Here is a 57,671-nt window from a genome sequence, read left to right on the forward strand (position 1 = left end):
AAATCAAAATCTGGATTTAGAATTTTCAGTTGTATTGTTTTAGTAGATTCCATAGTATATCATATTCACATAAATTTATTTATAGATTTTGTGTGAATATTAAACATAAACAGGGGTTGCGAAGATTACGCATTCCTCCCGCCACTAAAGTAACGGGAATCCTGCTTAAGGCTCTTGAAGGGGGTAGTATATGAACAGTAATGTCAAAAATCTACGTTTTCCACCTCTGCCCATTGAAGAATGGGAAGATACGAAGAACACGCTGCACCTGTTTCTGCAGATCGTGGGGAAAATAAGGCTCGGGTTGTTTCCGAAAAAGAACCACTGGTGGCACGTGCCTTTTTATGTCTCGGTGCGCGGGCTTACGACCGGGCCAATTCCTTACAGGGGCATAACTTTTGAGATGGAGTTTGATTTCAAGAACCATGTTTTAAGGATCGAAACAAATGAGTGGGCTTCCAGGACCATTCCCCTGAAGGGACTTTCCGTGGCTGAGTTTTATGAAAATGTGTTTTCATGCCTGAAAGAACTCGGGATTACTGCAGAGATCAGGGCGGTCCCTTATGACGTACCTGCCATAAGCACCAAGCCTTTTGCAACGGATGAAACGCATGCGACATATGATGAAGAGTATGTGAAGAGGTTCTGGCAGGTCCTTGTACAGGTCGATTCGATCTTTCAGGTTTTCAGGGGCCGGTTTATAGGGAAAAGTTCTCCTGTGGCTTTCTTCTGGCACCACGTTGACCTCTCTCTTTCCCGGTTTTCGGGCAGAGCTGTCCCTGTGAGAGAGGGAGCAGGTGTAGTTGAACGTGAATCTTCTTCGCATGAGATAATCGGCTTCGGATTCTGGGCAGGGGACCCGAATGTAAGGGAGCCGGCTTTTTACGCTTTTATGCACCCGCAGCCCGAAGGGCTTATGGACGAGCCGCTGAGCCCGAAAGAAGCTTTTTGGAGTCCTGAATCCGGGCTTGCCCTTCTCATGTATAACAGCATCAGGGAAGCGGAGGCTCCTGAGCAGAAGGTGCTGGATTTCCTGGAAAGCGTGTATCAGGCAGGGGCAAAAAAGGCTAACTGGGATATAGAGGCTTTCAGGCTCCCTTCATATGAAAAAACTTGAAAAGCACCTTAATGAGCGACCTAAAGAGCTGCCTGATATACTTGAAAGGTGGAAAGAACTGAAACCTGAGTTAAAAATTAAAGAGTTTCCAGGCTTTTTGCCGGATTATCTCTTCAGTTTTTTCCCTTAACTTCTCTTTAGTTTCCTTTTTCTATTGACTTTTTGTTTAAGAAAAACCAAATCCTAAAAGTAGCCGCAAAGAGAGTGGCAAAAAACCTGAAGGTTAAGAAGGTCATAAAGTAACGACTCTTGAAATGGTTAGTATCCTTGCTCCTTTTACGCTGCTGTAAACCTTATAGTGAATTCCATTCCGTTGTCTTTTTTCAGTTCAAATCCACCTTCTAACTGGTCTACAAGGGTAGTTACCAGTTGTATGCCAAGACCTTCGGAATTTTCCAGATCAAAACTTTCAGGCATACCTATTCCGTTATCTGATATTGTCAGAATAAAACTGGTGCCCTTTAAGCCCTCATTATTGCTTCCTGCTCTATTGTCTTTGCTTTCCTGGGAGTCTTCTCTACAAAGTTTGATTTGAATTATCCCATTATCTCTGTCGGCAAATGCATGTTTGAGAGAGTTTGAAACAAGTTCGTTGATGATTATACCTAATGGGACTGCAGTATCCATATCAAGGAAAATGTTTTCTTCCAGATTCATATTTAAGCTTGTACTGGCATTTCCAAGCCTGTATGTCTGGAAAAGATTCTTAGTGAGTTCCTCAACATACGAAGAAAAGTTCAGTGTATCGAGCCCTCCACCTTTGTACAGTTCCTCATGGATAAGAGCCATTGATATTACTCTGTCCTGACTTTCCCTGAAGGCTTCCAGGACTTCCAAACCCTTTACACATTCTCTGTTGTTGAATTTTTCAGCCTGGAGATCCAGCAGGGAGGAGATTACTTGCAGGTTATTCTTGATCCGATGGTGAATTTCTTTTTTACGGGCAGTTTCGATATTCGAAAGGAACTTTTCTGTCTCTTTTCTTTCGGTCACATCATAAATCGTACCCTGATAGAATTCCGGCTTTCCATCCTTTCCCTGAATTTTCTGGTAGATTTCATTAACCCATCTGATTCTTCCGTCCCTGTGCTTTATACGAAATTCGGTTTCTTCGTAACCAATGGATTGAGAACTTTGAATCTTTTCCTCTTCTTTGAGAACGAAAGACAGGTCTTCCGGATGGATTATGTCTTTCCACTTAATCCAGGACATAAACTCTTCTTCGCTATACCCGGTGATCTCTTCAACAGCACCATGCAGAAATAGAGGAACAAAGTTTTCATCAAGCTGGAAAGCAATCCCATGGAAATTCTGTATGAAAGAGCGGTATTTCCTCTCACTCGCTTCAACATTTTTTATTGCAAGTTTCCATTCCGTAATATTTTTAATAACTCCTATGGCTCTGTATACCTTTCCGTCGTCACTTTTTAGCCAGACTCCATAGTTTTCGGCATAGATGTAGTTGCCATCTTTTTTTCTGAACCTGAATTCTACCTGAAATTTTTTATCTTCCTCAAAAGACTTCATCAGGTTCTCAAGCAGTTCCATCCTGTCTTCAGGATGCACATGTTCTATCCAAACCGATTTATCTAAATTCTCTAACTCTTCCGGATCGTACCCTGTTACTTCCCGTATAGCTCCTGCCCATCTGACTTCATGTGTTTCGAAATCGAAATCGAATATAAACTGCCCGGTCTGTTCGGCTGCTGTACGATATCGTTCTTCACTTTCTTGAAGTTTTTTACTGGCAAGTTTTTTCTCTGAAATATCTTTCAGTACTCCTATAGTCCCGTAAGGCTGACCCTCATAATCCGTAAGCCAGACTCCATTATTTTCTATATAAATGCAAGTTCCATCTTTTTTTCTCAACCTTAATTCTTCCTTAAATCTGCCTCCGGTATTTCTCACACTCTGAAATTTCTCATCCCCTCGATTCATATCTGTGGGATGGATATTTTTAATCCAGACTTCCTTGCCAAGCTTATGGATTTCTTCAAAACTATACCCTGTAACTTCTTCTATGGCACCTGCCCAGCTGCTCTTATCTGTTCTTAAATCGTACTCATATACCACCTGTCCTGTCTGCTCTGTGGCAATCCTGTATCTTTCCTCGTTTTTCCGAAGTTTTTCTTCTGCTATTTTACTTTTGGTTATATCTCTAGCAATAACCGAGATATCGGTCAGCTTTCCGGATGCATCAAAAACCGGAGAAATAGTTAGTGAGACATTTATTATCCTACCATCCTTTCTTAACCGTAGAGTCTCATAATTGTGGATTTTATCTCCCTGTTTAATCAGTTCAGCCAATTCTTCTGTTTCTTCAACTAATATGGATGGCTCCAGAATGGATATGGGCTTTCCCAGAACTTCTCCAGATGAATAACCATAAATTTGCTCTGCACCTTTATTCCAGCTGGTAATGATGCCATCAAGGGATTTGATTATAATGGCATCGTTCGAATATTCCACAATATTCGCCAGATTCTGAATTTTCTCTTCTGCTTTCTTGCGCCTGGAGCTTTCTATCTGTTCCCATTTTCCTTCCCTTTTGATCAAAGCAAATTGGTGGTTGATGACCACATCGATGATCTCAGCTACGTTGCACCAGTCGAGAGGATATGTACAGAGAGCAATCATCTGGTAATTGCCAATGACATCGTTTACCTGTTCCTCATAATCATCAAAATCACTCCAATCCTTTTTTTTCAGCCGGAAAGAATTTCCCAACCTCAGACCGTCATAGCCATTAGTCAGGGCCTGGTTGAGTTTTTCAACCCAGCCATTTAAGACTCTCTCCGAATCGAAATTGCCCTCTTTTAAATACCAGTAAGTGTAGGGAAAAATTTCTATTTGCCCTCGCTCCAGATAAACATCAAAATCAGGAACAGCCCTTCTAAGGGCTTCTTTTGCCTCTTCTACTTCCGAGGGTTGTGATACGATCCACATACAAAATTCGTTATTTTCCAGCCCGGCCTTGAAATATGGGGCCAGTGTGTCCACCAAATCTTCTTTTGTCTGGTAAAATTGACAGAAATGGGTTCCCCAGGACACGTCTCCAATAATATCAATGCCAGATTTTCTCAGGCTTTCTCTCATTTTACACCTTCTCCGACTTGAGGATGTAAAGGCAAAAATTTCGTTTTCTCATGGTATGTGTGCCCTGCCTCCCCTCTCCACGTTTCACAATTTCGGCTCTTCGCTGTTTTGGGTTTTGGGAGTCAGTTACCGAAAACCGTAAGCATAAGAATCTCTCTACTTTTTTCCAAACACGGGTGGAGTGTGCTTGTTTTTTCAGATTTGATCAACGACTCACCCTCCCGATCCTATTTTGTATATTATAGTTCTCGCAATAAAAAACAACACTTCATAAACTGAACAAAGTGCATTCAGTTTATGTTTAAAGTGTATTTCGTAAGTTTACTCTTTTAACATATAATAGTTCATTCATAAGATTAGAAGTTACGCACTTGTGATGAAAAAACAAGCACGTGAAACCTTAACAAGAACATTATTAGTTAGACTCTTTGGTGTCTCATGCAACTGGTTTTTGGTTCAACTGCGTAAGTCCTAAAGATTTTAATGAGCCGATCCCAAAATTAAAAATTTGCTTCTTTGGATCTAGTATTTTAAGTGACCAATCGAGCTTACGATCATGAAAACAATCCTGAATAATTATGATGATAAGAATAAAAATGGATTTTTGGATCAGCTCAATCACTTATAGTCACCTCTGCATATAACGCAACATTCTTATACCTGGTATATGGCAACTACCCAACGCACCAAAAAACAGTCTATTGATGTTGATTTGGAGTTTTCAAAAACATGTAATTGCCAACTCCTGCAAAACTGAAAAACATAATAAATAGACAACAAGTAAAGAGAATGGGCTCCCAAAAATTTGCCCATTAAATCTTAACTTGATCTAATGCACCCGCAGCTCGTGGGGTACCTGTTTCGCCATCTTCAAAGACAGCGAATCCAGATTTTCCGGCACCTGAGTTGTTTTTATTAGGGCTATCTCCTCCACTCTCTTGTGAAGGTCAGCCACCGGCCCGAACAGGTCCCTTTTTTAGTCGTGGTCTTCCTTCTTCGTATTTTCTGGTTTGATTTCCCTCTCCGTAGTTGCAATGGCATATACCTCCCCGGCTTCATTCACCAATGAGGTGGCGGTCAGCCACACATCCATTATCCGGCCGTCTTTGGTGAGCCGCTGTGTGCGGTAAGGTTCCAGAACTTCAGTGTGGATAAGCTTCTTCAGTGTGCCCAACTCTTCTTCTTTCCGGTTCGCCGGAATCAGGCTGCTAATATTCATCGTCAGTGCCTCGGCTTCTCTCCAGCCGTAAATCTTCTCAGCCCTCGGATTCCAGGCCAGGATGTGACCCTCCATATCCTGCAACGTTATAGCATCGCTCGCGTCGTGCACTACCACGGCCAGGCGGCGTATGGTCTCGGATTCCTTCAGAATCTCCCTTGCCCGCTTCATCTCGGTAATATCAGTAAAGGTAATCACCGCTCCCTTGATTACGTTTTCAAGGGTGCGATAGGGCCGGATACGCAGCAGGTACCACGAGCCCTCCCGGGCCTGGACTTCAATATCTTTGGGTACCAGACTGTCCAGCACCTCCTTTACATCTTCTACCAAACGGGCATAACCCAATAGGTTTGAGACGATGTGCCCAACCGGCCGTCCCACATCGGTTGGGATCAGATTGATTACCTGTGTAACGGCAGGAGTGAAGCGCAGGATGCGCAGTTGATGGTCCACAAAGATGGTGCCTATACCCGTGCCGGCCATCAGGTTGTTCATATCGTTAATGGCCTGCGACAGATCTTCCACCTTTTTCTCCAGTTCGGTATTGACCGTAGCCAATTCCTCGTTAACTGACTGCAGTTCCTCCTTGGAAGTCTCCAACTCTTCGTTGGTGGATTGCAGTTCCTCGTTGATTGACTGCATCTCTTCGTTGGAGGATTTGAGTTCTTCATTAGAGGTCTCCAGTTCCTCATTGGAAGCTTTGAGATGTTCTTCCTTAATCTGTAGTTCCCGCTTCAGCTCTAAGATGCGCGCGTCACCTTCCATTGAGCTCTCAAAGGTGCCTTCACCGGCACCTATGGCGGTGGCTTTCCCGGTTTGACTCTGCTCCGACGTCTTCGGTTCCTCAAAAGTGACTAGGAACAGGTTTGGCCCGGTGGCGGCGGCAGGGTCTGACGCCACAGGTCGTAGTGCCAGATTGACTGTAGTGAAGTCACCATTGGTTTTGACCCGCAGCCCGGGGTGGAATACCGGCTCTTTATTGACCGCGGCTTTGTACAGGTCCGTGGCCAACTCCTGCCGCAATCCCTCGCGAGCCATCTTCAGGATATTCAGGCCAGCCTCACCAGGAGCCGGTTCCAGGTACATGCCGGTACGGCCATGAAGATAGAGGATGTCGCCTCGCTGGTTGACGAGCACACCGACCGGAGCGTAATGTTGCAGCATCGTCTGTTCGGTCAGCTCGCGCAGCTGAGGTTTGCTTTCGCTAGGAGCCTTGCCGGATGGTCTTTGGATCTCCCTGCTTTCCGGTCTTGATGGCATAAATGTCCCTATGGGAGGGCGTCCACTGCTAACATCCTTTTTGCGATACAGCTTCGACTTGCGGTCCAGCGTGTCAAAAAAGTTATCGAACTCACCCACGGTCTCGGAGGGACCAAGGAAGAGAAATCCGCCCGGGTTCAATGCGTAGTGGAAGAGGGGGATGAGCTTCTTCTGCAGTTCCCTGTCCATATATATCAGCAAGTTGCGACAACTGAGCAGGTCAAGTTTGGAGAACGGTGGGTCTTTGATAATGTCCTGCTCAGAAAAAACAATCATGTCACGGATACTTTTCCGAATGCAGTAGCTGCCGCTTGAATCCTGGGTAAAGAAGCGCTCCAGCCTTTCCGGTGAGATATCGATGGAGATGCTGGCGGGATAGACGCCGCTGCGGGCTTCTCCGATGGCCCGGCTGTCAATATCGGTTGCAAAGATTTGTACCTTGAATATTTGCTTCAACATTTCCATCTGCTCCTGGAGCAGGATGCCGATAGAATAGGCCTCCTCACCTGTGGAGCAGCCGGGCACCCAGATCCGTATCGTTGAATCCGGGTGCTTGTCGGTAAAGAGATGCGGGATGACTTTCTCCAGGAGTGCCTCGAACGCCGTTGGATTGCGGAAGAAACTGGTGACGCCGATTAAAAGGTCGTGAAAGAGTGCCTTCACTTCGGCAGGTTTTTGCTCTAAATAACGCACATACTCATCTACACTCTTGATATTCTGGATGGCCATACGCCGATCGATGCGGCGGCTGATGGTGTTCTGCTTGTAATGGGAAAAATCGTGGCCGTTCTGGGCGCGCAGCAGGTTGAATATCTTTTTCATCGCGTCTTCGGCCTTGAGGACCGCATGGGGTCTTTTTCCAAAGGCCTGGGTGACATAGGTAATGAGCTGGGCCGGCATCTCGGCAGGCTCCAGGATGTAGTCTACCAGGCCTGTGGCAATGGCGCTGCGCGGCATGCCGTCGTACTCGCTGGATTTGGGGGTCTGCGCCATCAACATGCCGCCCTCGGCCTTGATCGCACGCATTCCCAGTGTGCCGTCGCTGCCGGTACCCGAGAGTACGATGCCAATGGCCAGCTCTTGCTTGCCCTGAGCCAGGGATCTGAAGAATAAATCAATCGGAAGACGATGGCCGCGCGGCTCGACCGGTTCCAGCAACTGCAGTGCACCATCCTGAAAAATCATGTCGTGGTTAGGCGGAATGACGTAGACGCAGTCAGGATGGACAACCATCCCGTCCTTGACCTCGTAAATCGGCATCCGTGTATAACGCCCGATCAGGTCGGTGAGGATGCTCTTGTGGTTAGGGTCCAGGTGCTGCACCAGGATAAACGCCATGCCGGGATTGGTGTCGTCGGGAATAGCTGAAAAGAAATTCCCGAACGCAGCCAACCCACCAGCCGATGCGCCTATGCCCACGATGGGAAAGTCCTCTTTTGGGGATTTATTCGAGTCTGCATCCGGGACAGGGAGTTTACTAATGGAAGTTTCTTGTGCAGTATGCAGCTTTTCCTCTTTGCCTGTGGCTTCCTTTTTTTTGATCATATTATCGCATCCTTTCATGCCTGAAACTGAATCGTTGTAATGCCCTTCATGTGTGTACTAGATGATGGAAGTAGCTGCCAGGTTTACGCACATAATCTTGGACAGGTTTGAACTCATAAAGATAGATGAAATCCAGGGAGTTTTCCACTAGACGGATGTATTTTTTAAGCCTTAACCTTAGTAAAAAAATACTTCCAGGCGAATACCCATGCCCTCTTACCATTGGCCAAGGGGTTGGAGAATTTCCCAAATTATTTTTACTCACCTCTAATGCAATCTCTCCCTAAAAAGTAACTCAATTAGATTCCCTTCTCACGTCAGGTACATTCGTTGCCGTTTTTCCAATAATGTCTTAAATCTTTAAATTCTTCAAAAAGGACTAAATAGATAATATCTCTAACAGATAATTTAACAGATAGTATTCTCTTGTTCTAATAGATAATATTCTCTTGCGTTTTTCGGAAATATCAAATAAGCTCTTCATAGGCCTGTTTGACTTGAAAATCAAATTGGTTTTGGGAAGGCTCCTATAATATTAACTCAATATTATAGGAGCACCAATATATCAAACTGGAATTTAAGAAATCATAATATTTTTTATTGAGGGGGAGTTAAATGAGAGCTCATTATAAAATATTCATGATAGATCAGAATAAAATATTTAAAAAGATAATTGATTTGATCACTATTATCATCCTTTATATACTGCTACTGGCGCTACTTGCGGGGGTGATAAATATCCTCCTGGACATCAAATCAATTTTATTCGGGACTCTTGGAGGTGGTTTTGGTCAGATAGTCTCCAGTGTCCTCACAATTTTTGTTCTTATTGACCTTTTCAAGACTTTTGTTGATTTTCGTGAACATGAAGAAATCAGAATTACATATGTAACCGACGCTACGATTTTAATAGTCATGCGTGAAATCGCGGCAGGGGTATATGCCCAAAGATTTGATTATCAATTTATTTTAGGCCTATCGATATTGCTGTTGACATTAGGTATAATAAGAGCTCTAGCTGTCAAATATCCACCATAATGGCTCTTCGCTGTTTCGAGTGGGTAATTTACATTCATCCCCTAAATGTTGAAGTAGTAGATCTAAAATTTAAAAACATTTGTTGTTGAAAATCACATTCAAGCTTGATGTTTCTCTTTTTGACCGGGCTACATTATAACTAAGGAATTATTTTCAACCCATAAAAAACAGCGAAGAACCATAATAATTAAGCCCTCATAAAAAAGTAAAGGTTAATTCTCGGCCTCTCTGTTGAACGTTTAAAATATGGCTATCAACATTAGAGATATTTTAAACGCGTCTTAAAACGGTTGATATCTATACCATTTGGAAGTTTTGGAAATATCCGGTCATTCATCGTAATCAGGTACTTCAAAAAGGGCAGGATATTTCTCTTTTAGTGGTATGAAGAGTTCTTCGTCTAATTTTGTATCATAAAGTGTTTTCACTTTAGAAAGCTGGTCAAGTGATAAATGGTAAGCCCTTTTAAGGTTAGCTCCCTCAAGGTTAGCTCCCTCAAGATTAGCCCCCTCAAGATTAGCCCCCTCAAGGTTAGCCCCCTCAAGGTTAGCCCCTTTAAGGTTAGCTCCTTTAAGATCAGCCCCTTCAAGCTTAGCCTTTTCAAGCTTAGCCTTTTCAAGCTTAGCCCCCTCAAGGTTAGCTCCCTCAAGCTTAGCCCACTCAAGGTTAGCTCCCTCAAGCTTAGCCCACTCAAGATGAGCCTTTTCAAGGTTAGCTCTTTCAAGATTAGCCCTTTCAAGGTTAGATTTTTCAATCTTAGCCCACTCAAGGTTAGCTTCTTTAAGGTTAGCTCCTCTAAGGTTAGCTCCCTCAAGCTTAGCCCACTCAAGTTTAGCTCCTTTAAGGTTAGCCCCCTCAAGGTTAGCCCTTTCAAGGTTAGCCTTTTCAAGCTTAGCCCACTCAAGTTTAGCTCCTTTAAGGTTAGCCCCCTCAAGATTAGCTTCTTCAAGGTCAGCCCCTTCAAGGTTAGCCTCTAGAAGATCAGCCCCTCTAAGGTTAGCTCCTTTAAGGTTAGCCTTTTCAAAGTTACCCGCTTTAAAGTTAGCTTTTTTAAGGTCAGACATGCCTCAACCTCTTTTCCTTCACCACGATTTTTGTTTGCCCTTTCTCAATTGTGAACTAAAATAAACATTACCATGTTAGGAAGATATCTTCTGCTCTTCAGGATTTAGCTTTTAAAATTGTATCGATTCACAGTCTCGGTCTATCAGGCCTGTCATGGTCAGGAAAGGCCTTTAAGGTCTGGCATCTAATCCGAAAAGCCTTTGGTGCCCTGTTAAGGATCTGCAGCTCTCTGATCTATCAAGGATATCCCCATCCTTAAGAACATGGAAGGCCTGTATAAAAAACGTTATCATTATCAATTATTGTTCTGGTCCTGATCCTACGGAAAATGACAACAATCTTTTAAGAGGCTGTCTTAAAATTCAAACCAGTTCTACATTTGGATAGTGGGCATTGTTGATTTTAAATTCAGATCGTAAATTTATTACATCTTACTTACTCGCTCGATATATAATATCAAACGCATAAGACATCATAGTTAAAACTTACACTTTAGACATTTAACAGTTAAATTCTACCGTTTTTCAGTTCAAATGCGTAAGTCCGGTCCCAATTGTAGAATCAAATTTAATTTTAAGACACGCTCTCAGAGGTGTGCAGAATAAGGTGTTTGCATCTCTACCAGGTAATATCACCGGTTGGTTTTGCTACAAAATTCAAACCGAATAGTAATTATCCCTTAGCTCCAATGTATCCCTCATCAGTATCTCTTAGTTCTCTCTTGAAAAAAATAAAATGACCACCTTCTAGAGAGTCAAATCCAACCATTTCCCAGCCATCTTTTCCTAATTGATCCAAAACATCGGGAAGTAGTTTTCCGCTTAGAGAGATTGGTTGACTATTAGAGAATTTGAGAGTGTATACGTCTTCATATGACCTACCAGTCGTTAAATAACAATACTCAAATCTATTCATTTAGTTCACCTCTCTATGTATTTTCAAATATTTTCCATTTTAACTTATTTCATTCACTTTTCAGGGTATAAAATTTGCGTTGGCACACCCCGCTGCAAGCAATGGGGTATTCAACTTAAAGAAAAATAGCTGAGTAAGAGGTTTTTAATTCCCCTCTTACCTTAAAAATTTACGAATAAACGGTATGCTGCTGAGCCAGGATTTTCTTGCTTTTGTTTCCGGCTTTTCTACAGGTTTTTCCAGCTTCTTTTCGGAATTCTGCGAGCTCTTCTGGTTGTTCTGTGGCTTCTGGTTGTTCTGTGGCTTCTGGTTGTTCTGTGGCTTCTGGTTATCCTGTGCCTTTTTCGGGGAATTCTGCGGGTTTTTTGGTTTTTCCTCAGGTTTTTTCGGAGTTTCTGGTTTTTCCGCGGGCTCCGGGAGTTTCAGCAGAACCTTCAGGTCTTCTTCAACGGTTGCGTTCGGCCTGATATTGAAGTTTTCGACCAGCACTTTAAGGACGTTCGGAGAGACAAAGGCCGGAAGCGTAGGGCCGAGAGTGATATCTTTTACGCCGAGGCTCAGGAGGGCGAGCAGCACGAGCACAGCTTTTTGCTCGTACCAGCCGATGTTGTAGGAAATCGGCAGGTCGTTTATGTCCTTCAGGCCAAAAGCTTCTGCAAGCTTCTGGGCTATTACCACAAGCGAGTAAGAGTCATTACACTGCCCGGCATCGATCACTCTCGGGATACCTCCTATGTCCCCAAGGTTAAGTTTGTTGTACCGGTATTTGGCACAGCCCGCGGTCAGGATCACGGTATCTTTGGGGAGGGCTTTTGCAAACTCAGTATAGTAGACCCTTTCCTTGTGCCTGCCATCACAGCCTGCCATGACCATGAACCTGCTGATCTTTCCGGTTTTTACGGCGTCTATGATTTTGTCCGCAACCGAGAGGGCTGCCACATGCGCAAAGCCTCCGATGATTGTCCCGCTTTCCAGCTGCTCGGGGGGTTTGCAGGTCTTTGCCTGTTCGATGAAGGCGGAGAAGTCCTTTGTACCGTCTTCTTTTTCGTAGATGTGGGTTACCCCTTCAAAGCCCACGACCCCTGTGGTGTAGATCCTGCCAATGTAGGAGTCCTTTGGCGGGATTATACAGTTGGTAGTCATCAGGATCGGGCCGTTGAACTTTTCGAACTCTTCGTTCTGTTTCCACCAGGCGTTCCCGTAGTTGCCTGCGAAGTTGTCGTACTTCTTGAAAGCCGGGTATGCGTTTGCAGGAAGCATCTCCCCATGGGTGTAGACATCGATTCCGCTGCCCTTCGTCTGCTCAAGGAGCTGTTCAAGGTCCCACAGGTCGTGTCCACTTATGAGGATTCCGGGCCTGTTTCTCACACCGATGTTGATTGCCGTCGGCTCAGGGTTTCCGTAAGTTTCGGTGTTTGCTTTGTCGAGCAGGGCAAGGGTAGAGACGCCTTTCTGCCCGCATTCCAGAACCAGGCCGATTAGAGCTTCTACTCCCACGCTGTCATCTGTGGTAGAAACCAGCCCTTTTTCTATGAACTCGAAAATTGATTCGTCTTTATACCCGAGGATATAGGCATGGTGAGCATAAGCCGCCAGCCCCTTCATTCCGTAGGTCAGAAGTTCGCGAAGAGACCTGACATCTTCATCCGCAGTTGAGTGGACAGCAACATCCGGACTATCTATGTTTTCAGGAGTTACTGCAGCCACGGCAGGCAGGGCTTTTTCTGAGGATGCCTGCTCAGCGGGCAGTTTTGCCTTAATACCGTCGCGCAGTTCAAACCCTTTCTGAATAAGGGATTCGATCTGTTTCCCGTCAAAATTGGTATTTGTAAGGGTGGAAAAGAAGCTGTCAAGCACGAACCTGTCGGTGGTTTCTTCATTAAGGCCTTCAGCCCTTGCTTTCTGGTTATAATATGCGATACTTTTAAGGACATAGAGTAATCTGTCCTGAAGATCCGCAACTTCCCCCTTCTTTCCGCATACTCCATTTTTCGTACAGCCTTTTCCGTTAAGTGCTTCCTCACATTGATTACAGAACATATTTTATCCACCTCAAATCTATTTACACAGTTAATCTGCACAGTTAATCTGCACAGTTGATTTGCACAGTTGATTTCCAATTTTCCCTTTGTTTTCAAGGTCTCAAATGCAATACCTTTTTGATACTGCTATCATTATGATACTAGTTTCTATGTGATACCAAATCATATATAGCAGACAGTTTCGAAGTGGGTATCAGTATCGAAGCTGATACCAAAGAAAAAGCTTATCAAGATTGGGAAGCGGAAAAGCACTAATGAAAAAGGAAAAAAACCTGAAAACTGCTTTTTGAGTTTTAATTCGAATAAAAAAGAAATCGACCCGAAGGTCGATAGTACTGAATTAGTTACCGTTTGTCTCTCTATTTTTCAGAAGCTCCAAAGCCAGTTCCTTGAGCTTGTATTTCTGGATTTTGCCGCTTGCTGTCAGAGGGTACTCATTTACTATGAAGACATGCTTCGGAACCTTATAGCGTGCGATCTTGCTTATGGCATAGTCCCTGACATCGGCTTCCGTAAGGTCTGCACCTTTTTCGGGGATAACAAAGGCTCCTACGAGTTCCCCGTATTTCTTATCGGGTATACCAACAACCTGGGCATCTTTGACTCCGGGCATAGCGTGCAGGAACTCTTCAATTTCCCGGGGATAGATGTTTTCCCCGCCCCGGATGATCATGTCCTTTATGCGTCCGGTGATCCTGTAATAACCTTTCTCGTCACAGGTCCCAAGGTCTCCGCTGTGCAGCCAGCCCTCTTCATCAATCACTTTTTTAGTTTCTTCCGGCATCTTGTAGTAACCCTTCATGATATTATATCCACGGCAGCAGAGCTCTCCTACTGTGTTAGGAGGCACTGGCTCATTTGTGGATGGGTCAACCACTCTGACTTCAACGCCAGGGAAGGACTTTCCCACGGTCTCAACTCTGAGTTCTACAGGATCGTCGATAGTTGTCTGGGTCATTCCCGGAGATGCTTCCGTAAGCCCGTAGACACTCGTGATCTGATGGCAGTGCATATCTTTTACGACCTTTTTCATGGCTTCCACGGGGCAGGTAGAACCAGCCATAATCCCGGTCCTCAGGGTAGAGAGGTCGAACATATCAAACATGGGATGGGTGTACTCGGCGATGAACATCGTAGGTACGCCGTAAAGTGCGGTACACTTCTCTTTCTGGATTGCAGCAAGCACAAGCAGGGGATCGAAAACCTCAAGCATAACAAGCGTTGCCCTGTGGGTCAGGACAGCCATAACCCCGAGCACGATTCCAAAGCAGTGGAAAAGAGGTACGGGCAGGCAGAGCCGGTCTTCATGGGTGAATTTCTGGCGGTCGCCAATGGAGAGCCCGTTATTCAGGATATTTTTGCTGGTCAGCATAACGCCTTTCGGAAAACCGGTAGTCCCTGAGGTGTACTGCATGTTGACCACATCATCCCCGCGAACATTTGCCATAATCTCTTTAAGCTCGTCGTCCGGATAATGGCTGCCAAGGAGCATTAGCTCGCTGGTGTTGTACATTCCCCTGTGCTTTTCCTGCCCAACATAAATTACGCTCTTCAGGCATGGGAAATTTTTACTTTTCAGGCGCCCTCTTTCGGAACTTTTTAGCTCAGGAACCAGTTCATTGATAATATTCAGGTAATCAACGTCCCTGAAACTATCGATAAGAGCAAGTGCCTTCATATCTGACTGTTTGAGCACATACTCAACTTCATGGCTCTTGTAGGCGGTATTTACCGTAACGAGCACTGCCCCGATCTTTGAGGTGGCAAACATGAAGGTAAGCCAATCAGGGACGTTCTTTGCCCAGATCCCTACATGATCTCCCTTTTTTATCCCGATTGCAAGCAGCCCTTTTGCAAGGTTGTTTACCCTTTCATTGAATTGACCGTAAGTAAAACGCAGGTTACGGTCCGGATAAATGATAAACTCGTGGTCAGGGTCTATAGCTACCTGTTTTTCAAAGTATTCTCCTAGAGAATCTTCTATAAGATGCATGGTTTCAGCCTCTTTTTCTGGACTACTTTCAGAAACTTCAAGCTTATGAATGGGGGTTTTATATCCAGGCCAGTCAAGGGCGTTCCTGAAGTATATTTAAATCGAGCAGGGAGAATCCGTATCCGTTTCTGCGTCCACCGGGGAGGCGTCCATTGAAGGGAACATATGCCTTTTAAGGACCTCGCGGATAGATTCCGGAAGGGGAAACGCTTTCTGGAGTTTGAAGTCATAATAGACCAGTACTGCCTGGCCTTTGACCTTGAGTTCCCCTTCCTGCCAGGCTTCATGCCCGACAGTAAAGGAACTATTACCGATCTTTGCAACAAAGGTCCTGATCTCCACATCGGACCTGAAATACATCTGGTTCACAAAATCAAACTCAGTTCTTACAAGAATCAGGTGCCACACATCAGGGCTAAGGTTAAGGTCCGGTGAGAAAAGCCTGAAAATGGAGTTTCTTCCCGTTTCGAACCAGACTGGAAGGACTGTATTGTTTACATGCCCCAGACCATCAATATCTCCAAAGCGCGGACTAACATTTATACTGAACATTCTGGATTCCCTAGCTTTTAATATCTGTACTCAATTACCAATTTTTTAATCAAAACTTCTGCCATTGAAGTCACAGTCTTACTCTCTTACCTACTCAACTGAGGCTCTCAGAGAGGAGCATAGACTACAGCCATTATTCGGGCATCCTCTGTTCCCGCTGCATGGAGGTCATGAGGGACAATGGAATCGTAATAGATGCTGTCTCCGACACTCAGCCTGTGAACATCCTTGCCGTAGAAGATTTCAATTTCTCCGGAAAGGACGTAGATGAACTCCTCCCCTTCATGAGAAGAGAGTTTGTGGCTTTCCTCAGGAGAGGGATGGATGTCAATGATGAAAGGCTCCATATGGCGGTCTGCTTTATCCGAGGCAAGAGCGTAAAACTCAAGAGCACTCTTCTTTGGTCTCTCGGTCTTTCCGGAAAAACGGACCACATTTTCGGATAGCCCTGCTCTTACCACTACAGGCCCGCTCTGGGGCATGTCGTCTAGAAAAGTCCCGAGACGGACGCCTAAAGCCCGAGCAATCTTTAAAAGAGGGGTTAAGGACGGAACTAGGGCTCCGTTTTCTAATTGCTGGATTAACTCCACGCTGCTCTGACTGGCTTCGGCCAGTTCTTCAACAGTCATATCCTGGGCTTCTCTAAGATGACGTATCTTACCGCCGACACGGTTCTCTTCTGACATAATTCTGTTTCCTCAAACACATTTTTTAGGTAACGGATCTGGCAAAAAAATGTAAACCAGAATCCCTATAAACAGCCTGTAAAGCTTATCTCTTTTGTATCTCTCTATTATAAAAAATATACGTTCGGACCCGCTTTTCGAAGTAATAATTAAAAAACAATTGTTAACAAAAACCAAAAACCAGTTAGAAGAAAAAAGGAAAAATTCGAAAAAAAGGAAAATGGAAAAAAGGAAAAAGGAAAATCGGGAAAAAGGAAAAAGGAAAAAGGAAAATCGGGAAAAAGGAAAAAGGAAAAAGGAAAATCGGGAAAAGTAAAAAGTAAAAAACTACATTTTTCCTGAACTCACTGAAACTCGAAATTGCACCTGATCCCCTCGGGATCGAAACAGAGGTTGCAGGATACACACCTTGCCTTTTTAGCATCCCCTGATTTAAGCTTTAAAACAAGGTCAGGTTCGCTGATGAACGTCCTGCTCATTGATATAAGGTCTGCAAACCCGTCTGCAAGAAGATCCTCCATAACAGAAAGAGACCTGATACCACCTACAAGGATTACCGGGATGTTCACTGCACTTTTGATCATTTTTGAGTAGTTCTTGAAATATGCCTCTTTTGCAGGAGAGTTTATTGCAGTTTTTATGGTTACCCCGCCTGCTTCACCTATCCCTCCGCTGACCTCTATTGCACATATACCTGCCTTTTCCAGAAGCTTTGCAATTTCCACGCATTCGGGAGCATCGAGTCCCAGCCCTGCCTTTGAGGAACCTGGCAAAAAACCATCCGTTGCATTCATTTTCACAAGAACAGGAAAATCGTCCCCAGCTTCCTCTTTTATGCGCTTTACTATCTCCGTAACTATCCTTGCCCGGTTTTCGACGGAGCCTCCCCACCTGTCATTCCGCCTGTTTGTGTAGGGAGAGATGAAATTGCTTAAAAGGAAACCATGGGCACAGTGAAGCTGGACTCCGTCAAACCCTGCCGCCTTTGCCCTCACAGCTCCCATGGTAAAAGCCTCAATCATTTCAAGGATTTCCTTGTCAGTCATCTCCCTGGGGACTACTGACGAATGCCCGTTTTTGACCACTGACGGAGCAATCGGAACCGGGTATTCGTCCGAAATGTCTGCCTGCCGCCCCCCATGTACTATCTGGAGCACGATTTTGCTTCTGTACCTGTGTACCCTCTCGGTTATCTTCCGGTATGGCTCGATGAAGCGGTCATCGTAGATGCCCTGCTGCAAATTATCGCTCTGCCCGCCGGGGAGGACACAAGAATAGCCAGTTATTATTAATCCGACTTCATTTTTTGCAAGCTCTTCATAGAGGTCACCGAGCCGGGAAATGGGCGTTCCGTCTTCTTCAGCCATGAATTCATGTGTTGCTGACCTTACAAATCGGTTCTGGAGTTCCATGTTACAGAATGTGATAGGGTCAAAAATCATGGGAAGAGAAAGGCGAAGGGAGAGTAAATAATTATCCCGGATTCCTGGAAAAAGGAAACTTCGTGTTCAGGCACAAAGTTTCTCTTAGCTGTTACAGGAAAAGGAAGGGAGAGAAGGGGAAGGGAGAAGAGGGGAAGGGAGAAGAGGGGAAGGGAGAAGAGGGGAAGGGAGAAGAGGGAAAGGGAAGGGAAGGGAAAGGAAGGGAAATTTACTCAGGAAACTTCAATTCCAAACATGAGAGGGTTATCCGGATCATCGGGAATGTAAATGTATAGTTTCTGAAAAACTCAGATTCGCAGTGTAATCCGCCTGTACTTACTCTTCATAAGTAAATTCATTGTCCGGAATAATTTCATACTTGTATTGCCCCAATTCGGCAGCTATTTTCGGCGAGACTATCTCGTCTTATCTATATCTGGTGTGGTCTATAGATATTATGTAAGCTGGGCTAAAAAAGAAAATGATGAATAAAGTAACTTGGGCAGATCAGGTCTTTTATTCCGCATATCTGCGTGAGTCAAGTTCCTCTTCCATCCGCTCATTCTGCACTTTCACGGAAAAGAGGGTGAGGAAGAGCAGGAAATAAGCTATGAAATTGACAAAGAGAGTCAGTTGAAGCGCTGTCCCTTCAAGTCCTCCTCCACTTCCGCCTGTGTTTCCTCCGAACATAAGGGGATGAGCCGAGCGCCAGAGCCGGATTGAAAAGAAACTCAGGGGTACGGAAATGAAACCTAAAATTCCGAAGACTGCCGAGAGTCTGGCTCTTTTTTCAGGCTCTTCGAGGGCTTTTCTGAGCATCGTGTAAGCAAGGTAAACAAGGAAGAGAACCAGGGAGGTTGTCAGCCTGAGATCCCAGATCCAGTACCAGCCCCAGGCATCCTTTGCCCAGATCGAGCCCGTGACAAGCACCAGGAACGCAAAAAGGGTTCCCACTTCTGCAGCCGAGCGGGCGTAGATGTCCCATTTGAGAGATTTATCCCGGAGGTAGAGGATACTTGCAGCAAATACAACTCCAAACGCCAGATAGGATATAATTGCTATTGGCATATGGAAGAAAAAGATCCTGAAGCTTCCGCTCAGAACCTCGCCTGCTTCGTCCTTTATCGGAGGCAGGTAGAAAAAGAGCATATATATCGCAAGAAGCATTACACTGGCAGTTGCAACTGCCAGTACTCCGGTTTTTCTGGAATTTGATGCCATTTTGTTCACGTGTCTTGAGAGATTAAAGATAAAGCACAAGTTCAATACTGATACTTGTTATTAAATCGATTTACTTCGTTTATTATTGATTCGATTTTGATCGCTGTCTCGAATGACCTTCTGTTTACTATTTTCCTTTTCCTTTCTTTCTTTTCCTCTCTTTCTTTTCTTTTTTCCTTTTCCTTTTTTTTCCTGCTAGGAAGACCTCAGTCAGACCTCAATCAGAAACAACATATTCAAAGACCAGATGCGAGATTACAAAGAACACAAGGTCGTAAACTGCAAGCAGCCTTATTTCAGGAATCAAATTTCCGATGCTGTTTCCGGCAAGAATTCCGGCAGTTGCTTCCACTGCAGGAATCAGGACAGGCAGGAGTAAAGGCAGGAGAAGGACAGGCAGGAGAAGTTCTCTGGTACGGGTACCAAGGGTAAGGGCAGAGAGCAGGGTCCCGACAGCAATAAACCCGAAAGTCCCGAGGAAGAGGATGAGCAGGAGCAGGAGCAGGGTTCCGATTCCCAGGCTATAATTGAAAAGTATGATAAAGAAGGGCAGGGTTACAGCTTCCATAAGAAATACAATCGCAAGGTTGGAGAGGATTTTTCCGGTATAAATCGCCCCTCTGTCCACAGGGCAGAGCATAAGGGCTTCAAGACAACCGTTTTCAGTTTCCATTACGAAGGTCCTGGAAAGCCCGAGCATTCCGGCAAAGGTGAAAGCAATCCAGAGCACGCCGGGAGCAAGTTTTTCAACTTTCTCAGTATCCCCTAGAAAATCCCCGAAAGAAATGCTGAAGACCACAAGCACGAGAAGCGAGAAAATGAACATTGAGTTGAGCATCTGTTTTGTCCGGAACTCGGCTTTAAGGTCTTTTGCAGCGATATAAAAGCTCCGGATCATTTTTTAAACTCCTGTTTTCACGTTATCTATTACTTTATCCTGATTTCAATATTTATCTTTTTATATTTGCATTTTTAATATTTGCATTTTAATCGTGTTTTCGTTCTTAACTTTTGGGCTCATGCGAGCATAGAGTTGCATTTTTCCCTGAATTCCTGAAAACCTGAGAAATTTACCTTAAATCCATCATATACAAACTTTCCTTTATTCAGGATAAGAACCCTGTCGCAGAGGGCAAAGCCCCTTTCAAGGTCGTGGGAAACCATTAATTTTGTGCTCCCCTGGAATTCAGGGCTTTTGAGGAGATTTTCGAAAACCAGGGAGGCTCCGGGGTCAAGCCCTGTATAGGGTTCGTCCAGAAGGAGGAGGGAAGGTCTGTGAAGCAGAGCCCTTGCGATGGAAAGCCTCTGTTTCATGCCTCTTGAAAAAGTGCTGACCCTTTCATCTGCTTTTGTTGCAAGCCCAACTTCATTTAAAAGCTGTAAAATTCTCTTTTCGAGTTCCTGACCGTTTATTCCATACATCTTCCCGAAAAAATGCAGGTTTTCTTTTGCAGTAAGATCTCCGTAGAGGTAGGAATCGTGGGAAAGCATCCCTATTTCGTTGCGGACCTTTTCCGGCTCTTCAGTTATATTAAACCCGGACACGAAAACAGAGCCTCCGGTAGGTTCGATCAGGGTTGAGATCAACTTCAAAAGAGTGGTCTTTCCAGCCCCGTTAGGGCCAAAAACAACTGCAAATTCGCCTTTTTTGAGGTCAAGGTCAAGGGCTTTCAGGACAGGAGTTTTCCCGAAAACTTTTGATAGTTCCCTTATAGAGACCGCGTTTTCCATCGGACCTACTTTGAGAATCCCTCTAAATTAATCTTTTTATATGGTCTGTGATTTATCGGCCCGTAACTTTGCACTGGATTATGGCTCGGTATAGTCTAATGCTGTATAGTCTGGCTGTCCGAGCATGAAAGTATAGTCTGAGGCATGAAAGTTATAGTCTGAGGCATGAAAGTTATAGTCTGTGCATGACCCGGTTGTACATGACTTTTTCGCACATTTCCGGATCTATACTGATTCTGCCTGCAGAACTTGTCTCCAGCAGTTATTTCTTAAAACTTCCTGAGTATATTCTTCAAAAACCCCTTCTTTTCGAAGTACTGCTGGTGGTAATCTTCTGCCATATAGAAATCAGAAACCGGTACTATTTCGGTTACGATAGGATTTTTGAAAGCTCCTGACTTCTCGAGTCCTTCCTTTGAGGCTAGAGCAGCAGCTTTTTGCTCCTCGTTGTGGTAAAAAATCACGGAGCGATACTGTTTTCCGACATCTGGTCCCTGCCTGTCCTTTGTTGTAGGGTCATGGACCTTCCAGAAAACATCCAGCAAGGACTGATACGAAACAACTTTGGGATCGAAAATGACCCTTATGGCCTCTGCATGCCCGGTATTAAGGGTGCAGACCTGCTCGTAAGTAGGCTTTTCAAAATGCCCTCCGCTGTAGCCAACTGCAGTTGCAACCACGCCTTTTACCTGCCGAAAAGCCTCTTCAATTCCCCAGAAACAGCCTGCAGCAAAGGTTGCCTTTTCCAGGCCCTCTTCAGGGTTTTCAAATATGTCCGTGCTCTCTTCAGGTGTTGCGTTTCTCTGTTCAGCCTTTTTATTTTCTTCCACTATCTTCCCCCCAGTCTTAAAGAAAATCAGGTCTGCCTTATGATCAGGGCATATTTCATAATCGAAGCATGCCGCATAATAAAGGTATAGCTTACTCAGGATAAGATCCTTTTTCTCGGATCAGGTTTTACCGTATTTCCCCATCAGTTCCCCTTCAGCAATAATATGCCCTATCATTTCGCTTTCAAGCTCGTTTCTCCCGGACCCTGCTTTGAGCTCAAGCTGCCTGTCCAATGCATAAACTCTGAAGAAGTACCTGTGCGTGCCTGAGGAAGGACATGGACCGCCATAGCCGATCTTCCTGAAGTTATTAATTCCCTCAATCCCAGGGATACTATCCTCCTCTATTTTTGCCACCGGCTCGATATTCCAGACGACCCAGTGAGTAAATGGATTCATGGGAGAATCAGGATCGTCCATGATCAATACCAGACTTTCGGCCTCCTCGGGAATGTTAGTAAATTCCAGAGGCGGATTTATGTTTTCCCCATTACAGGTATATTTTCGGGGGATAGTACTGTTAGATTCAAACGCGCTACTAAAAACCTTTATAATCTGGAGGTCCATATTTTCATCCCCTTTCCCGGCATCGGAAGACTCTTCATCTGCAGGTGCTTCAATCTGCTCATTTTTAATACATCCCGAAATCAGGAGCACTCCTGCAAACAGGAACATTAAAACAACTGCTCCGGCTTTTCTGTTCACGTACAGCACCAGTCCCTGCGATCAGAGAAAATTGCTTAACACTAATAATGTTAAGGCTGAAGAGATATAACCTTAAGGATTTTATCTCAGAGCCCAACTTTAAAACTTGAACTGAAAGACCGTAGTCTAAACTAATTTGGAACCTGATCTTAAAGCCCGGACTTCTCAAAAAAATTAAATTCTCCGAATTGAACTTTCCGTACGGTTAAGTCCGTCTTTCGGAATTCCCGGGCTACACCACCGGTGTCGGTACCTCCGGTAACCTGGAAAAACAGGTTTAAAAATAAACTGCAGCTCAGGAACAATCTTTAAAGCCATCTCTTGATAAAGATGAAGCTCTGAAAGGCAGATAACTCAATCTTCAACATCAAGAGACTGAATTATATCGTTAACTGTAAGCTCCCCTTTACCTACGCGCCGTACAAGCGGATAGATAAATGCGCAGTCATCAATTGCTGCCCAGCGAGCTTCACCTACGCGTCTTATAACTTCGTTCATAACTTTGCCACAATCGTTGCAGTATCTTGCATCGCTCTCTGCTTCACAAATTTCGCATTTCATAGAAAATACCCCACTAATCTATGTGGTTGTCGAAAATAAATAAATTTTGGTGATATGTGAGCATAATTGCACAGTCATTGAAAAACGGGAGCTGAAATGATTAAAGGTACAGGTGTCTTGGTACAGGTGTCTATCCTTTAAAGCCTTCCAGGTTTTCACCCTCAACCAGCTCTTATTCTCCCGGGAACTATGGCACTTTCGGAAATCTGATACCTCCGGAGATCTTTTTCAGATAACACAAGGTAAAGGGAAGGTCAGGCAAGGTTGGCAATAATCTCGTTTATCTCCTCTACCCCGAAGCCCTTGACCTTGACCTCTTCTTTGCTGCGCACCCCCAGTCCCAGCTCCACAGCCCTTTTGATCTGGGGCTGAGCCCAGACTGAGTTCATCTGGATCTCAGGAACCGTGCCCAGGGTTTTCAGAAGGGCAAGTCCTGTAGTGTCGTTTGCAATCACATCCGGGCTTGCCAGGATAATTCCCGGTTCCCTCAGAGTCCCTATATTCGGGCCGTTGGTTACAAAGCACTTTGTAGCATCCGAGATATAGAAATCAGGCTTATAAACGAGGTTAGACTCAGCAATCATGTTTCCGAAAAGCACATCCATCCCCTGCCCGTGAGGAAGCTGCCTCCTATCCCGGTCTGCAGTTATGCTGATCTGGGACTTAAGGCCCATAGTAAACGTTGCAGTCCAGTGAGTCTTTATTACCGGAAGAGCAATCGTGTAATCTATTGACTTCAGAAACTCAGGCACATCAAATCCCCATGGCCAGGAGTAAGCCTTTCCGGGCTCCACATGTTCGCGTTTCATGTGGTCGAATGTCAGGATCTCATCAGCTCCCTCAGCCTCCGCAACCTGCCAGAGCCCCAATCTGTTAAGCACTTCCTCCGTATTCAGGGGGGACATCGACTTCTCAGCCACGATTATTTTTCCAGGATTGCATCTTTTTACTTCCCTGATAGCGCCCCTCAAAACCTCGGGATTTGTCGAACCCGGTGCAGGGTCTGCAGTATTTGCGTTCGGCCGGATCAAGACAGTTGACCCTTCCTTGATTCCAAGCCCACCTGCCAGCTCCACAGCTGTCTTCACGGACTCCAGAGTATCCCGATTTCTTGAAAGTCCAACAATTACCATACCAAACTCCCATAGAGTAATTGTAACCCGAGGTATAAAAATCAGAAATATAATTGATTTCTGTGTGCTTAAGCAAAGAGCAAACGCTGATTAATCAGTGATATTTTCAAAATATCCAAAAACCGCAGATCTGTCTTCCCCCACAAGCCGCAAAGGGCTGTAACCGGCCTCCCGGCCAGAGAAATACATTCCCTGGGCATGAAAGCCGAGCTCCACCAATATTTGTAATTTAGTCAGATTAAGCGAAGCTCACTGCTGCTATAAGCCATAAATAAGTCCTTTTGAACACAGCGAAAAGGACCGTGGGCTGTTGCGATTACATCGCAACTCCCAGAAAATATCAGATTTCCTGAGATCCCGAATCACAACTCGGACGAATTGCAATTCGGGCGAGGCGCAATTCGGGCGGCGAAACTCGGGTGTTACTGGCGTAACTTGCACTCGCACATCTCTATGAGCGCCACTTCTCCGATTCTTGAACCGCGGGCAATAAGCGTATCTCCTGCCTGAACAACAGTATTGCCTTTGGGAGCATAGACCCAGCGTTCCGCTCTCTTAATTGCCATTACATGCAGCCCGGTTTCGGTTTCGAGTCTCAGTTCCGAGAAGGTCTTGCCAACTATTGGAGAGCATTTTTCGACCTGGAGCCGTGTGATTACCTCTTCGGAGTTCCGGACTGCAAGGGTTATGATCGGGTGGAGCTCAATATCCCTGAGAACCGTATCTGCAATCCCGTAGGCAGCATCCGAAATTGCTTCCGAGGCGCTGGCAAGGTGCAGGATTCCCCTGAGCATGTTTACATCTTCAACGTGTTTTGCAGTTTCGAGCACCCAGTGCTGAAGTTCGTACTTCATGGAATCCATTTCGGACTCAAGGGCGCTGACCTCATATGCGATATCTTCGTTATCGAAGAGGATAGCAGAGTACGCAAGCCCTACCGAGAGTTCAGACATGTTTTTCATGTCCACGATTATGTCCACGGCATGTTCGAGGTCCTTTAAGACCTTATCGTGCTCGATTTCTCTCGGAATAAACTTCCTTGTCGTCGCCATTTGAAAGAAAAGAGGGACACCTTCATCATGCCCCCTGGCGATCAGCACATCTCCCTGGCGGAGTCGGGTTTCCTTATCAGGATCGTAAATCCAGTCCTCGCTTCTGCGGATCGCAATTACCCACATCCCGGTCTCGATATCAAGCTCGAGGTCACCAAGAGTGCGCCCGGTCATTACGGATTCTGCAGCAACGGTTGCCCTGACAATGGTTTCTTCGGCTTCCCTGAGGGCTACCTTCAGCTCCATAGGAATGCCCATGTTCATGAGAACGATTTTGGCAATGTCGCCTGCAGCGTTTGCTATATTTTCCGAGGATGCAGCAACCTTCAGAACTCCCAGGAGTTCTTCAGCTTCATCAACCCTGCGCGTGCTTAACATTGCAGCCATCTTCATATTATAGTCGAGGGTATCCATTTTATCTTCAAGGTTAAGCACCTCTTCTGCGATGTCCTCATCATCATAGACCATTGCAGAATACGCAAGGTCTACCATGAGTTCGGAAGTATCCTTCATCTCAGTCAAAAGGTCTATAAGATTCCTTGGACTGTATCTGAATTCTTTAGGGAACATGGTCTATGTATCAACTCTACCTTATTGTTGGTGTGTATGAGTATATACCTCATAGTAATTATTAATTTTCGAATTATTCTGAATTGGAAGGCTTAATAAATTAAATAAAAATATTCTGGATAAAAGTAATAATATTAAGTCGCATCCCATTTATATAATTTCCAGCAAATGCAGGGCTGTGAAGATCCCCATAACCCCTACGAGGTCTCCAAGACTTGCTATTAAAGGGATAACAGTATCATCAGGATCTATCCCGAAGCGGTGAGAAGCAAAGGCGATTACAACTGTTGCAGAGTATACAACTGTAAGTTCTATAACAACTGCAATAAGGCTGATTTCCAGCAGGGTAATGAAAGGCATCCCAAACCCCATAAATTTGCTTGCAAAGAAAACCAGCACACTGACAGAAATCGAAGAAACAAAGCCCACAATTGATGCTGCAATAACGCTGTTATGGACCACAGGGTTCCTGTAAATCCGGTCCCCAAGTCCCATGTGGAAAGCCGATGAGAGTCTGGCACCCAGCATACTGCCCGTATCGCCCCCGATCTTGATAAGGGAAGGAATAAGGATCAGGATTGCAGGCATGGAAAGCAGGCTGTTTTCTCTTGTGTTAAGTATCTGCCCGACAATGATTCCTATTACGCAGGTGACCGAAAGAACGGGAAGCCCGCGCTGGATAATGCCTCTTACAGTGTAATAGCTGGTCTGCCTCCCGGTTTTTCTCAAAGCATCACCACCAGTTTTGCCGAGAGAAAAAGCATGAACATGGAAACGATATCCCCGATAGTTGCAATTGAAGGCGTAACAACATTATCGGGATCAAAGCCGAACCTGAACATACCTATGGCAAGCAGGACAGCAACAAAAGAGAGGATTACTCCGGAAGTAAGGGCAGAAATCACACAGATAAGGATAAGTTTGAAAGCTCCCGCACTTTCAAAACCCAGGGCAAGGGTGACAAAATGCCCTAAAAATCCGAGCAGGATCGCCATAAAAAAACCAAGAAGAAGAGAACCTGAAATATTATTTGTCAGCTCAGGGTTGTTCCTGTCTATGTCAGTGATCAACCCCATATGGATCGCACTGCCTAACCTGGAACCAAGGGTTGAGGAAATGTTCCCGCGCAGCCCTAGCACGCCAGGATAAATAACAATCAATCCGGGAATCATTTCAAGTTCGCTGGTCATTCCTGAAAAAATGACCCCTGCAATGACCCCTCCTACAGTCGCCATAAGTTCAAAAGGCAACGCCTCACGTACTATTGAAGAGACACTCGCGTACTCGCTGAGATACTTGTCTCTAAACTGGGATTCGAAGATATCCTCTTCCCTGTGCGACTCGGAGGGCATGCGATTGTATTATACACTGATATTATTAAAATAATGGGTAACTTCCTAAAAATGGGTCTGTGAAAAATCTTTCGATTTCAAGTCTGTACAAAATAATAGAAAAAACTCAACTTTAGTTATTGAAGGTGGCAATTTACCCGACATTACGGAAAATAAGGTCGGATATGTCCCAACCTTATATTTCACCAAATTTTGAAGTTGTTGTCGTTTTTGCCGTCACTTCGTAAAATACAGAACGTAGTTCAGGGAAAAATTTCTGAATATCCAATGAGAAAAAATTTTGATGTGGTGAAATTCGGACTGTTTGGGGGGCGCGAAGCCTGCAAACAGTGTGAATCGGAGTGATTTACAGGCTTATAGAGGAAAGCAGGGGTAGAGAACAAGCCTTCGTGCGATCTCCTTGCCACAGGTCTGTGGGGTTTTCACAAATATAATTTAAAATGAACCCATTTCATGCTATTCTTATTTTTATATAATTGTGTGAATGCGAATGGATGGATGCTTAGATATATAGTTTCTGACCACGGTCTTTAACAATCAACGTTCAGGGAAAAATTGCAGACTCAAAATGAGTATGAAAGGTAGATTGTTAAAGGGGATGGCCATAAAACTTATAAGGAGTTAGATAAGAGGAATTTATGGAGTTCAAAAGTACTTTCCAGGTTCATACGAACTCCATAAAATACACCTTAAAAGGCAGTGACTATGTTAGCTTTGTCTGTATTTAAGCTTGCCTGGTTCTGCCTCCTAAGGGAAAACAACTTAGGAGTTAGACGAATGAGTCGAAACAAAATGGGAATATTTCTTTTGGCGATGTTGATTGGTATGGTGTTGGTACCGTCAGCAAGTGCACAGGAAGCATTAACAGCAAGTGAAAAGCCTTCTGAATGGGAACAAGGTCTAATAGATGCTCTCAACTCTAATACAAAAACCTTGTCAACAGACGATTTAATTTTGAATTATTGCGAAGCAAATAAAGACAAAATTTCAATACTGAAGAACAATACTGCTTCAGAAAAAAGTAAGTTAAGAACATATGAACTAAAAGATGAATCAGATATAACTTTCACTAATGAAAATTTCTTTTTCGTTACTAACATGACGGAAGAACCAAATAATAAAACAATAACTCAAAGTACTACTGTAGCAACAAGTTCTGTCAATCTTGATTATACTGATACGATAACAGCATCACAGAGTTTCTATAATATTATGGGAGGGAGACTGTTTACTATCTATTCAAAAGGATATTATGGGTATAGTATATCTCCTGCTATTGTGGAAGCTCATTATATAGATGCATGGTATACATTAGGTACTCCAACTATATTTCAGGTGAGTAACTGGCAGGAAGGGGCGAGTGATAATACTGTCACTCATATATCTGAAATTTATGGCAGTGGACATTTCCATTGGGGATTTGAAATCGCTGGTGCTGGTTTAGTTCTCTATGATAAGAATATCAAAGTTTACTCAACATGTGATCAATTTGGAAATGTCCACCGCACCTATGAAATGACATAATGAAATAACTTAAAAATATAGCTATAAGATGTAAAATATCGGATTGTGAAATAGTTATTGAGAATTTTAAGCACAAAGTCCTCAATAACTATTTCCAAATAGTGAAGGAGAAATTTTATTCAAACGTTCTGAAACTTCTGCTATAAGGACAACTAAAATTTAGGCTGACGCTAAAATGAAAGAAATTGTAAACAAGGAAATTTAGTCAGTCAAACCAAGAATTTATCAGTAGGGATGGAATTTATAATGAAAAAATCAAGTTATGGAATATTATTTATCGCTTGCTTCGCCTTTTTCTTAGTTTTTAATTCGTTCTTTGTGATTGTACCTGCTGATTTATCAACTATTATAAGTGTAATTATTGGAACTGTTATCGAATCTCTCATCGTGTACTCAATTATAATCATAATTATATATATCGTAAATCATTACAACAGATTGTCTTAGAGCCTCTACATTTGGGATACGGAGAATAAACATCCTGATACATTTGGTTCGTATTACTTTGTACATTACTATACTCTCCTATGTGTCCAAAAAACTGCAAACTATAACGATGGATTGTATGATTATATTATGACATAATCTGAAATAGAATTTATATTTAAGAAGATGCCTTTGAAAAGGCATCTTTTTCTTTACTACTATTTTTCCCTATCATGGACAAGAAACAAGTTATTTCCGTGGTTCAGTAAGTTGTCAAATTTGTGGTTAATTTAGATCCTTCCCAGGAGTGGATCAGGTGATGAAATATGAGGACTCGTTACAAAATAATTGTACTATTACTAATCATTTCTGTCGTATTGCTGTCTTTCTGGTGGCAAGACCAGAAGCAGAGAATTTATGATAGGAATCACATTAGCAGTTATGATTACTATATCGAGTTAACTACAGACTCGACCCTGAGCAATGTTACTCTTTACCTTCCGCTCCCGGTGATAAACAACACATCATCCGTAGGCACAGATATCGTAGAGAATCATTTCAATGACTATGATCGTTCATGGAAATATGCTCTTGTGGATACGGAGCACGGACTAATGCTTTCTATAAATAATGAGAAAATAGAGCCAAAATACGCTACTAGAAGTAGAGATTCAAAGAAGATTCTGCATCCAAGTATTTTTAGCATGACCTTATTCACTAACCAGACCATAGATACAATGAACCCGCTGGGCAATGAAATGGTTCTTATGCCCAAATACAATCTCACGCAGAATGTCACCAGAAGGCCTTATCCACCGGCATCTGAGATATTTGATTATGAAAGCAAGATGTATGCCCACTATGATACCTCCTCGGATGCAAACGTTAGCATTTCCATTTACCTGCATGGAAGTAATGGATGGTGGATCGGAGGATGGCTGTATAACAGTTATTGGGAAAACATGGAAATTAAGTTGTCCGGACCTCAGGCTGGATGGACAACAGTAAATGGTCAACTTTTTACAGGAGAAGGGACGTACTATTAATATGAAACGTCGCCTGTTTTCAGAGACGGCTTCCTGATTCATTACCTGTTACACCCTAATTAATCCTAATATTTTACTTGTAGAATTTGACCTCTGAGAAAAAGGTAAAAACAAGACTTTTTTGGAAAATAAAGCTTTTTGGAAATTGATATACTCTATTTTTCAGGTATTCCATGTTTTGAATTCAAAAACAACGCTAAATTTTACTTTCTTGTTCTGTTGTCAATTTGTGCGAAGCCTGTAAACTGTGTAAAGTTGAGTGATTTACTGCCCGTAGGGGAAAGCTAGGATGAACCCAATCTTCGTGCGATCTCCCTGCCATGAGCCTGCAAAGCATTAAAAAACCAATATCAGGCAAAATAGAAAGTGACTATATAATATAAAGTGCAAATAGGATAATCTGTTTTATCCCAAAATTATTTCGCTAACAATGTTGATTGCAATACCTTCTATTTTGCAAAACTTAATACGAAAAAGATTCATTTAATAATTGCTCAAAAGCTTGAAGGTGAATCACCTCGTCTTAAAATAACAGGAAAAAAGAGTTGAAGGAAATAAATCCGGTTGTCTTAATGGCTATCAATTTATGTTGTAAAAATTTCTCCTTCGGATAAAAATAAATAACTTGCAGCCGTTACTCTTTATTGATACCCATGGTTATAGGAGTTACAATGATAAACGTGCTGCCCGGCTACGAAAAAGCAGCATACAGGGAAATGAAGACTATAGAGGGAATCAAGGACGTCTACCATGTTTTCGGGGAGTACGACTTTGTCGTAATTATAGACGTTAAAGATCTGAGCATCCTCAATGCCGTGGTAGACAAAATAAGGGAAAGCGAGACTGTAACCGCAACCCAGACAATTATCGGTGCGGAACTCTGAGTTCCCCGGCGCCTGAAAGCATGAGACTCCGGCAGAAACGAACCTGAAGAGTCGTTATCTTTTTTTGCAGGCGCTAATATTTATTACCTTGCACTTTTATTAAGTAAGAACTCCTGCTAAGTAAGAACTCCTGCTTTATGACAGCTTCTCTTGCTGTCAACTACCCGTCACGGAAGTGACGGGAATCCTGCTTAGTTCATCTTGAAAAATGTATTAAAACCTCTCCAGATAGAAATAACATAATATCCTTTTAGCACCGGATTTGATTTAAACACCGGATTTGATTTAAAAACCAGATTTATTTTAAGCATCAGATCAATTTTTCAGCCTGAGGTAAAAGTCCATGGAAACCCCCATTGCAGAAGAACTCGCCAAAAAACAAAAATCCATAAGTGTAGCAGAATTTTTTGAAAAGAACAGGCAAATTCTGGGTTTTGATTCTGCACCTCGAAGCCTTATTACAACCGTAAAAGAAGCCGTGGATAACTCCCTTGATGCCTGTGAGGAAGCCGGGATCCTGCCGGATATCCTTGTTCAGGTTGAGAGGACAGGCCAGGACTACGTAACCGTTATTATTGAAGACAACGGGCCGGGAATTATAAGAGAACAGATCCCCAAAGTTTTTGCAAAGCTTCTCTACGGTTCAAGGTTCCATGCCCTGAAGCAGAGCAGGGGGCAGCAGGGAATAGGAATTTCGGCAGCCGTGCTCTATGCCCAGATGACTGCAGGCAGGCACACAAAAATCCTCTCCAAAACCAGCTCAACGGCTCCTGCCCACTATTACGAGCTCATGATCAATACCAGTACTAATGAGCCTGATATCCTGATAGATGAGATAAGGGACTGGTTCCGCCCCCATGGGACCCAGGTTGAACTGGAGATGAAGGCTGCTTACGTAAAAGGAAGAAGGCAGTCCATTTATGAATACCTTAAAGCCACTGCAATTGTAAATCCCCATGCAAGGATAACTCTTATAGATCCGGACGGCAACGAGGAAGTCTTTGAAAGGGCTACGGATAAAATACCTGATCCCGCAGAAGAAATTCTGCCCCACCCCGAAGGTATCGAACTGGGCACTCTTATGAAAATGCTTCATTACACGGAGCGCCAGAAGCTTGCCCCTTTTCTACGCTACTCTTTTTGCAAGATAGGGCTGCTCACTGCCGAGGAAATCTGCAAGGCTTCGGGACTTGACCCCGAAATCGACCCCCACGCTCTGGGCCGCCATGAAGCAAGAAAACTAATCGAGGCTTTTGAGAAAGTAAAGATCATGGCCCCTCCGACGGACTGTCTTTCCCCAATAGGGGAAGAGCTGATCTATCGGGGGCTTGAGAAAGAAACAAACGTTGACTTCATTGCCACAAGCACGCGGAAACCGGCTGTATATTCGGGAAACCCCTTTGTAGTGGAAGTCGGGCTTGCATATGGGGGAAATCTCCCGAAAGAAGATAAGATCAGTATCATGCGGTTTGCAAACCGTGTGCCTCTGCTTTACCAACAGGGAGGCTGTGTGACCACACATGCCGTAGAAGACATCAAGTGGAAGCAGTACGGCTTAAACCAGCCAGGAGGTGGGATTCCCACCGGGCCGGTCCTCCTCCTGATCCATGTCGCTTCCATTAACGTGCCCTTTACCTCCGAATCAAAGGATGCGATTGCAGACATCCCTATAATAAAAGAAGAGGTGGACCTTGCAACCAAAGAGGTTGCGAGAAAACTCAAGCATTACCTGAGCAAGCAGAGCAACCTCAAAAAACGCAGGGAAAAGGAAATTATCATTACAAAGGTGCTTCCGAAAATGGCAGCAAAAGTTGCAAATATCCTGGAAAAGGACGTCCCTGACATAAATCCCGTTGTTGCAAAAATCATGGGAAACCTGCTTGTGCACAGGAAAATTAAAAGCAATGGAGACGGGACTGCAGATGTGGCTATAAAGGTCAAGAATTTCGGGACCTCAGCTTATTCTTTCAGGGTACATGAAATGCTTCCCTGCGGAATTAACGGGGCAAAACCGGAGCCAAAGGTTGTGACCATGGGCAATGATTACGATTATATCTGGGAGATTTCGGCAGCTGCAGGGTCTTCAAAAGTACTCAGCTACAGGATAGAGTCTACAACCGAAGAAGAACTCCGAAAGCTTCCTCAACTGATTGTAGAAGGGATTGAAGAAGAACTGGTAACCGGGGCAAAAGCCTTTAAGGGTGTTTGAAATGGCAAGAGAAGCAAATGACAAAACAAGACAGGGAGATGCCCTGGCAAAGGAAAGGCTGCTCGAGCTTGCAGAAAAGATCTACAACCAGTTTGAAGATGAGGTCATCCCAAACGTCAGCCTTCCAAGCCGGACAAAGGCAAACATAGAATATTCCGACGAGAGTGAAGTCTGGGTCTACGGAGACAGGGAAAGCGAAAGGAGCGCAAAGACCGTAAAAGGGGCATTCCAGCTCCTGAAAACTACTTATGCGACAGATTTTCTCATAAACGAGCACCTTGCCCAGAACCGCGGCTCAACACTTCGAGAACTTTATTACATATCTGAGGGCTGGGACGCTGCCAAGTTCAAGGAACAGGCTGAAAGCGACCGCCTGATCGAAGACCTGGAACTCCTGACCAGTCTCCAGAGGGAGTATTTCCACATGCGCCCTGAAGAAGACGGGGCTACTATGTTCGGGCCGATTGAGATCTCGGAACAGACAAAGCGCGGAGTGCGTAATATCCACTGCCAGAAGGATGTAGGGGAAGGAGGATATCAGATCCCTTTCAATGTGGAAAATATCGAGTTTAAGAATCACGACGCAAGCATGATTATAGCCATAGAGACCGGTGGTATGTATGCACGGCTGATGGAAAACGGGTTTGATGAGGCTTATAATGCAATTCTTGTCCACCTGAAGGGCCAGCCTGCAAGATCAACCCGCCGGATGATCAAGCGCATGAACGAGGAACTGGGGATCCCTGTAGCAGTTTTTACTGACGGTGACCCCTGGTCTTACAGGATCTACGCATCTGTTGCCTACGGAGCCATAAAAAGCGCTCACCTTTCGGAATTCATGGCAACCCCGGCAGCCAAATTCCTGGGGCTTCAGCCTTCGGATATCGTGGAATATGAACTTTCAACTGACAAGCTCACCGAGCAGGACATAAGTGCGCTCCGGAGTGAACTTTCCGACCCCCGCTTTGAGTCTGATTACTGGAAAGAGCAGATAAAGCTCCAGCTCGATATAGGCAAGAAGGCTGAACAGCAGGCTTTCGCAGGAAAAGGTCTGGATTTCGTAACCGAAGTATACCTTCCTAACCGGCTGAAAGAACTGGGCATGGCTTGAGAGAAATCGGGTGGAATAGCAGTAAAGAGGACTGAATAACACCGGAGATTGAATAACACCGGAGACTGAATGATGCCGGAGATTGATAACAGAGAACTGAATCATCGCTAAGACTGTGAATGATATCAACTACCCGCCACTGAAGTGACGGGAATCCTGCTTATTTCATCTTGAAAAGACTGCTGGCAAGGGATAAAAGCGGAAGTCTGAAAAACACGCCTGAAAAACACTCCAGCAGAAATACGGCAGGCCGGCTGTTCAAAAAGCTGTAGCTGATTGTGGTGGTTCGAAGTTAATCGGTTGATATTATTAACGTGGATACCTTAATGACATCTTTCAGTTTGCATTGTCCCGCACTTTGCGCTGGCCGGAACCTGTGGGTTTCTGGAAATAAAAGTACAATCGGAGAGGCGACGGTAAAATCGAGGATCAAAGTATCAACCGCTTATCGGTGGAAGACCCGTGGTTTGCATCATAAAATAATTAATATATACCAATGTATACATTCAAGGGATTGTTTCTGCCGGATCACAGGCCATTTACGTGCCTGATATGTTCAGGAAAAAAGAACCGGACCTCTGTTCCAAAAATACTTTTCGAGACTTTTGAAATGCCGCAAGTTATGCCCTGACTACCCGGAAAAAGTAAATTTTTCCCTGTGGAACAGCAAATATTTATTTAAACCAAAGACATATTAAAAAATTAGTCTGAAAAGGGCATATCTGGACGTAAAATTATGCTAAAAATTGTCTCTTCAGAGGGAATCAGGAAAGAAAAATCAGGTGAAATATGCGGCTGATCTAAAGACTTAAAATGTATGAGCGCATATTGAATTTGTTTCATGGTAGAAACATAAATATTAAATATAAAAATATCACGATAAAAAGCGAAGGCTTAGTGAATTGACATGATTTCTAAGGTTCTATTTTGAACAGATTTTTCCCTGCGAGTTTTAAAAAATGTATAACATGTCATGAGATTTCAAATAAATAATTTTACCAGATTTTTATGGAGAATAAACCAAAATGAGTGATAAACAGGTTTATGACGCTTCGCACATCCAGGTACTCGAAGGCCTGGAAGCTGTCCGAAAACGTCCCAGCATGTACATAGGGAGCACGGATGGCCGTGGGCTCCACCACCTAGTCTATGAAGTTGTAGACAACAGTATTGATGAAGCCCTTGCAGGTTTCTGTACCAGGGTAGATGTCACGATCAATCCCGACGGAAGCGTGACGGTCCTGGACAATGGAAGAGGTATCCCCATCGACCCCCATCCATTTCACAAGAAATCGGCCCTTGAAGTCGTTATGACCGTTCTGCATGCCGGAGGAAAATTTGATAAGAATACCTACAAAGTTTCCGGGGGACTGCATGGAGTAGGAGTTTCTGTTGTAAACGCCCTTTCGGAATTGCTGGAAGTAGAAGTGAGCAGAGATGGAAAGAAGTATTTCCAGCGCTATATCCGTGGAAAGCCGGAGGCTGATGTTCAGGAAATAGGGACTTCAGACATTCGGGGGACAAAAACCACTTTTAAGCCAGACTCAAAAATTTTCGAAACCACGGATTTCCAATATGATATTCTCTCAAACAGGTTAAGAGAACTTGCTTTCCTTAATCGGGGTCTAACAATTAGCTTGAGGGATTTAAGAAGCCCGGAAGGGGAGGCAGAGACTTTCGCTTATGAAGGGGGAATCGTGGAATTCGTGAATTACCTGAACAAGAAAAAGCAATCCCTCCACGAAAAACCGATCTATTTCGAACGGCAAAGAGATGATATGGTCGTAGAAATTGCGATGCAATATACGAACAGCTACACTGAAAACGTGTACTCTTTTGCAAACAATATCAACACCCATGAAGGCGGAACTCATATAATCGGTTTCAAGACAGCCCTGACAAGGGTAGCAAACGATTATATAAAAGCCAACAAGCTCTCCAAAGAAGACGCAAAGCTCACAGGCGATGATGTAAGGGAAGGACTGACCGCAATCATCAGCGTCAAGCTTATGGAACCCCAGTTCGAGGGGCAGACCAAGACAAGGCTTGGAAACAGTGACGTCAAAGGGATAGTTGACTCCCTTGTAACAGACGGGCTTGCGGAATATTTTGAGGAAAACCCTAAGGTTGCAAACATCATCCTTGAAAAAGCCCTCCTTGCCCAGAGAGCCAGGGAAGCTGCAAAAAAAGCAAGGGAACTCACCCGCAGAAAGAGCGCACTCGAGGTTAGCACCCTGCCCGGAAAGCTTGCAGACTGCTCTGAGAAGAACCCTGCAGCCTGTGAGATTTATATCGTGGAAGGGGAATCTGCAGGTGGTTCGGCTAAACAGGGTAGGGACCGGGGTTTCCAGGCAATTCTACCTCTCAGGGGCAAGATCCTTAACGTAGAGAAATCAAGGCTTGCAAAGATTCTGAAAAACAACGAGATTGTTTCTCTGGTTACAGCTATAGGGACTGGGGTCAGCGAGGATTTCTCCCTGGAAAACGCCCGCTACCACAAGGTCATTATCATGACTGATGCCGATGTAGACGGAGCGCATATCAGAACTCTTCTCCTTACGATGTTATTCCGCTATATGCGGCCCCTGATTGATGCAGGGTATGTGTACATCGCCCAGCCGCCTCTTTACCGTGTAAAGAAAGGAAAGGCGGATTACTACGTGTATTCTGACAAAGAGCTGGACGAAAAGATAAAGGAAATCGGGGAAAAAGGACTCGCCATCCAGCGTTACAAAGGTCTTGGAGAAATGAACCCCGAACAGCTCTGGGAAACCACTATGAACCCTGAGAGCCGGACTCTTTTGCAGGTCACTCTGGAAGATGCAATCCGCGCTGACGATATCTTCCGTATCCTTATGGGAGACGAGGTTGAGCCGCGCAGGAACTTCATCGAAACGCACGCAAAAGAAGTTGTGGAGCTGGACATCTGAGGTGGCGAAAAATGGCAGAACGTGAAGACGAAAATAAATCAGAAGCAGAATTGAAAAAATCTTACCAGACAAGCCTTATTCCGGAAGGAATGGATGAAGACCCTGAAGTAGAAGAAGAGGTATCCAGCCTTACATCCGGAGAACCGGATGAAAAACCCGGATTAGAAGAGCAGGAAAACGGAGCCGACCCTGCCCCCGAAGAGCCGGATGAAGAACCCGAACGGACAGGAGTCACATCCATCCTTATCGAAGACGAGATGAAACGCTCCTACATTAACTATGCCATGAGCGTAATCGTCGGAAGGGCTCTCCCCGATGCCCGTGACGGCTTAAAGCCTGTCCACCGCAGGATTCTTTTTTCCATGAAAGAGGCAGGGATTACCCACGATAAGTCTTACAAAAAGTCTGCGCGTATTGTGGGAGACGTACTTGGTAAGTACCACCCGCATGGAGACACTGCCGTTTATGACAGTATCGTGCGGATGGTGCAGACTTTCTCACTCCGTTATCCTTTAATTGACGGGCAGGGAAACTTCGGATCCATTGACGGAGACTCGGCTGCAGCCATGCGATATACCGAAGTCCGTATGGACAGGATTGCAGAGGAGATGCTGGCTGACATTGATAAAGAGACAGTGCCCTTCAGGCCTAACTATGACGGGTCCCTGGAAGAGCCGGAAGTCCTCCCTGCAAAGCTTCCAAACCTCCTTATCAACGGGTCAACCGGAATTGCCGTCGGAATGGCAACGAACATGGCGCCCCACAACTTGAGAGAAGTCATTGACGGGACCCTGATGCTTATTGAAAACCCGGAAACATCAGTTTCGGAACTGATGACAGTGGTAAAGGGTCCGGACTTTCCTACAGGTGCGCATATCCTCGGGACAGCAGGCATAAGGTCTGCATTCACAACAGGAAGAGGGCCGATAAAGATCAGGGCAGTTGCTGAAATTCAGGAGCTTAAAAAAGACAGGCAGCAGATTATAGTAACCGAACTCCCTTACCAGGTGAACAAGTCGAGGCTGATTGAAAACATTGCCCAGCTTGCCAGGGAAAAGGTAATTGTCGGAATTTCCGACCTGCGGGATGAGTCTGACAGGGACGGAATAAGGGTTGTAGTCGAGCTTTCAAGGGGCGCAAATGCCAATGTTATCTTAAACCAGCTCTACAAGCACACCCAGATGGAGACCAGTTTTGGGGTAATCAACCTTGCCCTTGTGGACGGAAAGCCCAAAGAGCTAAACCTGAAACAACTTCTGGAGATCTACCTGACCTACAGGATGGAAATCATCCAGAAGCGGACGCTTTACGACCTCAGGAAGAGCGAGGAAAGAGCCCATCTCCTTGAAGGGTTAAGGATTGCCCTTGACAACATAGATGAAGTGGTTGCCCTGATTAAGGGCTCTGCAAACGGCGATGAAGCGAAGCAGGGCTTAATAAATGACTTTGCCCTTGATGAGGTCCAGGCAAAGGCTATCCTGGATATGCGCCTGCAGCGCCTGACAGGGCTTGAGACCCAGAAAATCCTTGAGGAACTGGAAAGCCTCGTAAAAGTGATCGCCGAACTCAGGAAGATCCTGGAAAGCGATGAGCTCAAGTACGAGATTATCAGGACTGAACTCCTTGAGATCAGGGGAAAGTACGGGGACGCCCGCAGGACAAAGATTGTGCAGTACACAGAAGATGTGACTGATGAAGACCTGATCCCGGAAGAAGATGTTGTGGTCACAATCACAAGCAGTGGCTACATTAAGCGCATTCCTCTTGACACCTATACCATGCAGCGCCGTGGAGGCAGGGGGATTATCGGCATGGAAACGAAGGAAGAAGACTTTGTGGAAAACCTCTTCATTTCTTCAACCCACAACTATATCCTCTTCTTTACAAACCGTGGCAGGCTCTACTGGCAGAAGGTCTACGAGATCCCCGAAGGTTCCCGCCAGTCGAGAGGCAAAGCCATAGTAAACCTTCTTGAGCTTCAGGAAGGCGAAATGGTCAATGCAATGATCCCTGCAAAAGAGTTTGCCGAAGACAGATACCTCCTTATGGCAACAAGGGCAGGCACGATCAAGAAGACCCCGCTCTCTGAGTTCAGGAACCCCCGGAAAGCCGGTATCATCGCAGTCAGCCTGGACGAAGGTGACGAGCTTGTGAAAGTCCTCCTTACGGAAGGAAAGCAGGAAATTGTGATGGTCTCGAAGAAAGGCAAAGCCATCCGCTTCTCCGAGGAAAACGTCCGCCCGATGGGCAGAACTGCAAGAGGAGTCCGCGGCATGACCCTTGACGGTCCTGACGACGAAGTAGTCAGCATGGACCTGGTCGACGAGACCACAACCCTCCTGACAGTAACCGAAAAAGGCTTTGGGAAAAGGACGGAATACTCCCAGTACCCCGCGCACCGCCGCGGTGGAAAAGGTGTGATTACAATCGTCACAAACCTCAGGAACGGCCCGGTCTCCAACGTCGAATCCGTAGCTGAAGATGATGAACTGATGTTCACGAGCGCAGAAGGCATCATCATCCGCATCCCGGCAAAAGGCATCTCTGTCCAGGGCAGAAACACCCAGGGCGTAAGAATAATGAACATAAAGCCAGGGGACAAAGTCGTAGGGATGGCCAGGATCAAAGCCGAAGACGAAGACGAAAGAAAGCTGAAACTGACAAACCTCAGAGCCAGAAAAGCAGAACAAGCAGGCGAGATGGCAGAAGATTCAGAGGACGAAGGCGAAGACGTCGAAGAACTCGAAGACTTTGAAGAACTTGAAGACGTCGAAGACGTTGAAGAAAAAGAGGAAGTTGAAGAAGACGAGGTAGAAGAGAAAGAAGAAAACTAAAAATGAAATATGGGTGAAGGAAAATAATCCTTCACTCAAACTGCTGCCGGAATGAAGATTTTTGGGGATTTGTTTCCGGCGGCGGACTTTCGTTCAGGAGGGGAGGGAGGCTTGTTTATCTTTGGAGTCTTTCTTTGTGGTAATGAGGTAGTTATTGATCAAATTCTGCAAAACAGGCACGTCTGCCGTTGCCTATGATTTTCAATCCTACTCCCACGACCTGTATTTCTTCAAGTATTGCTCATTTCATTTTGAGATGCCCGGTGTCAAGATCTCAAAAGTCAATGATTAGAATTATATAATTACTCCTAATTATATAAGATACCTAGAATATATTCTTCTTAATACTAATCCGTTGATACAATTTTCAATTATCTTTACTATAGAATATATTTCTTTTTTTAGCAGAAATTGTTTATGATTACTCTGTGGTTATATAAAGGGGGAGTGTATTTGAAAGCTATTCTTCTGCTTATGATTTTCAGTAACTAACCCTCTAAACCCGCTTTTTTGAATAGATATAGGCTTTCGCTGACATTTTACAATGGTTTATAAATAGATGTAAAATAGCAATGTAAAGTTTAAAAATGGACATCTGAATTCTGGTCATTTCCCTCTGGCCAGTAATTTATGAGAAAAATCATACAGCTTCCGCAGGAGTGACAAATTGCATGACATTTCCGGTTTTACAGAGCGGATACAATGTAAATTATTATGCAGAGAAGCAGCAGAGGCAGGATGAATGATCCTATCAATACAATAAGGCACGACTTCCAATAGCCTATGTTATGAACAAACTGGCCGCCTCGAGTGCAAATATGTACCCAGTAAATACTGGCTATTGGCCCCATCAGAAAAAAGGGAATAAATTGGAAAGGTAATGCAGCGTATGAGTAAGCAATTATTTTAAAAGTATCCCTATAATTTTCTTTGCCTCCCAGAAGTTTAAAAGACAAAATAAATCCTATTGAGACAAATATATAAAATAAGAAAATTTGCAAAAATTCGGTGATAAGGACAGGGCCGGGAACTTCAAAATATTTATTTAGATAGATACTATTAAAAAAATGCCCAGTTAACACAGTAAGTAACAGAAACATTACGCTGAAAATCAAAGAATGGAGTAAATTATCCTCACGAGGCATTTTTTTGAAAAACTCTGAAGGTTTCAGCAATACATCCGTAAATACCGTAAAATAATTCACAACAACACCACCACATTATTTTAAATGTTGGTGCACTAGATAAAGTTTTCCAGAAAACAAACTATTTTTGAAATATCTTCTATAACGTGGTACCTGAGGGTAGAATGTTACAGATTTTTCGTAATTCAGGCCGGTTTGAGTTTCAATGATTCTTAAAAACAGGGCAGCCATACGCCTGCGGAGCAGGCGGTGAAGTGCGAAAAAAGAAAAAAGAAAAGATTCCAAAACTAAATCAAGATCTGGAATAACATCGAATATCGTGATCTCACCCAAACCAGTTATCCCCCAATTTCTCCTCCTCATCTTCCTCCTGCATACTCGCATACGCCTCATACTCTCCGCTCTCCGTATCAAAAACGAACCTGTAAACTGTTTTGAAATAAGCCCAGTATTCGACATACGGGTTTCTCGCATCGCTCAGCATGACAGTTACCGAGCCGTTTTCCTCCGAGACGCTGTAGACAGGATAATCGATTTCCTGAGGAACGGCTGTGCTGTAAAGTTTTCCGGCTCTTTCGGCGTAGGCGGAGGCGTCGGGGACGTCGCCGGTCACGTTGATTTTTTCGATATAACCTCTTCTTTCGATCCCTGCCCAGTAGCTGACTTCCATAATCTTGTAGTGGGTGGAGTTATAGGAATATGCGGTAAGGAACTTTCCGGGCGAGGAAGGGTAAGTTTCCTGATAGCTGATTTTTGTCCCCTCGGCGTCGGAAATATAATTCACAAGGAATATTTTTGCCACCGGCAGCACTGTAAGCCAGACCAGAAGCACAACCAGAAGGGTTCTATAGAATTTGCTCCGGTTTTCGGTGAAAAAGGTACAGAAGCTGTTGAACTTTCCGTTCCATCTGCCCTTTCTTTTTATATACCCGACAAATAAGACAAAGAGGGGCAGCAGAGGAAGGAGGTTTACCAGGGGGTCGAAGAAGTAAACTGCTCCCATGATGGACGTCTCGGTGCTGAAAGGGTAAAAGGGGCGCATTTTCCAGCTGGTGGCATAATCAAGGTAGCTGTGGAGAAAAATGGCTGCAAACCCGGCGGCTGTAAACCGGCGGTCTTTTGTTTTCAGCCAGATAAAAAGCGTGACAATCAGGATGAAAAGGATGGAATGCATGAACTCCCTGTGGCCCAGCAGATAAAAAAGCTGGTTTCGAGCCTCATGGCTTACGCTATCGCTGACGAGGGCAAACAGGATGTATGGGATGATGTCCAGGTCCGGCAGGATTGCCAGAAATGCCAGAGTGCCTCGCTTTTTTCCTTTGAAGCCGAGAGCCAGAGCGATCAGAAGGCCGATTCCAAGATGAGAGACTGTGTTTACCATTTGTTTTGTCCCGGAATTGATTTTCGTTTTTACTTTTGATAAAGCACAAATATCTTGTTGAATATCCGGAATAAATTTCTACAAAAATATCTCATAGTTTGCATCTTTTATCTTTATAATAGATGCGATGTATAACTATATTCTGCATTTAAAATTGCCATATGGTTCTGCATTTAAATTGCCATATGGCGATTTAATATGTATTTGAAGACATAATACAACAGAGTAGTTTGAGACGGATTTATTTGAAAAACAAATTTCTGTTAACATAGTTAAGGGGAAAATTGGTTAGCAGGCAGGATTTGTAATGGAATACCCTGACTGGAAAGTATAGATTCTATTCAGATTCCGGAACAAATTTTGCGAAACCAATTGATTGTGAAGAGGGTAGAATAATATGGCTAAAGAATTGTACAAATTACCACCATTGAAATATGGTTATGCAGACCTGGCACCTTATATTTCCGAAGAACAACTGCGCATACACCACGACAAACACCATCAGGGTTATGTAAACAACACTAACGCCCTTCTGGAAATGATGGACAAAGCCAGGAAGGAAGGCACGGATTTTGATTATAAGACTACTGCAAAAGCCCTGTCTTTCAATCTGGGCGGGCACGTCCTTCACGGTTACTTCTGGTGGGAGATGACTCCTGCAAGCAACGCAAGCAAAGAGCCTGTCGGCGAATTAGCTGATGCGATTAAGGAAGATTTCGGAAATTTTGAAAGGTTTAAAAAAGAATTTTCCCAGGTCGCATCGAGTGTCGAAGGTTCCGGCTGGGCAGCCTTAACTTTCTGCAATGACACCAAAAGGCTTGGGATCATGCAGATAGAAAAGCATAATGTAAATCTTGTGCCTGATTTCCCGATCATTATGGACCTGGATGTCTGGGAACATGCCTACTACATTGATTACAAGAATGATAGGGGCAAATTCATAGAAGGATTCTGGAATATAATCGACTGGGAAGAACTCGACAAGTACTTTAAAAAGGTTCAGAAATAAATCGGAAAGATATTTTTCGACATAATAATCGAAAAATTATTTTTCAGCATAATTCAGCATAATTCAGTATAATTCAGCATAATTATGTTGTTTAAGCATAGTTATGTTTTCCGATTACACTTTTTTGGATGAGAAGTAATCGGAAATGACACCATTTTTCTTGAAACGGTTTTTGCTTCCCCTGGTCTTATTTCTGGAATCTTTTTACCTGAAATTTAATTCCCAGGAATCTCGTCCCTGGAATCTCGTCCCTGGAATCACTCGAAATAGTTATTTTCAAGCTTTTTTTCGGTTCTCCCGTAGTGGCTCTCATATACCTCGTATTCTCCGCTTTCCCTGTCAAAAACAAACCTGTAAACCGTATCAAAATAAGGCCATTTTTTAACATAAGGGTTTCTGGCATCGCTCAAAATTACGGTTACAGCCCCATCTTTTTCGGAAATCGAATAAACAGGATAGTCGATCGCCTGAGGCACTGAATTACTGTAGAGCTTCCCGGCTCTTTCGGCATAGGCGGAGGCGTCCGGGACATCACCCCTCACGTTAACCTTCTCGACGTAAAAGCTTTTTTCAACTCCTGACCAGTAGCTGACTTCAAGAAGTTTATACCGGGTATCATCATACGAATATGCTGCCAGGAATTTGCCAATCGATATCGGGTAGGTGTCGTTGTAACTGATCTCGGTCCCTTCTGCTCTGGAGATGCGGTCTGTCAGGAAGACTTTTGCAACAGGGAACACTGTGGTCCAGACAAGGAGGATTATAATAAAAGAGGCATAGAATTTGCCTTCATTCCTGTTTACAAAACCATGGAACCCTTTTAGCCCATTTAATTTTTTCAGCCCGCTTAATTTTCGATTCAATATGTCTCTGTTTTTAATGCTCCAGCTGTCCTTGCCTTCGAAAGGCCATCTCCCCGTGCTTTTGATTTTCCATCTATCTTTGATTTCGAGACTCCATTTGCCCCTGTTTTTCATATATTCCGCAGCTACGATGAAGACAGGCAGCAGAGGAAGGATATTTATCACGGGGTCGAAGGGATAAATGGCTCTAAGGGCGGACTCGTTTGTGCTGAACGGATAGAAGGGGCGCATTTTAGCGATCGTAGTATAATCCAGGAGGATGTGCAGGAAAAGCGCCTGAAACCCTCCGAATGCAAAAGCCCGATCTTTAGTTCTGAGCCAGATCAGAAGTGCGATAATAAAAGCGAAAAAAACCGAATGCGTAAACTCCCTGTGTCCCAGCAAATAGAAAAGCTGGTTTCGCGCCTCGTGACTTACGCTTCCGCTGATGAGCGTAAAGAGCGAATAGCTGAAGTAGTCCAGGTCAGGGATTATAGAAAGGAGAACCAGACCAAGCCTTTTTCTCCCTTTTAAACCCAGAGCGTAGGCAAGAAGCAAACCGATTCCAATGTGAGAAATTGTATTTACCATAAATCTACCATGAATTTCTATTCTGTACCATTAATAGTGTGTTTATTAACGGTGTATTTTTAATGAATGATGTTATGGAAACCATGATCGGAAAGAACTCCAGCCAGAGAGATTCTAGCGATATGGTGCCTTCACCCCGTATATTCTCATTCTATTATATAAATAGATGGATAATTAATATATACACCTGAAAAAAAGACAAAACAGAATTTAGATCGTATTTATGCTGCTTATCCTGATGATTAAGGAATACAAAAAAATTGAATGAATTATTAATTATTATTTTTATAAAAATAAAATGAGTTGATGAGATTGATAATTTCCTCTCAGGTTACTGCTCTCAGGTTACTACTCTCAGGTTACTGAGATGAATTTTCCATTGTCCCGGAATTCAGCGTCCTGTTAAAGAAATCTGTCATCTCCTCATATGCGTCCTGTGCAACGAAGCTTTCAGAAAGTTCTCCGTCTTCGATCATGAAGCCGTGAGGTTCTCCCTGGTAAACCTTCAGTTCGAAGTATTTGTCCGCTGCATCCAGCTCGCCGGCGTACCGATAGATATCCGAGACATTGCTTGCCTGGTCGCGAGTCCCGTGGATGACAAGGATAGGAGCTTCAAGCTGGGCTGTCAGGTTTGCAGGTGCTTCCGGCCGGGTCTCAGTCCCGCCTGAGTAAGGAAAACCATACCAGGCAACCCCTGAATTGAACTCTTCGATCCGGGGCAGGAAAAGCATGGTATACCTGCCGCCCGCACAAAAGCCGGTAAGGCCCAGTTTTTCCGGATCAACATCGTCCCTGCCCTCAAGGTAACTTACGCTGTTTCTGACAAGGGCTTCTACCTCTGAATCAGGAGGAGAGCGAGCATAGGTCTGCCACTGCGGAGCGACCACTACAAACCCGTCTGCTGCCATCCTGTCCACAATCTCCTGGTATCCGGGCTCAAAGCCATTAAAGGAATGGATCAGCACCACAGCCGGGTATTTACCCTCTGCCGCCGGAACAGCAGTATAAGCAGGATAGGTCTGCCCCTCACTTGTGATGTTAACGGTTTCATTTCGGGTGTCAGTTGAAGCGCTCCCGGAAGCTTTGGGAACAGTTGGGACATCGGGATCGGGTTCAGGAGAATCCGGTTCAGGGACGTCAGGTCCGGAATCCTCCGAATCCGTGCAGCCTGAAACGCCGAGCAGACATGCTACAAGCAAAAACAAGAATAGTGTTTTCATGAAATTCATTTAACCCCCTCAAGATTTCATATACCGGAAATATCATATGCCGGGATATTGAATTTCCGGGATATACCGAATAGGAAAATTATATGTCACGGGATATAAAACAGAAGGAGCAAAATTTTCCGTGAAAGAGAAAAACGAAAAAGAACCGGAAGAGAATCAGAAAAGAAAAAACGGGAAAAGAACAGAAAAGTACAGGGAAACAAATCTAAAAGATACTTTGACAGCAGGCTCCGGCTGCAGAGCTTACATTTCAACGATCTTCTCAATAACGTCCCTTTCGGAGCGATAAACCCTGAACTTGGCCACCCTGCCTATATCCAGCCTGTTGAAGTCCTCCCTGCTTGCTCTGTATTCCCGGACTTCGTCTTCAACACAGAGCCGCATTCGGACAATGTACTCGATTTCCGGATACATGGTTTTAAGTTCGGCTTCCACGGACTCGTTGATCTGGAGGTTTTCGGAGCCTTCAGAAAGCAGCTGTCCGCAGGCTGCATCCTGAACCGAGACCCCTTCAGGGCCGCTCTGGAAGATGATAGTCCTTTCTTCCCCTTCAACTCCGACCACTTCTTTTTGAAGGACAAAACCAACACCTACCACAGGAGACAAAAACCCCTTAATTGAGATGAAAAGAATAGCGGCAAGGAAAATGATGACTGCTCTTTTCTTTCGGGTGTCGTCTATCTGGTTCAGCTTCAAGCAATTGACCTCGGTTCTTGTGGAATGAATTGCACTTCAATGAAATTCCGGATTCCAATAATGATAAACAATCATATAATTGCTGTCACAACAATAAATATTTTTTTCATAATTTAATAAATATCACATACAAAAAAACGAGTAATACTGGATAAGGACGATTAATGAGAGTGGATATAGAATAATGAGAATGAACCTGGAATGGGGTACTTGAAGCCTGCCAATGAATAAATAGACAATTTAAAAATACCAAGTGTTGACATAAATTTTAGAAGTATATAAATTTTTCCTTATTATGCTAACTGTATCCAGTTAAGTATTCAAATGTGCATATTAATGAATGTCAACGTAAGAACTGCGAACTTTTGCAAAAACCAGAATGAATTTTTGTATGCTTTTCCGGGATACGGAAAAGGAACTGGCAAAAGGAATCGTAAAAACGGAACATTTCAAGCTCCTACCTGACAGCAGGTCACTACTCCTTAACCTTATGGGTGCCATTCAAAAAAACGCATTCATTAAAAGAAAAAAGCATTAGTTGACACTCTGGTTGTGGGACATAACGATTAAATTATATTTAAAAATGGAAAAGGAGACATAGAACATGGTAAGCGAAATGACTCCAACCCGAAGAGCTCTGGCAGCAGTGCTTGGAGGTAGGGTTGACTACGTACCTCCTGCAAATCCCCTGGCTCAGACCACGGCAGAACTGATGCAGATCTGCAATGCATCCTGGCCAAAAGCCCACTTTGACAGTAAAATGATGGCAGACCTTGCAGCCGCCCCATATGAAGTCTGCGGCATTGAGGCTGCACGCCCTCAATTTGACATTTCCCTGGAAGCGGAAGTTCTTGGATGCAAACTTGACTGGGACAAGCCGGACAGGCCTCCCGTAACCGGCCCTGCTTATACGGACCCTGCCGACATAACCTGGCCCGACAACCTGGAAGAAACCGGAAGAATTCCGGTCGTGCTCGGAGCAATCGACGAACTGAGGAAGCGCTACGAAGGCATGCTCCCTATCATCCCCGTACTTACAGCCCCCTTTACGGTAGCCGGCCACATAGCAGGCGTTGAAAACCTGGTAAGGTGGACAAAGACCGATCCGGAAAAAGCCCATGCTTTCATTGAGGCTGCCACGGACTTCGTAATAGCCTACGGAAGGCTGCAGACCGCTTACGGGGCACATATCCTTTTCCCTGCCGACCCATCGGCTTCAGGAGACCTGATTTCGGGGGAAACTTACAAAGAATTCGTGCTCCCTGCCCACAAAAGGATGGCAAGGGAGATCAGCTGCCCCCAGATCCTGCACATCTGCGGAGATACCAGCAAACTCCTGCCTTACATAAAGCAGAGTGGAATCGACTGCTTCTCCTTTGATGCCGTGCCAGTCTGGTACTGCCGACAGGTAATGGGCAACGAGATGTCTATCCTCGGAAGCCTGGACGTTATCGACCTGATGCCAAACGGCACCCCGGAACAGGTCTACAACAGGACCAGGGAATGTATCCTGCAGGGAACCGATATTGTCGGGACGGCATGTGACGTCTCATTCGGGACTTCCCTTGAAAACCTCAGGGCCTATGTCAGGGCCTGCAAGGAGACTCCGATCCCGAAATACGATGATGTGGAAGACCTCGTAAGGCAGATAGGAGTCGGTATCGGAAGGAACATGAAAGAAAACGTCCTCGGAGGAGTGCAGGAATGATCAGGCATATCGACCTCGCAGTCCAGAAGATCTTCGAGCTTAAAGAAAAAGAGCCTGCGAAGTTTAAAAAACTCATTGATGAAGGGATCATGATCGGCCTCGGGGTAGACCTCGGAGACGGGAACAAAGAAGTGACCACCGCCGACCAGATAAAGGAAAAGAACCGGCCAAAGGACCCCGACTATGCAGCCGTGGCAGATGCGGTGATCGCAGGAAACAGGACAGAAGCTGCAAAACTCACAGCTGGCCTCCTTGAAAAAGGAAGAGATCCGACAGACCTGGTTTTAAACGCCCTTATGCACGGCATCCAGACCGTGTGTGAGCTTTACGACATAGGAGAAAGCTATGTCCCGGAAATCCTGCTGGCAAATGAAGCACTCCTCGGAGGTGTGGAACTCTGTCAGGAAAAGATCGGAGACATCCCCTCCCAGGGGAAGGTGGTATCCCTTGTTATTGTGGGAGACCTGCATGACATAGGCAAGAATATAGTGGCAGCCATTCTGAGGGCGAACGGGTTTGACGTCATCGACCTCGGAAGAGACATAACGGTGGAAGCAGTCGTCGAAGCCGTAAAGGCGGAAAAAGCCGACCTTGTTACCGGAACAACCCTCATGAGCACGACCAAAGGAGGCCTTAAAGCCCTCGCAGAAGCCCTGGAATCCGAAGGCGTCCCTGTCGCCTGCGGCGGAGCTGCTGTGGACAGTCACTTCGTCGAGACCTTTGGCAACTCAGTATATGGAAAAACTCCGCTTGACGCGGTAAAAATCGCAAAACAGATCTGTGCAGGAAAGAGCTGGGAAGAAGTCCGCAAGGACCTTCACTGATTTTACTTTAACTTTCCAGTTTTATTTTTTCCTTTTTCCTTTTTTACTTTATTCTTTTTTCCAATCTTTACCTCCTTTAACAAAACCCTGGGATAAAACATGGATCAGGCTATAAATATCGATATAGGCACCAGCGGAATCAGAGCGCAGCTCCTGGACCTTAAGGACCATTCCGTCCTGAGGACTGCAATTTTATCCAGAAACCCTCTTCCGGGTGCAAATGTTGTTGACCATATGGACTTTGCGATCAGTTACGGGCAGGACACAGCCCATGAAATTCTCGTTTCAGCCGTAAACTCCCTGATAAAAAGCCTTAAACCCGGAAACCTCAAGCGCATAGCCGTTTGTGGAAATCCGATCCAGCTGTCGCTGTTAGAAGGAATCGAAATCCGGGACCTTGCATTTGCGGGAAAAAACGCCCTTGAAAAAATGCACGTAAAGTCTCCGGAAAGGGACGGACATATCGTTTCAGGAAATGAAATAGGGCTTTCCATAGATGTTGATGTGATTATCCCGCCTTCGATAAGGCATGAAATCGGAGCCGATGCCCTTGCCATGATGATAAAGACGGGGTTTCTGGATTCCTCCGAAACCTGCATGGTTACGGATTACGGGACCAATGCCGAGATGGCCCTGAAAGTGGACGATAAGATCTTTACAGGGTCGGCGGCTGCGGGCCCGGCCATGGAAGGACAGCAGATAAGCAAAGGTATGCTGGCAACCCCCGGAGCAATTGCCGATATGCGGCTTTCCGCAGGGGGCTGGCAGACCCTTGCCCTTGATGAAAAGCTCAGGCTTGTGGAAGGGCCTAAAATCAACCTGCGAGAAGGGACCTTCAAAACCTCGGGATACCCTGTAAAGGGGATCACCGGCACAGGTGTGATCGCTCTTATGTACGCAGGCCTTGTAACCGGCATAATAAAGCCTCCTCATATTGAAGGCGGCAGAATCCGGGTGGGAAAGGGGATAACGTTTACGGAAGAGGATGTGATTGAAGCCGGAAAAGCCTTCGGAGCCCTGAGAGCAGGCCACCTGACCCTGATGCACGAAGCAGGAATAACATACGAAGACCTGGAAACAATGTACATGTGCGGAGCCAGCGGGACCTACGTTGACCCTCATAAGGCACAGGTAACAGGCATTGTGCCTGCAACTCCGAAAAGGATTGTCCAGTGCGGAAACACCTCCCTGGAACTTGCAAAGGACCTGGCCCTTGATCCCGACTACCTCTCCTGCCTCAATGAAATGAAGAAATCGATCCTTGCAAACCACATCATGTTTGCCTCCTCCCCGACCTTTGCAGCCATCTACATCCAGGAGATAGCCCTCTGGAATGAAGGGATGCCCCTTGAAAAATACAACACAAACCTTGAAAGGTCAGGAATCCGGCCAATCCCGAAAAAACTGCAGGAAAGCATTATTGAAAGAAAATACGAAAGGGACATCCGGGAACTTGGAAAAAGCCTGGAGATCATGGAGCCAAAATGCGGTTTAATTGCCACGATCCGGTGCAGTGGCTGTGATACTTGCGTGAAGGGGTGCCCGGAAGAAGCCCTCTCAAGGAAAAACGAAAGTTTCAGGATCAATACTGCGAGATGCCTTGGCACTGCCTGCAGGAGATGCCAGGAAAGGTGCCCTGAAAAGAAGTTTTCGATCAATGATTTTAAGCTGGAGCTCCCGGGGTCCGCAGAGCCGTAATAGTAATATGATGCCAACCCTGGACAGAGACTTCAGCTCAAAATAATTACAAACTCAGAAATATAACTTCACCAAATACCAAACTTAACATAAATCTCCAGAATAAGCATAGTTGACGAACTCAACAATTACCAAACTCAACATAAACTTTTTACAGTTTCCCTGCTTTCTGAATAGGGCTGGATATATGTCTTCCGGTAAACATTAAATCAGGAGTTTCCCCTTGTTCCAGACAGAACCTATACTTTACCTCCAATCCCTTGGAACCGAATGGTTTACTTTCCTCATGGTTTTGATAACTTCAATGGGGTCTGCCGCCTTTTTTGCCAGCATAATAATCATCACCACTTTCGGGGTTGATTTCAAGAAAGGTTTTCTTCTGTTCCAGCTGCTGCTCTGGACCGGTGCAGTCACGGAAGTTCTTAAGGTAATTTTTGTCCTCCCAAGGCCCGACTTTGTGGATTCCAGGGTCCTGAACCTTGAAAAAGGGTTTCCGAATACGTCTCCTTTTTCCGGGGAGGGGGCGGACAGGTTTTTCGGGCTTCCGGGCAGAGAGGCGCTTGATACATTCAGATTTCAGGGCACAATTCCCCATTCCATGTTCGGATTTCCTTCAGGGCATGTCTCGACAGCAATTGCTTTATGGGGAGGAACTGCCCGAGTCTTCGAAACCAGGGTAATAAAAAACCTGGCTCCGGCAGCGATTTTATTGATAGCTTTTTCAAGAATGTACCTGGGAAGGCATTTTTTGGGAGATGTACTGGGAGGAGCGACCCTGGGTTTAATTATCCTGATTGTCTTTACGCGCCTCCTTAAAAGCCCGTTGAAAGATGAGCTTTTCAAAAAGGAGAGCTTTGAGCTTGTTTTCAGGCAGAAAAATCTATTTTTTTACTCCTTTATGTTTGTTGTTCCTCTCCTCCTCACAGCCTCATCCCTGATAAGTGCCGATGTGGCAGGATTTCTCCTCGGCACGAATACGGCATATCTCATGGTGATACGAAAAGGGCTCCCGGAAGATGACGGAGATACAGGGCAGCGAGCTGCCAGGGTATTTATCGCGCTTATAATGTTCGGGGTATCCAGCCTTGTTCTTGATGCAGGATTTGATGTAATCGGGGTGGCAGGTTACTTCGGTTTCACGGTTCTTGAATTCCTGAAAACCTTCATTCCTGCATCCACAATCTGGATTTCCGTATATATCTGTGCAAAGCTTGGGCTGTACGGAAGAGATATAGAAAAGATCTAAACATGAGTTAGCTGAAATAGAAAAGATCTAAATCTGAGTTAGCTGAAATAGAAAAGATCTAAACATGAGTTAGCTGAAATAGAAAAGATCAAAATCTGATATCTGAAATAGAAAAGATCTAAACATGAGTTAGCTGAACCTGATTTTAAGTCTTGTTTAAATTCTGTTTTAAGGACCGGAATTTGACCGGCCCTTTCATAATTCTGATTTCACCTGATACAGGCATTGAGGCAGAGGTTTATTTCCTGTGCCTCAGTCCATATGCCGCTGCCAGGCCTGAAACTGCAAACCCGAATTCAAAAGCCGGAGAAGATTCTATATCACCTTTTTCGTTCTGAGCTTTAGGCACTCCAGTTTCCGGAACCTTTTCTTCATTTTTATTTATTCCTTCGTCGGCTCCGATTGATTCAGCTTCATCCGAAGCCATTTCTCCAGTTTTGGAAACATTTACTGCACCTTCCTCACCTTCAGGCACAAGGTCTATTATAATCTCATGTTCCGAAAACTGCGGGATATATACTGCAATTGAAGCTGTCCCGTTTTCGTATAGCCTGTAGCAAAGAGGTCTGTTTCCATCTGCAAAGAGTTCGTCAATGCTGTCAGCTTCTTCAATTATTGCACCGTCATATCTGATCCTCAGACGGTCGGGATTGGTGAGGTTAATGGTCTCATTGTCTAAGTTTATATTGATGACTCTTCCATCTGGCAGGTCTGATTCAACGCCAAGTACAATGCGATCTCGATCCATTTCCCTTACTTTCAGGCTAACAGGGGCATAATTTGTGACTGAAACCTTATCCGAACCTGCACGGAAAGCTATCTCAGCTCCGAATCTTCCGGTTGCTATTTCCCTGTTAAACACCTGATGCATATAGGTATAATTACCACCGTACCTGTATCCTGTTTGCATCAATGAAGGCTGCATCGGACTTGCCCTGAACATTACCACACTATATTCTACAAGATTGACTGTGATTTTATCGCCCGAAATTTCGGCTTCAGTCCCGTTAATAGGGCCCTCGGGATTTTCGGGAAGGGGATTCCTGAAAAACACCAGATATCCCTCGAAATTGTTTGCGGTAATTTTTATGGGGACTGCATTCTCAAGCCCGCTGGAGAGATTCTTTTCCAGGCTTGCTTTTACTCCATCTGCAAGGTTGTAAGTAACGGTTTTATTTGCAAAAGCCCTGACCTGGAAAATCCCCATGGGAGAATCTTGAATCAGGATCTGGCTGTCAACGCCCTGGTAAAAAGCTGTTGTTTCCGTAATCTGTTCGTCAAGGTACTCAAAATCCGAAATCTCAACCGAATCAAAGAGAAGGTTTCCTCCGACAGCGAAGTTTTCTATTATCCCGCTTTCGTTGAAGTTGAATGTGGTAAAGTTTCCACAGGCACAATTTCCCTGCTGCATGAAATACATCCCACTGCCTCTACCGGCTCGCATTGCCTGAGTGGCCTGCTGGCGCATCAAAAGCCTTTCCCTCGGGTTAAGAGTCGTATTCAGCTGCTGCATATTCATTACCATGTAACTGGCAATTTCCTGCCCTGAGACCCCGTACCGCTCTTCAATCTCCAGAACCGTAAGCTGCGTGTCCATATCTTCCGGAAGCTCAAGGTCAGAGATCGCATCTTCAACCTGGACCCCGAAGGTGTCTGATACTTCTTCAAAGGTCATTGACCCAAACCCATCAAACCTGCTGTCATACTGCGCAAAACCGTAACCATGCATCATTCCGGGACCCATTCCCGCCCCTGGACCGCCTCCCGGCCCCATCTGGGCATGTGTCGGTAACGCAACAAGTACGGTAACCAAAAAAGCACATAACAATGATACATCCAGACGTTTAATCCTCATTTTCTATCCCCCCTAACGTAAGTAAATAGTAATTGCCTGAAATCCAGAAACTACCCCGGCAAAAAATACCCTGTATGTAATGATTCAACACATATTATAATTGTTTTTTCATGTATTCTCTCGCGTCTCTGTCTGAAATATAAAATATATTCATTGGTCATCGGTAAAGGAATATTCGTTTCTGAGGCTATCGATTTTATATCAGAAGTCTGCCTCAAATATAGCCATATTTACCAAAAATCGATACTATGCTCCATCTCCAGCTCTGATAAAATTTTGAACATCTGTTGTGGAAATGAATGCAATTTATCATGCTTCTTCACTTAACCGAAGACGCATGAAAATATATTAGAGAAGCATATGTCCCTCTTAAAAAGAGCTTCACATCTCGTCTTTCCGGCAATTTACAAAAACTTTATATCGGAGAACTGAGCGTTGGAGATTCATATTTAATCTTACTTCCTGTGTTTAATCTCCGTAATCAGATCGTAAATTACCGGATATATTATAAAGATTGAAATTATATGAAAACTGAGATAGATAGATCAAACCGAAAAGTTAACTTATAAAAGTGCTTTTTAAAAGTACTGCAAAGAATTTCATTCAGGCTCCGAAGTATATTCGGGATAAATAACCGGAGAAACAGGCAGTCATTAAAAGTGTTAAGTCTCAGTAAAAAAAAGAAAAAATGTTAAATCATTGTAAGTTAATTTACTCTGAACTCTGGAATTAAGGAATAGCTTAAATAATGCTTTTAACTATTGAGCGTATTCACAATTCACTGGAGAAATAGCATACTGAAAACCGCAACCTGTTGGTTGTAACTGGTGGAAAGGACTTGATGGCCGTTTCATCTGTGGAAAAGATTTCCCACGGCAATATATCTTAGAAATCTGATCAAAACAAAGAGGATGACATTCATGGACTTTGAAAAATTGAGACACGGGACCGAACTTATTAAGAGGGGCTTTGCAAGGATGCAGAAGGGGGGTGTGATCATGGATGTGACAACCCCGGAACAGGCCAGGATCGCAGAAGAAGCCGGAGCAGTTGCTGTTATGGCCCTTCAGGCTGTCCCTGCAGATATCAGAAAAGAGGGCGGAGTTGCCCGTATGGCAGATCCCGAAATCGTCCAGCAAATCATTGATACGGTTACTATCCCTGTAATGGCAAAGGCAAGGATCGGGCACTTCGTCGAAGCTGAAATCATGGAAGCACTCGGTGTTGACATGGTAGATGAATCCGAAGTCCTTACCCCCGCCGATCCTTTCTATCACATAGACAAGACACAGTTTACAGTGCCCTTTGTCTGCGGAGCCAGGAACCTCGGAGAAGCCCTCCGCAGGATCAACGAAGGGGCAGCCATGATCCGGACGAAAGGAGAAGCCGGAACAGGAGACGTCAGCCAGGCAGTAAAGCACATGAAGCAGATTCAGGGCGAAATCCGTGCCCTTGCCGGCAAGACAAAAGAAGAACTGATAATGGTTGCCAGGGAAATCGAAGCTCCTATCGAACTTGTAATGGAAACCGCTAAAATGCAGCGCCTGATTGTAGTAAACTTTGCAGCTGGTGGAGTTGCAACCCCTGCTGATGCGGCTCTTATGATGCGCCTTGGTGCAGATGGGGTTTTTGTAGGCTCAGGCATTTTCAAAGCCGAAAACCCTGAAAAAATGGCAAAAGCAATCGTTGAAGCCGTAAACAACTACGACAACCCTGCAAAACTTGCAGAGATTTCAAAAGGCATAGGCGCCGGAATGAAAGGCATCAGCGTAGACACGATCCCTGTCGAGGAAGCTCTTCAGGAACGCGGCTGGTAAAAACCACAATCCCGAGTTGCGCCAGCAGAGTTGCGCCACCCGAGTTGCGATTCGGGATCACAGGAAATCGGAGATTTCCTGGGAGTTGCACTGCAAGTGCAACAGCCCGCAGTCCTTTTCGCTTCGCTCAAGAGGACTAATTTGCGGGTTTTAGAAGTGAGTTTTGCTGAAGCGGACTAATTTGTGGGTTATAACAGTTAATTCCTCTTAAGCGGACTCAAAATTCAATTTTTTAAAAACAGATTTATTCTTGCAGGTTTGTAAGAATAAAATTTATTTAATTTTTTACATTTTTTGATCAACAAATAAAGGATTAATTTTGGAAAATGGTGTTTTTTATGAAAATAGGTGTAATCGCTATTCAGGGAGCGGTTTCTGAGCATGTTGATGCTTTGAAGAGAGCCCTTGCAGAGAGAGGGGTTGAAGCTGAGGTAGTTGCGATAAAGCATAAGGGAATTGTGCCGGAGTGCAGCGGGATTGTGATTCCTGGCGGGGAGAGTACTACGCTTTGCAGGCTGCTTGCCCGTGAGGGGATTGCAGAGGAGATAAAAGAGGTGGCTGCGAGGGGAATTCCGATTCTCGGGACCTGTGCAGGGTTGATTGTGCTTGCAAAGGAAGGGGATGAGCAGGTGGCAAAGACCAGCCAGGAATTGCTCGGGATCATGGATACAAGGGTTAACAGGAACGCTTTTGGGAGACAAAGGGATTCTTTTGAGGCGGAGCTTGATGTGGCTATTCTTGACTCTCCTTTTACCGGCGTGTTTATCCGGGCTCCCGGAATCGTGAGCTGCGGGCCTGGCGTGCGCGTACTTTCCAGGCTTGAAGACATGATTATTGCTGCAGAGCAGGGAAATGTGCTGGCGCTTGCTTTCCACCCGGAATTAACCGACGATTTGCGCATCCATCAGTATTTCCTGGATAAGGTTTTTAACTGCTAAGAGTTACAGGGGTCAGGTTAATGGGTTTATCCTGTAGCTGACCATGATTTTTTCATTTGTTTCTTTGGCATTAAAGTACATGATTATTTGTTTTTCACGTACTCTCTCCTTCCTTTTTTGATTTGTGGTTTTTATTAAAATCATATAATATTCTTTTCATTTTATTTCTCATGATTAAGCAATTTTGAATAATCTTGCCTTATCTACGATATCACCTATCAAAGAAAATATCTGTTCCATCGTATTGTCAGTTTCAGGAGTAATATCTTTCTTCAACAGGTTTACATTCTTCGTGAATATTTCTTTTTAGGGTCCTCTAAAAATCATCAATTTTTTAAGGGTTACTTAACCTTGTTTAGTAGCTTAAGTATAATAATAGTGCTTCCCCGATTAAAGTACATGTAAAAAACATTTTATTTTTTTATTTGAGAAATTATAAACCCTTAATTTCAGATTCAAAACCCTATTGTCCCATATTTTAAACAACAATCTGAATCTAACAAAAAACGAGTCAAAAGCAGTAATTAAAATTAATTTTAGCTTGATTGAATATAAATGGTTAATTTGCCTCATTTTGAGCTTTAAAAGCTTAATAACGGTTATTTTTACAAAAAATACTTAGAT

Annotated in this window: 44 protein-coding genes and 1 pseudogene; 18 read left to right on the plus strand and 27 right to left on the minus strand. The window is 44.4% G+C overall.

Going from position 1 to position 57,671, the window contains the following annotated elements; translation table 11 throughout:
• The first annotated feature begins 190 nt into the window (after window positions 1–190).
• Both EO93_RS06170 and EO93_RS17300 read left to right on the plus strand, forming a co-directional pair.
• On the plus strand, window positions 191–1,117 hold the full coding sequence (locus EO93_RS06170) for a DUF5996 family protein (protein ID WP_048161470.1): 927 nt from the start codon (window positions 191–193) through the stop codon (window positions 1,115–1,117).
• A complete protein-coding gene (locus EO93_RS17300) occupies window positions 1,104–1,247 on the plus strand; it encodes a hypothetical protein (protein ID WP_156161247.1) in 144 nt (47 codons plus the stop codon). Before EO93_RS06170 ends, EO93_RS17300 begins: the two co-directional genes overlap by 14 nt.
• 146 nt (window positions 1,248–1,393) lie before the next feature.
• Here the strand turns inward: EO93_RS17300 and EO93_RS16490 are convergent, their stop codons facing one another.
• Window positions 1,394–4,213, minus strand: a complete 2,820-nt coding sequence (locus EO93_RS16490) for a PAS domain S-box protein (protein WP_052735398.1) — start codon at window positions 4,211–4,213, stop codon at window positions 1,394–1,396.
• Between the two features lie 976 nt (window positions 4,214–5,189).
• The gene (locus EO93_RS06185) at window positions 5,190–8,255 is read right to left on the minus strand and encodes a chemotaxis protein CheB (protein WP_200898089.1); all 3,066 of its coding nucleotides are present in this window, start codon (window positions 8,253–8,255) and stop codon (window positions 5,190–5,192) included.
• Between the two features lie 597 nt (window positions 8,256–8,852).
• On the opposite strand from EO93_RS06185, the gene EO93_RS06190 reads away from it, so the two are divergent.
• Window positions 8,853–9,275 carry a phosphate-starvation-inducible PsiE family protein gene (locus EO93_RS06190; protein ID WP_235282858.1) on the plus strand — a complete coding sequence of 141 codons (423 nt, stop codon included), beginning with the start codon at window positions 8,853–8,855 and terminating at the stop codon, window positions 9,273–9,275.
• A gap of 329 nt (window positions 9,276–9,604) precedes the next feature.
• Here EO93_RS06190 and EO93_RS06195 read toward each other — a convergent pair whose 3' ends face one another.
• The 7 genes and pseudogenes from EO93_RS06195 to EO93_RS06230 form a co-directional block, all read right to left on the minus strand.
• A complete protein-coding gene (locus EO93_RS06195; protein ID WP_052733502.1) occupies window positions 9,605–10,339 on the minus strand; it encodes a pentapeptide repeat-containing protein in 735 nt (244 codons plus the stop codon).
• A 673-nt stretch (window positions 10,340–11,012) separates the two neighbouring features.
• On the minus strand, window positions 11,013–11,255 hold the full coding sequence (locus tag EO93_RS06200) for a hypothetical protein (protein ID WP_048132589.1): 243 nt from the start codon (window positions 11,253–11,255) through the stop codon (window positions 11,013–11,015).
• 423 nt (window positions 11,256–11,678) lie between these two features.
• A pseudogene (gene hcp / locus EO93_RS06205) lies at window positions 11,679–13,295 on the minus strand (hydroxylamine reductase); the annotation flags it as partial.
• Between the two features lie 342 nt (window positions 13,296–13,637).
• Window positions 13,638–15,290, minus strand: a complete 1,653-nt coding sequence (locus EO93_RS06210) for an AMP-binding protein (protein WP_048161472.1) — start codon at window positions 15,288–15,290, stop codon at window positions 13,638–13,640.
• A 96-nt stretch (window positions 15,291–15,386) separates the two neighbouring features.
• On the minus strand, window positions 15,387–15,842 hold the full coding sequence (locus EO93_RS06215) for a thioesterase family protein (RefSeq protein WP_048132586.1): 456 nt from the start codon (window positions 15,840–15,842) through the stop codon (window positions 15,387–15,389).
• 107 nt (window positions 15,843–15,949) lie between these two features.
• Entirely contained in the window at window positions 15,950–16,528 is a 579-nt protein-coding gene (locus tag EO93_RS06220; protein ID WP_048132585.1) for a helix-turn-helix domain-containing protein, read from the minus strand.
• Window positions 16,529–16,872: 344 nt separating this feature from the next.
• Complete coding sequence (locus EO93_RS06230) at window positions 16,873–17,970, minus strand: NADH:flavin oxidoreductase (protein ID WP_048161475.1); 1,098 nt, start codon at window positions 17,968–17,970, stop codon at window positions 16,873–16,875.
• Window positions 17,971–18,032: 62 nt separating this feature from the next.
• Between EO93_RS06230 and EO93_RS06235 the strand changes: the two genes are divergently transcribed.
• The gene (locus tag EO93_RS06235; protein WP_048161477.1) at window positions 18,033–18,245 is read left to right on the plus strand and encodes a hypothetical protein; all 213 of its coding nucleotides are present in this window, start codon (window positions 18,033–18,035) and stop codon (window positions 18,243–18,245) included.
• Window positions 18,246–18,465: 220 nt separating this feature from the next.
• Here the strand turns inward: EO93_RS06235 and EO93_RS06240 are convergent, their stop codons facing one another.
• The 10 genes from EO93_RS06240 to EO93_RS06285 all read right to left on the minus strand — a co-directional run bounded on the left by EO93_RS06240 (window position 18,466) and on the right by EO93_RS06285 (window position 27,104).
• On the minus strand, window positions 18,466–19,209 hold the full coding sequence (locus EO93_RS06240) for a cytochrome c biogenesis protein (protein WP_082107583.1): 744 nt from the start codon (window positions 19,207–19,209) through the stop codon (window positions 18,466–18,468).
• A 178-nt stretch (window positions 19,210–19,387) separates the two neighbouring features.
• The gene (locus EO93_RS06245) at window positions 19,388–20,068 is read right to left on the minus strand and encodes a heme exporter protein CcmB (RefSeq protein WP_048132582.1); all 681 of its coding nucleotides are present in this window, start codon (window positions 20,066–20,068) and stop codon (window positions 19,388–19,390) included.
• A 119-nt stretch (window positions 20,069–20,187) separates the two neighbouring features.
• On the minus strand, window positions 20,188–20,901 hold the full coding sequence (locus EO93_RS06250) for an ABC transporter ATP-binding protein (RefSeq protein ID WP_048132581.1): 714 nt from the start codon (window positions 20,899–20,901) through the stop codon (window positions 20,188–20,190).
• A gap of 269 nt (window positions 20,902–21,170) precedes the next feature.
• A complete protein-coding gene (gene msrA / locus EO93_RS06255; RefSeq protein ID WP_200898090.1) occupies window positions 21,171–21,731 on the minus strand; it encodes a peptide-methionine (S)-S-oxide reductase MsrA in 561 nt (186 codons plus the stop codon).
• Window positions 21,732–21,851: 120 nt separating this feature from the next.
• Entirely contained in the window at window positions 21,852–22,445 is a 594-nt protein-coding gene (locus tag EO93_RS06260; protein WP_235284132.1) for a YbhB/YbcL family Raf kinase inhibitor-like protein, read from the minus strand.
• 345 nt (window positions 22,446–22,790) lie between these two features.
• Window positions 22,791–22,997, minus strand: coding sequence for a hypothetical protein (locus EO93_RS06265; RefSeq protein WP_048161484.1), 207 nt, complete (start codon window positions 22,995–22,997; stop codon window positions 22,791–22,793).
• Window positions 22,998–23,251: 254 nt separating this feature from the next.
• Window positions 23,252–24,130 (minus strand): DUF362 domain-containing protein, encoded by an 879-nt coding sequence (locus EO93_RS06270; protein WP_048161489.1) that lies wholly within the window; start codon window positions 24,128–24,130, stop codon window positions 23,252–23,254.
• A 422-nt stretch (window positions 24,131–24,552) separates the two neighbouring features.
• Entirely contained in the window at window positions 24,553–25,752 is a 1,200-nt protein-coding gene (locus EO93_RS06275; protein WP_048132577.1) for a potassium channel family protein, read from the minus strand.
• 150 nt (window positions 25,753–25,902) lie between these two features.
• Window positions 25,903–26,481, minus strand: a complete 579-nt coding sequence (locus tag EO93_RS06280) for a magnesium transporter (RefSeq protein ID WP_200898091.1) — start codon at window positions 26,479–26,481, stop codon at window positions 25,903–25,905.
• On the minus strand, window positions 26,478–27,104 hold the full coding sequence (locus EO93_RS06285) for a magnesium transporter (RefSeq protein WP_048161491.1): 627 nt from the start codon (window positions 27,102–27,104) through the stop codon (window positions 26,478–26,480). The genes EO93_RS06280 and EO93_RS06285 overlap by 4 nt, the downstream gene beginning before the upstream one ends.
• A gap of 777 nt (window positions 27,105–27,881) precedes the next feature.
• On the opposite strand from EO93_RS06285, the gene EO93_RS06290 reads away from it, so the two are divergent.
• The 7 genes from EO93_RS06290 to gyrA all read left to right on the plus strand — a co-directional run bounded on the left by EO93_RS06290 (window position 27,882) and on the right by gyrA (window position 40,068).
• A complete protein-coding gene (locus tag EO93_RS06290; protein ID WP_052735400.1) occupies window positions 27,882–28,628 on the plus strand; it encodes a hypothetical protein in 747 nt (248 codons plus the stop codon).
• A 1,130-nt stretch (window positions 28,629–29,758) separates the two neighbouring features.
• Window positions 29,759–30,100 (plus strand): hypothetical protein, encoded by a 342-nt coding sequence (locus EO93_RS18090; protein ID WP_235284133.1) that lies wholly within the window; start codon window positions 29,759–29,761, stop codon window positions 30,098–30,100.
• A 653-nt stretch (window positions 30,101–30,753) separates the two neighbouring features.
• Window positions 30,754–30,984 carry an Lrp/AsnC ligand binding domain-containing protein gene (locus EO93_RS06300; protein ID WP_048137419.1) on the plus strand — a complete coding sequence of 77 codons (231 nt, stop codon included), beginning with the start codon at window positions 30,754–30,756 and terminating at the stop codon, window positions 30,982–30,984.
• Between the two features lie 343 nt (window positions 30,985–31,327).
• Complete coding sequence (locus EO93_RS06305; RefSeq protein ID WP_048161493.1) at window positions 31,328–33,193, plus strand: DNA topoisomerase VI subunit B; 1,866 nt, start codon at window positions 31,328–31,330, stop codon at window positions 33,191–33,193.
• Between the two features lies 1 nt (window position 33,194).
• Window positions 33,195–34,304, plus strand: a complete 1,110-nt coding sequence (locus tag EO93_RS06310; protein WP_048161494.1) for a DNA topoisomerase IV subunit A — start codon at window positions 33,195–33,197, stop codon at window positions 34,302–34,304.
• 1,025 nt (window positions 34,305–35,329) lie between these two features.
• Window positions 35,330–37,234 carry a DNA topoisomerase (ATP-hydrolyzing) subunit B gene (gene gyrB, locus EO93_RS06315; RefSeq protein ID WP_048161495.1) on the plus strand — a complete coding sequence of 635 codons (1,905 nt, stop codon included), beginning with the start codon at window positions 35,330–35,332 and terminating at the stop codon, window positions 37,232–37,234.
• 11 nt (window positions 37,235–37,245) lie between these two features.
• Window positions 37,246–40,068: a DNA gyrase subunit A gene (gene gyrA / locus EO93_RS06320; RefSeq protein ID WP_048161496.1), complete on the plus strand. Its 2,823-nt coding sequence runs from the start codon at window positions 37,246–37,248 to the stop codon at window positions 40,066–40,068.
• Window positions 40,069–40,754: 686 nt separating this feature from the next.
• Here the strand turns inward: gyrA and EO93_RS18620 are convergent.
• From EO93_RS18620 to EO93_RS06335, 3 genes are read right to left on the minus strand one after another with little or no spacing between them, the layout of a single operon-like run.
• Window positions 40,755–41,273, minus strand: a complete 519-nt coding sequence (locus EO93_RS18620; protein WP_048132566.1) for a YIP1 family protein — start codon at window positions 41,271–41,273, stop codon at window positions 40,755–40,757.
• A 15-nt stretch (window positions 41,274–41,288) separates the two neighbouring features.
• The gene (locus EO93_RS06330; RefSeq protein WP_048161498.1) at window positions 41,289–41,546 is read right to left on the minus strand and encodes a hypothetical protein; all 258 of its coding nucleotides are present in this window, start codon (window positions 41,544–41,546) and stop codon (window positions 41,289–41,291) included.
• Window positions 41,539–42,594 carry a metal-dependent hydrolase gene (locus EO93_RS06335; RefSeq protein ID WP_048161500.1) on the minus strand — a complete coding sequence of 352 codons (1,056 nt, stop codon included), beginning with the start codon at window positions 42,592–42,594 and terminating at the stop codon, window positions 41,539–41,541. Before EO93_RS06335 ends, EO93_RS06330 begins: the two co-directional genes overlap by 8 nt.
• Before the next feature lie 397 nt (window positions 42,595–42,991).
• Here EO93_RS06335 and EO93_RS06340 point away from each other — a divergent pair, with 397 nt between their 5' ends.
• Window positions 42,992–43,603: a superoxide dismutase gene (locus EO93_RS06340; RefSeq protein WP_048132563.1), complete on the plus strand. Its 612-nt coding sequence runs from the start codon at window positions 42,992–42,994 to the stop codon at window positions 43,601–43,603.
• 257 nt (window positions 43,604–43,860) lie between these two features.
• Here EO93_RS06340 and EO93_RS06345 read toward each other — a convergent pair whose 3' ends face one another.
• The 3 genes from EO93_RS06345 to EO93_RS06355 form a co-directional block, all read right to left on the minus strand.
• Window positions 43,861–45,036 carry a metal-dependent hydrolase gene (locus EO93_RS06345; protein WP_048161502.1) on the minus strand — a complete coding sequence of 392 codons (1,176 nt, stop codon included), beginning with the start codon at window positions 45,034–45,036 and terminating at the stop codon, window positions 43,861–43,863.
• Between the two features lie 359 nt (window positions 45,037–45,395).
• Complete coding sequence (locus tag EO93_RS06350; RefSeq protein WP_048161504.1) at window positions 45,396–46,265, minus strand: dienelactone hydrolase family protein; 870 nt, start codon at window positions 46,263–46,265, stop codon at window positions 45,396–45,398.
• A gap of 243 nt (window positions 46,266–46,508) precedes the next feature.
• Window positions 46,509–46,961 carry a hypothetical protein gene (locus EO93_RS06355; RefSeq protein ID WP_048132560.1) on the minus strand — a complete coding sequence of 151 codons (453 nt, stop codon included), beginning with the start codon at window positions 46,959–46,961 and terminating at the stop codon, window positions 46,509–46,511.
• A 604-nt stretch (window positions 46,962–47,565) separates the two neighbouring features.
• On the opposite strand from EO93_RS06355, the gene EO93_RS06360 reads away from it, so the two are divergent.
• From EO93_RS06360 to EO93_RS06375, 4 genes are all read left to right on the plus strand, one after another.
• Window positions 47,566–48,669, plus strand: a complete 1,104-nt coding sequence (locus EO93_RS06360) for an MtaA/CmuA family methyltransferase (RefSeq protein WP_048132559.1) — start codon at window positions 47,566–47,568, stop codon at window positions 48,667–48,669.
• Window positions 48,666–49,493 carry a methylthiol--CoM methyltransferase gene (locus tag EO93_RS06365; protein ID WP_048161506.1) on the plus strand — a complete coding sequence of 276 codons (828 nt, stop codon included), beginning with the start codon at window positions 48,666–48,668 and terminating at the stop codon, window positions 49,491–49,493. The genes EO93_RS06360 and EO93_RS06365 overlap by 4 nt, the downstream gene beginning before the upstream one ends.
• Window positions 49,494–49,592: 99 nt before the next feature.
• Window positions 49,593–51,191: a methylamine methyltransferase corrinoid protein reductive activase gene (locus tag EO93_RS06370; RefSeq protein ID WP_048161509.1), complete on the plus strand. Its 1,599-nt coding sequence runs from the start codon at window positions 49,593–49,595 to the stop codon at window positions 51,189–51,191.
• A 223-nt stretch (window positions 51,192–51,414) separates the two neighbouring features.
• Window positions 51,415–52,437 carry a phosphatase PAP2 family protein gene (locus EO93_RS06375; protein ID WP_048161510.1) on the plus strand — a complete coding sequence of 341 codons (1,023 nt, stop codon included), beginning with the start codon at window positions 51,415–51,417 and terminating at the stop codon, window positions 52,435–52,437.
• A 238-nt stretch (window positions 52,438–52,675) separates the two neighbouring features.
• Here the strand turns inward: EO93_RS06375 and EO93_RS06380 are convergent, their stop codons facing one another.
• The gene (locus EO93_RS06380; RefSeq protein WP_048161512.1) at window positions 52,676–54,292 is read right to left on the minus strand and encodes a hypothetical protein; all 1,617 of its coding nucleotides are present in this window, start codon (window positions 54,290–54,292) and stop codon (window positions 52,676–52,678) included.
• A 920-nt stretch (window positions 54,293–55,212) separates the two neighbouring features.
• Here EO93_RS06380 and pdxS point away from each other — a divergent pair.
• Window positions 55,213–56,109, plus strand: coding sequence for a pyridoxal 5'-phosphate synthase lyase subunit PdxS (gene pdxS / locus EO93_RS06385; protein ID WP_048132552.1), 897 nt, complete (start codon window positions 55,213–55,215; stop codon window positions 56,107–56,109).
• Between the two features lie 338 nt (window positions 56,110–56,447).
• Window positions 56,448–57,047 carry a pyridoxal 5'-phosphate synthase glutaminase subunit PdxT gene (gene pdxT / locus EO93_RS06390; protein WP_048161514.1) on the plus strand — a complete coding sequence of 200 codons (600 nt, stop codon included), beginning with the start codon at window positions 56,448–56,450 and terminating at the stop codon, window positions 57,045–57,047.
• A 12-nt stretch (window positions 57,048–57,059) separates the two neighbouring features.
• Here the strand turns inward: pdxT and EO93_RS18410 are convergent, their stop codons facing one another.
• The gene (locus EO93_RS18410) at window positions 57,060–57,191 is read right to left on the minus strand and encodes a hypothetical protein (protein WP_255350198.1); all 132 of its coding nucleotides are present in this window, start codon (window positions 57,189–57,191) and stop codon (window positions 57,060–57,062) included.
• Between the last annotated feature and the right edge of the window lie 480 nt (window positions 57,192–57,671).

This window comes from Methanosarcina sp. 1.H.A.2.2, assembly GCF_000979975.1.
Classification (GTDB): domain Archaea; phylum Halobacteriota; class Methanosarcinia; order Methanosarcinales; family Methanosarcinaceae; genus Methanosarcina.

Bases quoted from the DNA above. Each gene is read 5' to 3' on its own strand.
- EO93_RS06195 (WP_052733502.1), bottom strand. From the start codon at position 10,339: ATGTCTGACCTTAAAAAAGCTAACTTTAAAGCGGGTAACTTTGAAAAG.
- EO93_RS06270 (WP_048161489.1), bottom strand. From the start codon at position 24,130: ATGGTAATTGTTGGACTTTCAAGAAATCGGGATACTCTGGAGTCCGTG.
- EO93_RS06265 (WP_048161484.1), bottom strand. From the start codon at position 22,997: ATGAAATGCGAAATTTGTGAAGCAGAGAGCGATGCAAGATACTGCAAC.
- EO93_RS06220 (WP_048132585.1), bottom strand. From the start codon at position 16,528: ATGTCAGAAGAGAACCGTGTCGGCGGTAAGATACGTCATCTTAGAGAA.
- EO93_RS06215 (WP_048132586.1), bottom strand. From the start codon at position 15,842: ATGTTCAGTATAAATGTTAGTCCGCGCTTTGGAGATATTGATGGTCTG.
- EO93_RS06310 (WP_048161494.1), top strand. From the start codon at position 33,195: ATGGCAAGAGAAGCAAATGACAAAACAAGACAGGGAGATGCCCTGGCA.
- EO93_RS06305 (WP_048161493.1), top strand. From the start codon at position 31,328: ATGGAAACCCCCATTGCAGAAGAACTCGCCAAAAAACAAAAATCCATA.
- EO93_RS06245 (WP_048132582.1), bottom strand. From the start codon at position 20,068: ATGATCCGGAGCTTTTATATCGCTGCAAAAGACCTTAAAGCCGAGTTC.
- EO93_RS06210 (WP_048161472.1), bottom strand. From the start codon at position 15,290: ATGCATCTTATAGAAGATTCTCTAGGAGAATACTTTGAAAAACAGGTA.
- EO93_RS06170 (WP_048161470.1), top strand. From the start codon at position 191: ATGAACAGTAATGTCAAAAATCTACGTTTTCCACCTCTGCCCATTGAA.
- EO93_RS06285 (WP_048161491.1), bottom strand. From the start codon at position 27,104: ATGCCCTCCGAGTCGCACAGGGAAGAGGATATCTTCGAATCCCAGTTT.
- EO93_RS06340 (WP_048132563.1), top strand. From the start codon at position 42,992: ATGGCTAAAGAATTGTACAAATTACCACCATTGAAATATGGTTATGCA.
- EO93_RS06365 (WP_048161506.1), top strand. From the start codon at position 48,666: ATGATCAGGCATATCGACCTCGCAGTCCAGAAGATCTTCGAGCTTAAA.
- EO93_RS06350 (WP_048161504.1), bottom strand. From the start codon at position 46,265: ATGAATTTCATGAAAACACTATTCTTGTTTTTGCTTGTAGCATGTCTG.
- EO93_RS17300 (WP_156161247.1), top strand. From the start codon at position 1,104: ATGAAAAAACTTGAAAAGCACCTTAATGAGCGACCTAAAGAGCTGCCT.
- EO93_RS06345 (WP_048161502.1), bottom strand. From the start codon at position 45,036: ATGGTAAATACAATTTCTCACATTGGAATCGGTTTGCTTCTTGCCTAC.
- EO93_RS06290 (WP_052735400.1), top strand. From the start codon at position 27,882: ATGAGTCGAAACAAAATGGGAATATTTCTTTTGGCGATGTTGATTGGT.
- EO93_RS18090 (WP_235284133.1), top strand. From the start codon at position 29,759: ATGACCTTATTCACTAACCAGACCATAGATACAATGAACCCGCTGGGC.
- gyrB (WP_048161495.1), top strand. From the start codon at position 35,330: ATGAGTGATAAACAGGTTTATGACGCTTCGCACATCCAGGTACTCGAA.
- EO93_RS06230 (WP_048161475.1), bottom strand. From the start codon at position 17,970: ATGATTTTTGACCCTATCACATTCTGTAACATGGAACTCCAGAACCGA.
- EO93_RS16490 (WP_052735398.1), bottom strand. From the start codon at position 4,213: ATGAGAGAAAGCCTGAGAAAATCTGGCATTGATATTATTGGAGACGTG.
- EO93_RS06335 (WP_048161500.1), bottom strand. From the start codon at position 42,594: ATGGTAAACACAGTCTCTCATCTTGGAATCGGCCTTCTGATCGCTCTG.
- EO93_RS06200 (WP_048132589.1), bottom strand. From the start codon at position 11,255: ATGAATAGATTTGAGTATTGTTATTTAACGACTGGTAGGTCATATGAA.
- EO93_RS06250 (WP_048132581.1), bottom strand. From the start codon at position 20,901: ATGGAAAACGCGGTCTCTATAAGGGAACTATCAAAAGTTTTCGGGAAA.
- EO93_RS06190 (WP_235282858.1), top strand. From the start codon at position 8,853: ATGAGAGCTCATTATAAAATATTCATGATAGATCAGAATAAAATATTT.
- EO93_RS18410 (WP_255350198.1), bottom strand. From the start codon at position 57,191: ATGATTTTAATAAAAACCACAAATCAAAAAAGGAAGGAGAGAGTACGT.
- EO93_RS06185 (WP_200898089.1), bottom strand. From the start codon at position 8,255: ATGAAAGGATGCGATAATATGATCAAAAAAAAGGAAGCCACAGGCAAA.
- pdxS (WP_048132552.1), top strand. From the start codon at position 55,213: ATGGACTTTGAAAAATTGAGACACGGGACCGAACTTATTAAGAGGGGC.
- EO93_RS06275 (WP_048132577.1), bottom strand. From the start codon at position 25,752: ATGTTCCCTAAAGAATTCAGATACAGTCCAAGGAATCTTATAGACCTT.
- EO93_RS06380 (WP_048161512.1), bottom strand. From the start codon at position 54,292: ATGAGGATTAAACGTCTGGATGTATCATTGTTATGTGCTTTTTTGGTT.
- EO93_RS06300 (WP_048137419.1), top strand. From the start codon at position 30,754: ATGGTTATAGGAGTTACAATGATAAACGTGCTGCCCGGCTACGAAAAA.
- pdxT (WP_048161514.1), top strand. From the start codon at position 56,448: ATGAAAATAGGTGTAATCGCTATTCAGGGAGCGGTTTCTGAGCATGTT.
- EO93_RS06360 (WP_048132559.1), top strand. From the start codon at position 47,566: ATGGTAAGCGAAATGACTCCAACCCGAAGAGCTCTGGCAGCAGTGCTT.
- EO93_RS06370 (WP_048161509.1), top strand. From the start codon at position 49,593: ATGGATCAGGCTATAAATATCGATATAGGCACCAGCGGAATCAGAGCG.
- gyrA (WP_048161496.1), top strand. From the start codon at position 37,246: ATGGCAGAACGTGAAGACGAAAATAAATCAGAAGCAGAATTGAAAAAA.